We start from the raw sequence: 57,671 nt of genomic DNA on the forward strand, positions 1-57,671 counted from the left end.
GGGGGGATTATTGCTCCCCGCCATTGCTAATGCCCAGACTTCACAGCAAGACGAAAGCACGCTGGTGGTTACCGCCAGTAAACAATCTTCCCGCTCGGCATCAGCCAACAATGTCTCGTCTACCGTTGTCAGCGCGCCGGAATTAAGCGACGCCGGCGTCACCGCCAGCGACAAACTCCCCAGAGTGTTGCCCGGGCTTAATATTGAAAATAGCGGCAACATGCTTTTTTCGACGATCTCGCTACGCGGCGTCTCTTCGGCGCAGGACTTCTATAACCCCGCCGTCACCCTGTATGTCGATGGCGTCCCTCAGCTTTCCACCAACACCATCCAGGCGCTTACCGATGTGCAAAGCGTGGAGTTGCTGCGAGGCCCACAGGGAACGTTATATGGCAAAAGCGCTCAGGGCGGGATCATCAACATCGTCACCCAGCAGCCGGACAGCACGCCGCGCGGCTATATTGAAGGCGGCGTCAGCAGCCGCGACAGTTATCGAAGTAAGTTCAACCTGAGCGGCCCCATTCAGGATGGCCTGCTGTACGGCAGCGTCACCCTGTTACGCCAGGTTGATGACGGCGACATGATTAACCCCGCGACGGGAAGCGATGACTTAGGCGGCACCCGCGCCAGCATAGGGAATGTGAAACTGCGTCTCGCCCCAGACGACCAGCCCTGGGAAATGGGCTTTGCCGCCTCACGCGAATGTACCCGCGCCACCCAGGACGCCTATGTGGGATGGAATGATATTAAGGGCCGTAAGCTGTCGATTAGCGATGGTTCACCAGACCCGTACATGCGGCGCTGCACTGACAGCCAGACCCTGAGTGGGAAATACACCACCGATGACTGGGTTTTCAACCTGATCAGCGCCTGGCAGCAGCAGCATTATTCGCGCACCTTCCCTTCCGGTTCGTTAATCGTCAATATGCCTCAGCGCTGGAATCAGGATGTGCAGGAGCTGCGCGCCGCAACCCTGGGCGATGCGCGTACCGTTGATATGGTGTTTGGGCTGTACCGGCAGAACACCCGCGAGAAGTTAAATTCAGCCTACGACATGCCGACAATGCCTTATTTAAGCAGTACCGGCTATACCACCGCTGAAACGCTGGCCGCATACAGTGACCTGACCTGGCATTTAACCGATCGTTTTGATATCGGCGGCGGCGTGCGCTTCTCGCATGATAAATCCAGTACACAATATCACGGCAGCATGCTCGGCAACCCGTTTGGCGACCAGGGTAAGAGCAATGACGATCAGGTGCTCGGGCAGCTATCCGCAGGCTATATGCTGACCGACGACTGGAGAGTGTATACCCGTGTAGCCCAGGGATATAAACCTTCCGGGTACAACATCGTGCCTACTGCGGGTCTTGATGCTAAACCGTTCGTCGCCGAGAAATCCATCAACTATGAACTTGGCACTCGCTACGAAACCGCTGACGTCACACTGCAAGCCGCGACGTTTTATACCCACACCAAAGACATGCAGCTTTACTCTGGCCCGGTCGGGATGCAGACATTAAGCAATGCGGGTAAAGCCGACGCCACCGGCGTTGAGCTTGAAGCGAAATGGCGGTTTGCGCCAGGCTGGTCATGGGATATCAATGGCAACGTGATCCGTTCCGAATTCACCAATGACAGTGAGTTGTATCACGGCAACCGGGTGCCGTTCGTACCACGTTATGGCGCGGGAAGCAGCGTGAACGGCGTGATTGATACGCGCTATGGCGCACTGATGCCCCGACTGGCGGTTAATCTGGTCGGGCCGCATTATTTCGATGGCGACAACCAGTTGCGGCAAGGTACCTATGCCACCCTGGACAGCAGCCTGGGCTGGCAGGCGACTGAACGGATGAACATTTCCGTCTATGTCGATAACCTGTTCGACCGTCGTTACCGTACCTATGGCTACATGAACGGCAGCAGCGCCGTCGCGCAGGTCAATATGGGGCGCACCGTCGGTATCAATACGCGAATTGATTTCTTCTGATCCTTTAAACAAACAGGGATGCCGTCACGGCATCCCTGACGCGCTTATCCCGCCCAGGGCAGCTCAGACTTGAGCTGCCCGTTTCAAATCTGGCTGTTGGCTGTGAGTGAGGAGCAGACATGGTTTTGAAGATATTACTGGCTTTTATTTAGTGTCAGTGTCTCAGTCCGTAATAGGTTTACTCATATTGATACCCGTAACCCTGAATCCGCTGGTTTCATAGACATGCCGGGCGCGAGCATTATCACCTGCAACACGCAATCTGATCTCTTTAAAACCCTTCGCTTGCAGATACTCTTCAAAAGCACGTAGGGATTGTTTGCCAAGCCCCAACCCCTGACTGGAGTTGAAAATATGAAAATCGTAGATAAAAACAGTTCGCTTAGTCGAGTTCGGTTTGTACCAGAGATAACCTACATGGTTGTTAGTCTTGTCCGACTGAGCAACAATACACATTAATACTTGCCCATGAGTATTAACTCCATCGGGAAGCATTTCCGAAATTTCCTGCTTCGCTCTGGCAAGAGAATCACGAAGGGATGCCCCGTAGTTTGATTCAATCTCATATGCATAATCATTAACAAAATATTCGAGATAAGCAGGATACTCATCTTTTGTCATCATTCGGAAAGAAATCACATCTGTCCCCTCACCCTTATCATGCTGAAAATATGAATATATTAATGAAGATGCAATCCTCTATCGTCAATCGTATTCACTTCTAAATACGCGTTCAGGCCAGGTGACTAACATAAAAAGGGTATTAATGTCCGCTCCTGGCACACAGCGGACACGTTAACTGGGCTAAAAGTCCGCGGTGAGAGAATAGCAGCCAATGGTTTCGAAGATGGTGCTGGCTTTTATTTAGTGTCAGTGTCCTTACGTTACAAGAATGAATGCAATATATGGGATAAACGCCGTGGTTGTGCCAATGCTTACAGAAGCCCACATGCGAATGTGGGCTTCTGGTATTACTGTTCTTCGCCTTCCTTACCGTAGTAAAGTTTACCGAGTTTGATGAGCGGCCTGCCCTGCGATTTACGGTGCATATTAGTATCACGCAGTGAATAGACGCAGCCACAATACTCCTGCTGGTAAAACTGCTCGCGTTTGCTGATCTCAATCATGCGCGATGACCCGCCCTGCTTACGCCAGTTGTAATCCCAGTATGCCATTCCCGGATAATGGGCAGCAGCGCGTTGTCCGCAGTCGTTAATCTGCTGCATATTCTTCCAGCGGGAAATCCCGAGTGAGCTGCTGATCACGCTGAACCCATGTTCCGCGGCATACAGCGCGGTGCGTTCAAAGCGCATATCAAAGCACATGGTACACCGAACACCGCGCTCAGGCTCCCACTCCATCCCTTTCGCACGCTCGAACCAGTTGTCGGTGTCGTAATCCGCATCAACAAAAGGCACGCCGTGTTTTTCGGCAAAACGGATATTCTCCTCCTTACGGATGAGGTACTCCTTTTGCGGATGAATATTAGGGTTATAAAAGAAAATTGTGTAATCAATGCCCGAGGCCTGAATCGCCTCCATGACTTCCCCCGAACAGGGCGCACAGCACGAGTGCAGCAGTAGCTTGTCTGCGCCGTTCGGCAGCGTCAGTTGCGGGCGTTTAAAATCAGCGTTCTTCATAAATGGATGCTTTGGCAATAGTGAAACTTTCAGGAATTTTAGCATTCACATCGGCGATAACGAAATTAAGAAGTCGCTGTTGTCGTTGAACAAAGGTTTGCTGAGAAGCATCTGAAACGGTCGACAAAATCTGACCGCGATTTGAGAGCTGGTCAGAACAATTAAACTTCCGCTCCTGGCACACAGCGGACAGTACAGTTGTCTGTCAGGTCCGCTTTGAGCGAAGAGCGGACTTATCCGTACAAGGCTTACCATCCAGAAATGGAAGTTCCCCCAAAAGGAAAACACTCGCAAACCTTCTAGACAACCTTTTCCCGAGCATTTAGCCTGAATTAAAATTTTAATATCTGTCAGGCTAGTTCATTATGAAAAATGATATCAGAACCCTCGACCTTAACCTTCTTAAGGCCCTTGATGCATTACTGGATGAGGGAAGCGTGACTCGGGCTGCACAGCGCCTCTCCCTGACGCAGCCTGCCGTCAGTGGTATGCTTATTCGCTTGCGTGATTACTTTGACGATCCACTCTTTGTTCGCACCAGCCACGGTATGGTCCCCACAATGCGGGCCAACGAACTTTCTACGCCGGTAAAACAAATCCTCACCGATATCGCTATCCTGCTGAAACCAAAGAAATTTGATCCCGTGACGGTGGAACTGACTTATACCATCGTCGCAACGGACTATGCACTTAAGGCTGTTGTCGTTCCGTTGATGGCTGAGCTAAAACAACGTGCACCGTATATTAAAATCGCCGTGCGGCCCGTGGACAATGAGCGAATGTATCAGCAGTTGTCTCGGGGTGAAGTTGATCTGGCTTTGATAACACCGCAAACAACCCCCGAAGACCTGCATGGAAGAGCGCTCTATGAAGAAGATTATGTCTGCGTAGCACGACGTCATCATCCTCTGGCAGCGAGTTCAGAAATGACGCTCGAACAATTTTGCAAACAGGAACATATTCTGGTGTCTTCAGAAGGTAACTTCACCGGTGTTACAGATGAAGCACTGGCTAAGCTCAGTCTGACACGACGAGTAGGCATGTCAGTTAATAGTTTTCAGGTGATACCTGATATATTGCGAGTGACTGATATGATTGCAGTTGTACCTCACCGCATGGTCCTGACTAACAACGATCTCATCATTCTCCCTTTGCCCCTGAAAGTACCCGGCTTTACCAAGAGCATGGCCTGGCATGAGCGAACCCATCGTGACCCAAGTCATCAGTGGATTCGTGCTTTATGCGCAGAAGTAAGCCAACATCCCGCGTCCTGATATAATTTATCTTATTAAGAATATAAGTAATGACAATTCGCCTTATAACTCCATTGCACCAATAATCACTGCCATCACGTTACTGCCGTAATGACACACGCAGTGCACTCAACTATAGCAATTGGAGAAATTTATGAACGCGATTAACTGGCCAGAAGACTTTGTTCCGGGTTTTACCGATAACTTTGTTTCTAATGAAATGATCATCTCAGGTCTGAACGTCAATGATGTCTGGCCGCTCCTGAGTCAGCCATTGCTATGGCCGGAATACTATAAAAATTCCGCCGATGTGCGCTTTTATGACAACAAAGGTCCAGAATTGGAAAATGGGGTTCGCTTCTACTTCAGCACGTTTGGTTTCCCAGTTGAAGCTCAGGTTGTGGAGTTTGTTCCACCTGCTGAAGGTAAACCTGCTCGTCTGGCATGGCACGGATGGGCCGGTGAAAAAGATACCGCTCAACGACTCGATGTCCATCATGCGTGGCTACTGGAGGATCTTTCCGGTCACAGGGTCCGTATCCTAACGCAGGAAACACAGAACGGAGTCCCGGCAAAAGATCTGGCAAATACCCGCCCGAACCCAATGCTTAATGGTCATCAGGAATGGCTTGACGGCCTGATTCGAGCAGCAAAGAAATAATAAACCGCTTTCCACAGTCATATCACTGAGGCTGCACTTCCCCGTAGCCTCAAGAATATTTGCCCGTTTGCTATTGCACTTGATTACAGGTAAATCATGTAACCCCCGCAAGTGACACCGCGCGGCCATATCTGTAATGTCCCCTCCTGGCACACAGCGGACAAGTGCGAAGGTCTACTATGAGCGAGAAGCAGGCATTGACGATGCCCCTGGTACAACATATATGTCGGTTGACTCAAATGCCATTCTGAAATGAATGTATGTGTAGAACCTCGCTGCAACATTTCCAGAATTGGGCATGTTTTGCCGTTTCATTTTTCAGTAACTAAATTCTTCTCTCAACAATCCAAATACCCAATCATCATGCCAGCAACCATGCAGGAAATAGTTTTTTCTTAGAGTTCCCTCCTGCTGAAATCCGACTTTATGCAATATTCTCCGCGATGCATTGTTGCCAGCTGTTACCGTAGCAGTGAGCTTACGATACCCATGCTCATCGAAAGCAAAGCGGGCAATATCTTTTAACGATTCTGTACCAAAACCTTTGCCGTGAAATTCTGATGCCAAGATAAACCCCACTTCCGCCATGCCTTCACCACGATCAATAAAGCCAGTTACACCAATTGGTATATCTGTATCCTTTCGACTCATTATCATACATAACCAGCGTTCACTGCCTTTATGCCAAGGCTGTAGACGGCTTTCAAAAGACTGGGTTCTAATCTCGTCATCAGTACGTGAATCACTAATAAAATGCATCACATGACGATCCTGATTTAATGCCAAAAAAAATGGCCAGTCTGTATGCTGGAGACAGCGATAATTGAGACTGACAGAAGAGATATGATGCATTAGATTTAATCACCTTTTTAGAGAGAGGAGTTAACAACTTTATCATTCACACCTGAATGATCAACTTTGACTGGCGCACGTATAAAGTATACAACTTCCCCTCCTGGCACGCAGCGGCTGGGCTGAGTGGTCGTCACGTCTACAGTGAGCAAGGAGCAGAATTTTTTTGAAAAAATATGGCACCATTCTCTCTGCATTAGTCATGACAATTTATCTTTCTCACATAAAACTAATGTCATAAAACGGCTATTTGGGTCAGACTGATAATCAGCAAACGGCTCGCAGTTAACGAAACCGTGCTTGATATAAAGTTGATGGCAAGCGGAAAACCCTGGCTGTGTTCCGGTTTCTAAACTTAAACGTCGTAGGCCTTTGATATGCGCAACCTGCAAGATATGCTGTAAAAGCTGATTCGCTACGCCACGACGCAAAAAATTTGGCGCGGTACGCATTGATTTCAGCTCACCATGTTCATCATCCAGTATTTTCAGCGCGCCAATTCCTGCGAGTTGTACCCCTTCCCATGCTGACCAAAATATCACAGCTGGGTCACGCAGTTTTCGAATATCTAAAGCATGGCTGCTTTCTGGTGGGGACTGCTCCAGCATGCCGGAAATATGATAGGCCACCAACGCTTGCACTGCTGGATGGGAGAGATCGTCAGTTTTGATAGTGAACAAGACTTTTCCAAAAAAATTGATTACATATTTGTAACATACAAGCAAGCGGCAGTATCTTTGTCTAATATCTATTTCTTATGGCACTGACCTGCACTCCGCTGATTAATACGCCGTTGCATTAGCAACGTCCCCTCCTGGCACAACACAGTCAGTCTAAAGCGCCGTCAGGTCTGCCATAATCGTACAGCAGACCTTATACCTGAAAGCCCATTCCGGACCGCATTCTGGACGTTCTAGCGCAACAGTACCTTACCCAGCAGATAAGTTGTTGCCTGTCCGCCGATGTGGACTCGATCCCCCACTCGCTGGCAGCGTAAATCCCCGCCACGTTCGGCGCCCTGGTGCGCCAGCATCTGCGTTTTTTTCAGTTTTTCAGCCCAGTACGGAATTAGCATGCTATGTGCTGAACCTGTAACGGGGTCTTCCGCTACGGCTTCTCCCGGGCAAAAGAAACGGCTGACAAAATCGTATTTCTCTTCGCCGGGCGCGGTTATGCAAACCATTTTTCCCAGAGGGAGCATGGCATTAATGTTCGGGCGTAGCGCTTCTACCTGCCGTTGATTATCCAGCACGACCATGTAATCACGCGCCACGCGCACTTCTTTGTATTCTGTGATGCCCAACGTTTCCAGCAATAAGGACGGCGGCACGACAGGCTCGGTTTCCCAGGCAGGAAAATCAAGCGTCAACCACTCGCCGCTGCGTGCTACTGTCAATGGGCCAACAAACCGGGTATCAAAATGGATAGTCGCGCCCGGGTAATCAAGATGTTCAAAGATGACGTGCGCGGCAGCAAGTGTGGCATGCCCACACAGATTTATTTCCCCTTGAGTGGTAAACCAGCGCAACTCGAAGCCGTTTTCATTTGGGACAAAAAAAGCCGTTTCTGACTGGTTATGCTGTTTGGACATTTTCAATGATGTCTCATCAGGCAACCACTCGGTGAGCGGACACACGGCTGCGGCATTGCCGCCAAAAGTAGCCGTGCTAAAGGCATCAACCATGTAAAAATCAATTTGTTGCATAGCGCAAACCTCGAATCATTCTTTGAGCCCCCCCACTCTACCATGCCTCGACAACGCGCAATCTCGTATTTTTCATCGTTTGATGTTCGGCTTCGGCGCCATTCCGTTGCTGGCGCTGTATCCCAATACCAGACGACATTTAAACAATGTCGCAACACCCCATTGACCTTCAAGTGAACTTTAAACTTATACTTTGAAAAAGGCCAATGGGCCGGGACACCCGTCTGAAATTGTCGAAGAGGAAGTGAGATGCAAACGATTCTGGGGGCAAGCGGACAGATTGCCCGGGAACTTGCTCGCGAGTTAACGCATTCTTACAGTGCTGAACTGAGGCTTGTAAGCCGTAATCCACAGAAGGTAAATGACAGCGATAGCCTTATGCCCGCTGATTTACTGGATGCCCGTCAGACACTGGAAGCGGTTAAAGGAAGCCGCATTGTCTATTTTGCGGCGGGTCTGCCGCCGGATGCCGACCTCTGGGAACAGCAGTTTCCGGTAATGCTGCAAAACGCGCTGAACGCGTGTCGGACAGTGGGGGCAAGTTTTGTTTATTTTGACAATACTTATATGTACCCACAGGACAGCAGATTGCAGACCGAGGAAACGCCGTTCCTGCCGTCAGGGCGCAAAGGGCGGGTTCGGGCCCTGATGGCAAACAAAGTGCTGGAGGAGATGCGCCGGGGCGACATCCCTGTGCTTATCGGGCGCGCGCCCGAGTTTTATGGGCCGGGGAAAACCCAGAGTTTTACCAATGCCTTAATTTTAGACAGACTTAAAGCAGGGAAAAAGCCACGCGTGCCATTACGTGACGACACGTTACGTACGCTCATATGGACTCCCGATGCCAGTCGGGCTTTAGCGCGCCTTGGCAACACCCCTGATGCCTTCGGTCAGACGTGGCACCTGCCCTGTTGCGATGAACGGCTCACCTATGCGCAGTTTGTTTCTCTGGCCTGTAACGTGTTCGGGAAAGAAACGTCATGGTCTGTCCTGAGCAAATTCGCCTTGTTCGCCGCCGGTATCTTTTCCAAAGGCCCACGGGAACTCCGGGAGCTCCTGCCCCGCTATCAACATGATAACCTGTTTGATTCATCAAAATTTAAGCGGCGATTCCCGGACTTTCAGATAACAACGTACCGTCAGGGACTGGAAACCCTTTACCGTGAATGGAAAGCGCCACTCACCGTAAAGAAAGACAAATAAACAACCACGCAGGTAGTATCGCTAATCAACCCCTGACATTAAACAGGTAGAATCAGATGAAACTCATTGAGATAACAGAAGCTGGCGGCCCTGAAGTTCTGAAGGTAAGCCAGGGAAAAATGCCGGAATGTGGCGAGAACGATGTCCTGATCTCAGTTAAAGCGGCCGGCGTAAATCGCCCGGATATTATGCAGAGAGAGGGAAAATATCCCATGCCAGAGGGTGTTACGCCGGTTCCCGGGCTGGAAGTCGCGGGTATCGTACACTCAATCGGGAAAAACGTTGCTCACTTTTCAGTTGGCGATCGCGTCTGTGCGCTCACCAATGGCGGGGGATATGCAGAATTTTGCGCCGTTCCGGCAGGTCAGGTATTGCCTGTCCCACAAAATTTAAGTTTTACAGAAGCAGCAGCGCTCCCGGAAACATTCTTTACGGTATGGGCCAATCTTTTTTCGTTAGGAAAAGTGAAAAAAGAGGATGTTGTTTTGATCCACGGTGGCGCAAGCGGCATAGGGACGACCGCGCTGGCGTTGTGTAATGCCATGAATATTAAAGCGTTCAGCACCGTCGGAAGTGACGATAAAATTCCGTTCCTGCAACAATATGGGGAAATCATTAACTACAGAACCCATGATTTTGAAGAAGAAATCCTCAGTAGAACCGACGGAAAAGGCGTTGATGTTATTCTTGATATTGTCGGCGCCGCTTATTTTAACAAGAACCTTCGCCTTCTTAAAAAGGACGGTCGGCTCGTACTGATTGGATTTATGGGGGGCAGGATGGTTAAGGAATTCGATATCCAGGAACTGATCCTTAAAAGAGCGGTGGTAACCGGTTCAACGATGAGGAGCCGGGACGCCGCTGAAAAGGAAGAAATCGCCCAACAGCTCATACAAAAAGTATGGCCTTTAATCGAAGCCGGAAAGTGTAAACCCGTCATTCACCAGATAGTTAAATTTGAGGATGTCCGTCAGGCACATACGTTACTGGATGCCGGAACTCATATCGGTAAAGTTATCCTTACCCTTGAATAAGCGCAAAGGGCGGGAGCATCCCCTGTCCCGCCCTGAGCAATTATACAATCCTCAGCGGGCCAGCCCCTGGTAACCGGGTTATCAGATTTGCGCCCATTAACGTTGCCGGCGTGTAGGCCCCTCCTGCAATCCGGTTCATCATCAGGTGCTCAACCACCGCTAACGCCCCCATAATGGTCAGGGTATAACCATTCGGTGTACGGATACGGGCAGTTTTTTTGTCGCCACGGGCGTTGATGGCCTCTCCCCACACAAAAGAGGGCGTCTGTTCACGTTTCATTTCTCCGGGGCCTTTCACCGTTCGGGATATATAAGCCTTGAGGAGCTTCTGAACCCACGCCAGTCGCAGCAATGGCCTGATGTAGTTTGCTCTCCGGGCCTGGGAAATCATGCGCGTCGACCCCGGCACAAAGACCTGAATGTCTGGAATACCTGTCGTGTAATACGCCGTGGACACGTCCCCCCAGGGGATTGTCATCGCGTCCTTCTCGCCATCGCCGAAGTCAATACGGCGAACTTCATAAGCAAGCGGCACGGTAATGATCTTCCCTCCTCGCCGAATTTTTCCGCCCTGCGCCAACCCCTCGATCGCTGTTTTCGCCGTACCCGGAGAAAAAACAGAGCGTGAATCGAATCCCAGGTTAAGGCGGATCGCATCCGGCAGGGCCTCCTTCAGGGCGGCCGCCACGCAGTCCGTAGGAATAACGTCAAACCCGACGCCGGGGCACAATACAACACCGGCATCCCGGGCACGGGTATTCAGCAGTTGTGCCGCTTCGAACACGCCTATCTCCCCTGTAATATCAAGATAATGGGTTCGGGTTTGCAGGCAGGCCTCCATCAAAGGCGCCGCAGTAGCGGAGAACGGCCCCGCACAATTTAATACCAGAGCACACCCTTCAAGCTGTCTGAGCAGTTCAGCCGGGTTATCAAGGGCGAAGGCGTGAGCCTCAAGCCCGAGATTGCGAGCCAGAGAGTCTACCGTTTCTTGCCTGCGCCCCGCCAGAACTGGCCTGAATCCTCGCCGTACGGCCTCACGGGCAATCATTTCTCCGGTATAACCGTTCGCGCCATAGATCATCCAGCGCGGAAATTCTGGATGGGAATATTGCTCATTCATTGCATTAACCCCTTTAATAAATAAATTGCCCGGCTTACGTCACAGCATAACCTTAAAGTTAACTTCAAGGTCAATATACCCGTCATACTTCACGTTGCATGTACGTTGGTTGCGCCGTAACGGTGACAGTTCAAATCTAAGCCAACAGACATAACGTAATGATTAAATTCACCAGCGAATGATAAAGCCAATACCATTACTTTTATTCCGCCTTATTTTTATTCGTCATTGATTGTCAGACGGCAAGATAACGATTAAAATAGTTTCTATCGCATTCACCCTTCGTTGAATCCTTCTCATTACATCTTCAGAGAAATCGTCAGTCATGATTATCAGACCAGAGCAACATTGGTTTTTTCGATTATTTGATTGGCATGGCTCGGTATTGTCAAAAATAACATTTCGGTTATTTTTAAACCTTGTCATGTCAGCTATCGCAATTATCATTTATCAATGGTATGAGCAACTGGGCATCCACTTAACCGTTGCCCCTTTTAGCCTGCTGGGGATCGCAATCGCTATCTTTCTCGGCTTTCGCAACAGCGCCAGCTACAGCCGTTTCGTTGAGGCTCGGGGACTGTGGGGAACCTTACTGATTGCCGAGCGTTCCATCATCCGTCAGTTAAAAAATTTGTTGCCGAATGACGTTGAGCTACATAAAAGAATTTCAGGTTATCTGATCGCCCTTTGCTGGAGCCTGAAACATGAATTACGTAAAACCGACGCCGGATATGATATGTACCGAATTCTGCCCCGGCATATTCTTACCCAGGTCATGTTCAGCCCGATGAAAACCAACCGGATATTATTATTGATCGGCGATGAAATGGCAGCATTGCGTGAACAAGGCAAGCTGAGCGATATTACATTCGGCCTCATCGATAATAAAATAGATGAAATCGCCCACGTTATTGGCGGCTGTGAACGAATTGCAAATACCCCGGTGCCGTTTGCTTATACATTAATACTCCAGCGAACCGTTTATCTTTTTTGTACCCTTCTTCCTTTTGCGCTGGTTGGCGACCTGCATTACATGACGCCATTCGTGTCCGTTTTTATTTCCTATACCTTTTTATCCTGGGATTCCCTGGCGGAAGAACTTGAAGATCCCTTTGGCACATCGGCTAACGATTTACCGCTCAACGCGATTTGCAACACTATTGAGCGCAATCTGAAAGAGATGACCGGGCAACAGCCCCTGCCGGAGCCGCATCAGCCCGATCGCTACTTCAATCTGACCTGAGTCCATTGCCCGCTACCCACCAATGTACGACAGGTTTTGCGTAATGCCGGTGTTCCCCTGATGTAAAAAATGCGTCTGTTTTTTATGCGTCAGCGCATCGGCAATACGCATCTTAAGGGCATCCTGCTGCGTATCGTCTTGCAGCACGTCTCGTAAATCGACCCCGCCATCACCAAAAAGACATAAATGCAGTTTGCCGATGGAAGAGACGCGCAGCCGGTTGCAACTGGCGCAGAACGTTTTTTCATAGGGCATGATCAGGCCAATTTCGCCTGCAAAGTCCGGGTGGCAAAAGACCTGTGCCGGGCCATCACTGCGCTGGCGAATCTGGCGCACCCAGCCGCGTCGCAGCAGTTCATCACGCAGCACCGCGCCCGAAATATGATGGCGTTGAAACAGCTCGCTGCCCTCACCCGTTTCCATCAGTTCGATAAAGCGCAACTGAATGCGGCGAGGCTTAATCCAGGCCAGAAACGTGTCCAGTTGATGATGATTCACATCGCGCATCAGAACCGTATTCACTTTGACCTTTTCAAAACCGGCGGCAAACGCCGCATCAATACCGTTCATCACGTCCTGAAATTTATCCTGCCCGGTGATGGCATAAAACTGGCGAGCGTCCAGACTGTCCACGCTGACGTTGATGGCGGTTAATCCGGCCTCACGCCAGCGTGCGACGTCACGCGCCAGGCGATAGCCATTGGTCGTTATCGCAATCTGGCGAATCGCCGCATTTTCACGCACCGCCGCGATAATATCGATAAAGTCGCGGCGTAAGGAGGGTTCCCCGCCGGTAAGACGGACTTTTTCCGTACCCAACGCGGAGAACGCGCGGGTGACGCGGCGAACTTCATCCACCGACAAGAATGACTTGTTGCTCACGCCGCCGGGTTTGTACCCGTCCGGCAGACAGTAGGTACAACGAAAATTGCACACATCGGTAACGGACAGACGTAAATAGGTGAATTTACGCTGCCATGAGTCCATAAGCGGTTGCATAGATAACCTCGGGAGACAACGAACAGGCAGGCCACATCACGCTGATGTGGCCTGAGACAGGAAGTAAGACGTGTTGTTAGTGGGTTTTCATCCCCGCCGCCAGCATCAGCAGCTTAAACCCGGATGCGACGACGGCCAGCGCCATAACGCTTGCCGCCCAGATGATGACCATCCAGCCCACCCTTTTCCACCAGGCGCGTGGGGCGGTATCCGCAGGTTTAGCGTGCTCTGTGTCTGATAGTGAAGCCATTAATGATACCCCTCATCAGGATTAATTTTTCCGCGAAAGACGTAGTAACTCCAGCAGGTGTACATCAGAATTACCGGGATAATCAGTAGCCCCCCCACCAGCATAAAGCCCTGGCTTTGCGGCGGTGACGCGGCCTGCCAGATAGAGATCGACGGCGGAATGATATTGGGCCAGATGCTGATGCCCAGCCCGCTGAATCCCAGGAAAATCAGTCCAAGGGTCAGCATAAACGGCCCATAGCTCGCTTTGCGGTTATAGGCGGAACGCACAATTCCCCAGCAGCAAACCAGCACTAACAGCGGGACAGGCGCAAACCAGATGATCTCTGGCAGGCTGAACCAGCGTTGAGCAATCGCCGGATGCGTCAACGGCGTCCACAGGCTGATAATGACGATGATCGCCAGCAGCAGCAGCGTCAGGATAATCGCCTTCTCCGACATGCTTCGGTGCAGCGGGCCTTCCGTTTTCATGATAAGCCAGGTGCAGCCCAGTAACGCATAGGCCACCACCAGCCCCACGCCGCAGAACAGCGGGAAAGGCGCCAGCCAGTCCATCGTCGAGCCGCTGAACGCCCGTCCGGTTACCTGCAAACCGTTAACCAGCGTTCCCACGGCGACGCCCTGGCTGAAGGTTGCCAGCACAGAACCGCCGATAAAGGCTTTATCCCAAAGCGGACGGTGTTCCGGCGTCGCTTTAAAGCGAAATTCAAACGCCACGCCCCGGAAAATCAGCCCCAGCAGCATGGCGGTTAACGGCACGCTGAGCGCATCGACAATCACCGCATAAGCTAACGGAAACGCGCCATATAACGCCGCGCCGCCCAGCACCATCCAGGTTTCATTGCCATCCCAGACGGGAGCCACGGTATTCATCATCATGTCGCGCTCTTTCTCGTTCTTATTGAACGGAAAAAGAATGCCGATCCCCAGATCAAAGCCGTCCATCACGATGTACATCAACGTTGCGAAGACAATGATGACGAACCAGATTATTGACAGGTCGATGCCCATTTTATTCTCCCCTGCGTGTGTTCATGGGTTCGCTCACCGCCGATAACGGACGCGCTGGCGTACCCCCCTGAGCGATATCATGCGCATGCTCGCGCACTGGCCCCTTTTTGATCAGCCGCACCAGGTAGAGGTAGCCCACCCCAAAGACGGACGAATAGACGAGGATGAACGCCAGCAGGCTGACGGACATGTGCATGTCGCCGTGTGCGGAAACAGCATCACGCGTGCGCTGCAAACCGTAGACTACCCACGGCTGGCGGCCAATCTCGGTGGTAAACCAGCCCGCCAGAATAGCGATTAACCCCGATGGCCCCATGCAGAATACGAACCACAGGAAAGGACGACACTGATACAACCGGCCACGCCAGCGCAGCCACGCGCTCGCCACGCCGGTCAGGATCATCAGCATCCCCAGCCCCGCCATTATCCTGAACGACCAGAAAATGATGGTTGAGTTCGGGCGATCCTCTTTCGGGAACGACTTCAGCGCGGGCACTTGTTTGTCGAGGCTGTGCGTCAGAATCAGGCTTCCCAGATAAGGGATTTCAAGGCTGTACTTCGTTTTTTCCGCATCCATATCCGGTACGCCAAACAGAACCAACGGCGTGGCTTCGCCTGGCGGGTTTTCCCAGTGCCCTTCAATCGCCGCAATTTTCGCCGGCTGATGTTCCAGCGTATTGAGACCGTGCGCATCGCCAATCACCGCCTGAACCGGTGCGACAAACAGCGCCATCCACAACGCCATCGAAAACATCTTTCTGATCGCGGGCGTGTCGTTTCCTTTCAGCAAATGCCAGGCTGCCGAGGCGCCGACGAAGAACGCGCTCGCCAGAAACGCCGCCGTGGACATATGCAATAAACGGTACGGGAACGACGGGTTAAAGACGATGGCCATCCAGTCCACCGGCACGACAACGCCGTTCTCAATCGCGTAACCCTGCGGCGTTTGCATCCAGCTATTGGAAGAGAGGATCCAGAACGTTGAAAACAAGGTTCCCAGCGCAACCATACAGGTCGCGAAGAAATGCAGTCCCGGCCCGACGCGCTTCCAGCCGAACAGCATCACGCCCAGAAAGCCCGCTTCAAGGAAGAATGCCGTCAGAACTTCATACGTCAGCAACGGACCGGTGATACTTCCGGCAAATTGTGAAAAGCCGCTCCAGTTAGTCCCGAACTGGTAAGCCATGACCAGGCCTGAGACCACCCCCATCCCAAAATTGACGGCAAAGATCTTTGACCAAAAGTGATAAAGGTCGCGATACGTTTCATTTTTGGTTTTGAGCCATAGCCCTTCAAGGACGGCGAGAAAACTTGCCAGGCCAATTGTTATTGCGGGAAAAAGAATGTGAAAAGATACGGTAAAGGCAAATTGTATCCTCGCAAGGTGAAAAGCATCTATTCCAAACATAATTCCCCCCACGGAGTCGACATTGACTGATTTATTTTGTACAACGCTTTCATTTCCAGCCTTTTTCTTTGATTAATAGCGATTTTCTGAATATTTCAGAGCAGGTGAATCTAATAATTTTCGGCGTGTTTAATTAGTCTCAAACAATTATTCAAAAAGTTCAAATAGGTTAAATTTAATAAGTGATAGATAACATTTATTATGATAATGATAAAATCCTGTTATAATTTCTTTAAATCGACAGCGCAGACGCCGCATAATCCGGGCAAACCCCGCGAATTAACTGGGTTCCACCATCTGTTATATAAATTTTTATATAACGAATAATAAAAGATGTTGCTGTTATCTCCCGGGTAGAGACAACTGTTTGTATTTATTAACCATCACCATTACCCATTTTTTAAATAAGGTTAATGGCTTTTCAAATGGATATTTGTCCGGCTGGCTTTTATTTATATAACGCGCAGCCGCTAAACGTAATTGTTAAATACACTGGAATAACCCTACCTGTTATGTAGCTATTTCAGGATGCCAATGTGACCAGAATAGTCAGGAGTTCATATGAATAAGAAAAGACGTTCAGTTCCCGGAGTCAGACACTATGACGGTCCTGCTGGCGGCTGGGGCGCGTTAAAAGCAACGGCCATTGCCGTTCGTACACAAATGGACGCGCTTGAAGCACCCGTTACCCTGTTACGCACAAATCAGCCAGACGGCTTTGACTGCCCAGGATGCGCATGGCCGGATAAAGAACATAAATCAACGTTTCAGTTTTGCGAAAACGGTGCGAAGGCCGTCACGTGGGAAGCAACAAGCAAGCGTGTCACACCGGCGTTTCTGGCCAAAAATACCGTCAGCGCGCTGCTGAAGAAAACAGATTTCGAACTTGAAGGGTATGGTCGCCTGACTCATCCGCTGGCCTATCACAAAGAAAGCGACACATTTCGCCCTGTCGAATGGGAACAGGCCTTTGCCCGCATCGGCGAAGTGCTTCGCGGTCTCTCCCCTGAACAGGTGGAATTTTACACGTCCGGTCGCGCCTCCAACGAAGCGGCATATCTGTTCCAGCTTTTTGCGCGCGAATACGGCAGCAACAATTTTCCCGACTGTTCCAATATGTGCCACGAAGCCACCAGCGTAGGCCTGCCTCGTTCAATTGGCATCGGTAAAGGAACCGTATCGTTGGATGATTTTGAAAAGACGGAACTGGTGATCGCCATCGGCCATAACCCAGGGACAAACCATCCCCGTATGATGGGGACGCTTCACGAGCTTGCGCGCCGCGATGTGCCGATTATCGTCTTTAACCCGCTGCGTGAAAGAGCGCTGGAACGCTTTGCCGACCCGCAGAGCATCATCGAAATGGCGACCTACAGCTCAACCGACATTGCCTCAACCTATTTCCAGGTCAGGGCTGGCGGTGATGCCGCCGCGCTGAAAGGCATTGCCAAACATGTGTTGCAGCTGGAAGCCGAGCGTGGCGATGTTCTGGATCGCGAGTTTATCGCCGCCCATACGCTGGGCTTTGACGATTTTGCCGCAGATATTGCCGCAACCTCCTGGGAATCCATTGAGCGCGAATCAGGTTTAAACCGTGAGCAACTGGAAAAAGTCGCGGAAGCCTACGCCAGGTCCAACGCCACCATCATCACCTACGGCATGGGCATTACCCAGCATAACAAAGGGACGGCGAACGTGCGTCTGATTGCCGACCTGCTGTTAATGCGCGGCAATATTGGCAAACCCGGCGCAGGTATTTGCCCGCTTCGCGGACACTCCAACGTTCAGGGGAACCGCACCGTCGGCATTACCGAGAAACCGGCGCCAGAATTCCTCGAACGGTTGAGCGACGTTTTCGGGTTTGTTCCCCCGTCGAAACACGGACACGACGCCGTACAGGCGACGCAGGCCATGATCGACGGGCGCGCCAAGGCGCTGATCTGCCTGGGCGGTAACTTTGCCGTGGCAATGCCCGATCACGAACAGGGGTTCCCGGCAATGAACGGGCTGGACTTGAGCGTCCACATCGGCACCAAACTGAACCGAACGCATCTGCTGGTCGGGAAAGAGACGTTCATCTTCCCCTGCCTCGGACGCACCGAACTGGATATTCAGCGCACCGGCAGACAATCCATCACGGTAGAAGATTCTATGTCGATGGTGCATGCCTCCTCCGGCAAACTGAAACCGGCGTCGCCGTTATTGCGTTCGGAACCAGCCATTATTGCCGGAATGGCGAAAGCCACGCTGACAAACAGCAAAATCGGCTGGATGGAGCTGGTTGCTGATTACGATCTCATCCGCGAACTGATTGAACAAACCATTCCCGGTTTCGACAATTACAACGATCGTATCCGGGTGCCTGGCGGTTTCCGTATGCCGCTGCCGCCGACCGAACGCGTCTGGCCGACATCGACGGGCAAAGCTATGTTCTCCGTATTCCACGGCGTTAACGAGAACGTGACCGGCGAAGGTGAAAATACGCTGCGTCTGATTACCCTGCGAAGTCACGATCAGTACAACACCACCATTTACGCGATGGACGATCGTTATCGCGGCGTATTTGGCCGTCGTGACATTATCTTTATGAACGAAGGCGATATGGAGCAGTTAGGGCTTGAACATGGCGATCGCGTCGATATCCGAACGGCCCTGCCTGACAGCGATCTCTGCCTGGAAGATATCACCGTCGTGGCCTACAGCATTGCGGCAGGTTCTGTCGGCGCCTATTATCCTGAGGCCAATGTTCTGGTTCCGCTCAATTATATTGATAAAGAGAGCGGTACGCCTTCTTATAAATCCGTACCGGTAAATATCACCTTGCGTTCAAAAGAAATTCGCGCGCTGTAAAATTCGCCCCTTATTCATGGCGTTCTGCTGAATAAGGGGATTTATTTTTCAGCCACTGACGCGCAGAAACGGTATTGTCACGCCGCAATTCGGTTACAAAATTTATACATTTATGCAATAATGTGAACCCATGTCGTAGCGCAAACGGCTGCCGGAGCCTCTTCTTTGCCCCCAACAGACCGTCTGCCGAAGAGATGAATGATGGACATAAAACAACTCAAATATTTAATCGCGCTGGATCAGACCCGTCACTTTGGTAAGGCCGCATCGCAGTGTAATATCACGCAACCCACCCTCTCCATGCGCATTCGCAATCTGGAGGAGGAACTTGGTCTGGTGCTTATCGTTCGCGGGCAACGCTTTGAAGGCTTTACCCCGGAAGGCGAACGTATTCTGGCATGGGCAAAATCCCTGCTGGCCGCGCACGATGGCTTACAGGCCGAGGCCGCGCTCTGCAAAGGACAGGTTGTCGGTGTGCTCCGTCTGGGTATGGTGCCGCTCGCCAGCGTCGATCCTATGCTGTTTATTCGCGAATTAACCCCCAAATACCCGGAACTGCAATTTAGTCTCTATTCCATGACCTCGGAGCAAATTGCCGAAGGCGTAAACAGCAACCAGCTGGAGCTGGGAATATGTTATCTGAATAACATTGATGTCAGTCCGTTTGATGTTATCCCGTTAGCGAAAACCCGGATGGGTCTGCTGCACGACACGCGCCATTTCAAAATAGAAAATGAGAGCCTCTCCTGGAACGATCTCATTAATTTCCCGCTGGGTTTTCTGACCAAAGGTATGCATTACAGAGAACACATGGATATGAGTTTTAAATCAGCCGGAATCTCGCCTAAACATATTTTCGAAAGCGATTCGACATTCCAGATTATTCAGGCCGTGCAGCGTGGCATATGTTGCGCCATTATGCCGCTCAATAATGGGCTGGAGAATTTAAACAGTAATTTCCATATTACGCCGGTCGTCAATTCCAACATTGAAGCCCCTGTCGGCCTGATCATGCGTAAGCAAGCGCCGGTTTCTTCGCTCGCGCTGCGCTGCTTTACGGACGCGCGCGACATCTACGCCGCCCACAACCCACAGCATTCGTAATACCCGCAATCCGCGCCTTTGCGTGGATTGCTTACACAAGCCATCCATCGTCATCATTGCAGGATTCGCACATGCCGTTTCTGTGCCGGTTTTTTTCCTTTACGGCATTTAAAAACAGTAATAATTCACGATCGGTTCTTAAGCGGAATTTCGTCATTAACGCATTTCGATGCGCCAGCACCGTTTTCTGACCGATCGCCATTTTGTAGGCAATCTGCTTTGACGTCATCCCCGCATAAAGAAAGGCAGCGAGCTGGTTTTGTTGCCCGGTAAGCGTCTTATGCGGGCAATGCCCGCAGTGGTGTACGGCATGGGGCGTTTTTGCTTGCTGTAAAGAAAACCAATGCTGCTTAATCACTTTACTGATCTTACTGACGCTTGTATTGAGCGGAATAAACACGATATTTCCTATACAGGAGGGAATTTCTCCTCGCGCAGGAATATGTTTTTTATCCACCAAGCCAATCATCAGGTGTGGCGCACGAAATCGCATTTCAGCATGACAAATATACTGTTCACCGGGGTGCAGCATCAGAATTAAGATATCGGCACAGGCGGCGTTTGCGTAGTCATAGTCGTTAAAGGTGAGCGTGGTCCGATTCAGGTTTGGTGGAAATATTTCGCACAGTAACGCGCGCAATCCGTATTGATAAAAACGATCCTGACATCTGATGACAATATTCATGTATACGCGGCTCCGGGTAATAATTACTGATAGCTCAATGAAACCGTCACAACCGAATCAATGGTTCCCGGTGAGACCTGCCCTTGTTCACTGTAGAGCCGGGCGCGTAAATTCCAGGTGTAACGCTGTGCGACAATTTCACTGGTCAGAACCTGACCGTCGCCCAGCGGTCGGCCGTCCGCCGCCTGCAACTGTATCGCGACAGGGGTAGCGGTTCCCAGATTGCGATACATATCATCGCGATGCATGTCATCAGCGTTGCCGTTAAACTGAATCATCACGCCGGTTGTGCCTTCCGGGCAATGTTCAATGCTGAAATCAAAACTGACCCACGGCGTCGTTGACCCTGCGGTATACATTGATGAAGCCGTTACCGGACTCCCTGCCGTTAAATCAACGGTTTTAGTGATGCTGTCGCTGCTCACCTGACACGGCACGGCTTTCACATTCCCTTTGATGTTTAATGCGATCGGATCGCCCTGACCCCATACCTGACCAGTAAGCATCAGGGCCAGCAGCCAGCGTTTTCTTCCAGGCATACTTTTTCCTTGGGTTATTGGTAGGTAATATTCAACGTGGCGGTGGCATTCGCGCTGCCCGGCTTCACCTGGCTTTTGGTCTGGTAATAACGCGCCACCAGCGGAAATGTCTCCTGCCCGCCTGCGGATTTTTTCAATACGATGCGGTTATTCAGTTGCAGCGGCACATCGTTATAAACTATCTGGACTCCCACGCCGTCTGCCGTTTCGGAGCTACCCTGCCCGGTCAGCGCCAGAACGCTGGCGTCAGCCGGCGCATCAGGGTTTTGCGTTCCCGCCAGTTCAACATTGATATTCGCCCCCGGATCGCAGTTCAGCCCCAGATTTTGCGTATCGCTGTGCGACAGCACGGCTCCGGGCTGGCCGGTGAACTCGGCGGCATTAATATCACCGAGCTGAAAATTAAGAATCTGGCTGGAAAACGAACATGCGAGCGCCGTCACCTGGGTATCGGCGCCCATTGAAATCTGCATAAAATAATGATCCGGCGTACCAAACCATCCCTGTGCAACCACTCCCGGCGTCAAATATCCCGATTGGATCGTTGCTGTTTTAATCAGCATCACGTCATAGTTACCGAGGTTATAGATATAGCTGGCGCCATTTGACGGCAGCACAAAATCCCCTGCGGGAATGGATAGCCTGATTCCCACCCCCTTCAGATTGGTGTTGTAAACATGATTTATCGGCGAAGGCGTCGCTGACAGGTAATTGATCGCATAAGCGCCGTTGCAATAGACGGCACCGCCAGGCGCCGTGACCAACAGTTTGGCATACCCGGAGACCCTGGCGCGGGCGATTTCTGCCCCTACCGGCGCATCTCGCTGCACGACAATATTCCCCATTGAGACGGCATTAAATAATGTCGTATTCACGGTACAGTCATCGGCAACGCCGAGCCCTGAAAAAAGCATCAGTAAACTGAATAAGAGATAAGTTCGTTTCATTGTCAGATTCTCACGAGAGGTCAGCCCACTTAGCGGCAAAGAGAGCCGGTCACGCTAACGCCGCTGTAGTTCTCGGCTGCGGTTAATGAATAATTTGCCGTGCAGCGCTGCTCGCCGTCACGTCCCCAGACCACATTCAACGTCCCTTCCGGCGGCATGCCGCTTAAATAAACCTGCCCCTCGTCACCGACAATAAATTGTTGTTCTTGCGCGCCTTTTAATGTCACCATCGCCCCAAATGGCACCGTCGAACCGTGGGGTCTGGTCAACGTCAACAGCACGCGCAGCCCAACATTAGCGACATAGTCCGCCCTCACGACCGCGCCACGGGTCGGCACAACGGTTTTGTTGGTAAGCGCCAGTTCAACATCGTCCGCAACGGATGCCGTATCCAGGCCAATATCATTTTTGCGATACGGTGAAACATTGGCGGAAACGGTGTAGCCACGAAAATCAGTTCGTACGCCGCTCTGGTTTTTAATCCCGACCCCCGATGCGCCAGGCGCGCCAATCAGCACGTTGGTTTCCCCCAGAGGCTGAGAGAACGTTACGCCATCGGCATATGCCAGCACGCCCCCCGCGAGAGCGTAATTCACGCGCTGCGAGTGGCGATCGTAACGATACCCCCCGCTAACATCGGCGTAAGTACCCTTATAATCCGCGCTCAGACTACCGGTATACCCCACGTCATCCGTGCCGTAACCTTGCTGAATATTCCAGTTCAGCGCGTTGCCAGCCAGCGCCGTTCCACTCAGCCCTGCGCTATGAGTCGCGCCCTTCCCGCTGCTGGCATTCATGCCATAACTGGCCCAGGTATTGCTCATAAAGCGATCCAGCGGAATGCTGATATTCAGCGCCAGCTGTTGGTCTTTATCATAACGATCGCCGCTGCCGTTTTTACTCAGCGTCCAGGCGACGCTATAGCTCACGCCGTTCCAGGCATTGTGATACCCCACGCTCCACGACTGCATCGGTTTTCCGGTATGCCAGTAGTCCTCCTGTACCGCGCTTAACGCCAACGATCCGCCGCCTGCGCCCAGGGACTGGTTGACGTTGGCTTCCATACGGTTACGTCGTTTCGTTATCTGCCCGGAACTACCGCCATACGTATCGAAAGTGTCCTGCATACCGTAGTAACCGCGCGTTGAATATCGGTAACCCGCAATCGAAAAGTTTGTTCCTGTCGCGACGCTATTTTTGCTATAGCGCACACGCCAGGATTGCCCCTGAGTCTTGCTGCCATCAGCGGGTTGCGCCCATGACTGGATTACGTCGGCAGAAAGCGCGCCAATCGTTCCCAGATTTTTACCGACGCCGGATGCTATCGCCCGATAGTTACGGGAAGTCTGGACGCCGCCATAAAGCGTGAAACCGCCCGGCAAACCATAAATCGCGGTTCCCTGGCCGAAATCGGTTTGTTCCACACGACTGTCGCTGGAGCGATAGCGCCCGCCGGTTAACGCATATTTGAACCGGCCTTCACGCTGTAACACCGGTAATGATGCGAACGGGACGGTGAAGTGCTGCTCACTGCCATCCGCCTCTTTAACCGTGACCTCCAGATCGCCGGCGCCTCCCGTGGGGAACATGTCGGTAATGTCAAACGCGCCAGGGGCCACGTAACTTTGGTAGATTTGGTAGCCATTTTGCCGGATGACGATCTGCGCATTGGTGCGGGCAATACCGCGCACCACGGGCGCATACCCCTTCAGCGAATCGGGCAGCATGTCGTCATCCGACGCAAGCTGGCCGCCACGAAACGGTATGCTGTCAAAAACATCCGCAGGAGAGGCGCTGTCTCCCAGCACCAGTTGCGCTTTCAGCGGGACGATATTGCGCTGGACATAGGTATAAATCGAATCCCAGTCCTCATTGCCCTGACCGCTGCGCCGCCAGGTGGTGTAATTGCGCAAACGCCACGGGCCGATATTTATTCCGGGGCGTAAATTAACGTACTGGCTATTACTGTTATCACCGCTCAGACTGTAGTTAAGCATCGCGGCGGTAATGCCCTCATCCCAGAGTTCCGGCGCGACATCCCCCCGCGCTCTGGCAGATAACGCCGCCTGCGGAATACTTAACAACAGCTTTTGCGTCGAAAACTGGAACTCACTTGAAGCCTGTGGAATAGCGGACAAATCGGCGCAATCCCCTTTGCCCTGCACACCCGGATACTGCGCGATGTTAACACCATAGCGTTGCAACATTTCCCCCGACAGGCAGGGCTCAAGCACATCCTCACCAGAAGGCGTTGGTGTTTTATTGAATGCGATATCCTGCGTGTCCAGAAACTGCCCGTTGAGGATAATATCGACATGGTAAGTGCCCTGTGCCTGCCCTCCCATTTCAAAACCAGAAAGATCGATATTCTCGCTACCGGATGGTATATGCTCCAGTAGCGCCGGATTAAAGTAATCCCGACCCAGAACCTCATTCAGCACGCTGAATATTCCCAGGGAGATAAACAATACAAGCCTGGCCGGATACGGATTAATTATATATTTGGCTATCATCATTAACGTAATTCCGACCCGTCGCTACTTAAACAGAACCGCTGTACTCCTCGCTGATTCCACCGTAATCATTAATAATCCTGAATTTCACGCTTCCGCCATTTCCGCCCGAAGGCAGTGCAAAACGGGCGGTACTCCCCGGCGCCACAAACGTTACATTGTCAACTTTCTTACCGGATACGGTAATTTCATTGAAATTAACGTAATAAGGCGTGGGGTTATTTACCTGAATAAACGCCCCGCTCCGGCTCCAGCTTAACTTTCCGAGCTGCGCTTCAGGCGTTGACTTGCTTAGCAACGCAGGCCGATAAATCAGTTTTATTCGTGTTTTAACCGCAATCTGTAACGTATTATCTTTACGTTGGGCCGACGGTATCGATTTAATATTCAGCCAAAACAGGGACTCTTTATCCTCAGGCAGATTTCCCGCCCGAATAATACGCATTACGTTTTGCTGCCCGTTATCAAGCCGGTAAAGCGGCGGTGTAATAATAAAAGGGGCTTTGCCCTTACCGTCATTTTGCGTTTCGATCCACGACTGAATTAAATACGGAATATTATCGGGATTACTGACGCTTAATGACGCTTCTTTTTTACCGCCATCGTAAATAACCCGTGTTCCGCCAATGGAAACGCCAGCATTCACACTGGAAACGCCGGTAACAAACAGCGCCAACGCGGTGGCGCAAACACGTAATACTCTCATGGTAAACCTCTGAGAGGGCCGGTTATCGGCCCCCCAAACAACATATGCTCGTCAGTTATAGTTAACGGTGAAGTTCGCTACGGCGTTCACGACGCCCGGCACAACAGGCACGCTGGTGGCGACATAGGCGGCGTAGAAATCCAGTTGGTTGTCAACCATATCTAACAGTGAATAGGAATAGCCATTGATCTGATTAAGGCCTAAAGGCGCTCTGTCTGCCGTCATCAGTCGAATGGCCACCCCGCTTGCCGAACCAGGATCGGCGGAAAGCGCCAACAGATCGGTATTACCCGAATGATTAACGCCATCAAATTTCACCCGCGCGGACGTGACGGAAGAGGGGCAGTTAATCAGACGCAAGGTAAATTTGGTCGTTGACGCTTCATCCCCTGCGTTGGTAAACGCTGTTTTATAGACACTTCCCATATCAACGGTCATCGTATTATTGGCGCCAATATCTACGGTACAGGCGGTATCAAGAACCTGACCCACAAATTTGACCGTGCCGTCATACGCTATCGCATTTGATATTGACAAAATGGCCGCAGCGGAAAGCGCCATTGCTATCATATTTTTTTTCATCATCGCTATCCTTAACACCTGTTTATTTATCGCGTTACGACATAATGTCCATACATTTTCTGCTCTGGAAATGGGCTGCCGGGAAACGCTTATTTTTGGCTATCATCGTAAAGACAAGGAGATAAATAACATGCGATTTCCCCTTCATCATTCCGGGCCGCATCACGTTAGCGGTTTGAATCCTGAATCAAGGCGCGATGTCAATTAAGTTCTCCTTAATTTAAATTTTCATATAAATGCACATATTTGCTCAAGTGATTTTTTGGTGTAATTTTACACCTTGTTCTGGATTCACTTATTTTTAGTCTGTCACCATAATTATTAGCTCAAGCAAGACGTTACGCTATTACAGAAACTATTATATGGGAGGACAGATCATGCCTGAAACCAAAATAGCTATTGAATCAAGTATGTATAAGGCTCTGCCTCTGAAGCCAATTGAACATGTAGAAAAACTGATTGCGCACCTGAAGCCACACGCAAACACACGAGAAACAAAATGCAGACAAATTATTAACAACGAAAATAATAGACCACATCAATGTTATTTATTGCTGAAGGGAACCATTGGGGTTTTCAGAGCACGGGACGGCTTCATGCTTAACTCAGAAGTCGCCCCCTTTATTTTTGGCCTCAGCAATCAACTGGTTGATGCTGAATATTTGCTGATGCGCAGTGAGGAGTGCTCTGAGATCGCCTTTATTCCACTGGAGAAAGTTAACGACGTTATAGCAAATGAGAATCTTTGGGAAAGTCTGGCGAAGGTGCTTATCTACACCGCCGGTCGGGTGTACGACCACTGTACGCGCATTTCAGCGCCGACATCCTATGATATTATTCGCGCTCAGTTGTATGAATTAATGCGTGAGTCTAATGAATTCAGGCAAAATATAACTGCCGCAAATTATATTCAGTCAAGAACATTTCTGTCGCGCAGCAGCGTGATGAAGATACTGGCCGATTTAAAAAAAGGCGGCTACATCGTGACCGATCGTGGTGTTCTGAAGCAAATTCAGCAGAATATTCCCCTGAAATACTAGCTATGCTCAACACGCATTAACGCAGAGCCACTAAAATAGAATGACAATGACAGTGACCGGATAACACCTACCATGCCCCTGGATTCTTCCTTTAATCAACTGAAGCAGCCTTCGCCCTATGCAATTGCGCTGCTCAACGCACTCACGTCAGAACAGGATTTCAAACGGTATCCTCGCGGAAGTCGCTTTGTCTTCGTCCAGGGGGGCGAGCACCAGTGCCTGTTTTTCCGCACGGGCGTTGTAAGCATTGAGAACATCGAAAATAGTCTGTTGCTGGGGATAGCTTCTGCCCCGGTATCCCTGGGGTTCACCAGCGCCCTGTCGGATAAACTGCTGATTCGCGCGCTCGAAGAGTGCGAAGCGGCGACAATTCCCCTGGATGATGTGATGGAAACCATTGAGCGCAAGCACCTGTGGGAGATCATGGCAAAGCATATGATCATCGTCACCAATAAATTGTTTATCCAGAATGAAATGGCGACAGCGCCGACCGCTTACGACCTGCTGTGCTACCAGTTGCAGGCGCTAAGCCAGGAGCCGGAAAGCATCCGTTCTCAGATGGCGGCCTACCAGTATATTCTTGAACGTACCCGCCTTTCGCGCAGCAGCGTGATGAAGATGCTGTCAGCGCTGAAAAAAGGCGGCTATATCGAACTGGAACAGGGCAAATTAATCGCAATTAATCACCTCCCTTCTCGTTTCTAACCCCCCGTTTTTTACGCTTAAAGCGGCGGCATTCGTTGGTCGGGATCGCAATTCTGACGATTACCTCGCCTTTACGTTCCATAATGAAACGTGATTAAGCATAAATGTTCCGTTGATGAAACATGTTATGGCCGAATTTTCTTTTCCGCTCACTGTTGCACAATAAGGTTATCGGCAGTGAGTGGTAGCCGTGTCATGGTACACAACCGATACCCCTACAGCAGAAGATGCGGAGCAAAATAATGAAAAAGCTGATTAACCGTGTAGAAGAGGTACTGAACGAACAACTCGCTGGTCTGGCAAAAGCGTACCCGACGCTGACGCTGCATCAGGACCCGGTCTACGTTACCCGGTCAGATGCGCCAGTGGCAGGAAAAGTGGCGCTGCTTTCCGGCGGCGGCAGCGGGCATGAGCCCATGCACTGCGGCTATATTGGGCCTGGCATGCTCTCCGGCGCCTGCCCGGGCGAAATATTTACCTCACCGACGCCAGACAAAATGTTTGAGTGCGCCATGCACATTGACGGCGGCGAAGGCGTCTTACTGATCATTAAAAATTACACCGGCGACATCCTGAATTTTGAAACCGCCACGGAGCTGCTGCACGACAGCGGCGTAAAAGTCACCACCGTCGTGGTGGATGATGATGTAGCGGTCAAAGACAGCCTTTATACCGCCGGTCGTCGCGGCGTCGCCAATACGGTATTAATTGAAAAACTGGTGGGCGCGGCCGCAGAACGCGGTGACACGTTGGAAGCCTGCGCGGAGCTTGGCCGTAAGCTGAATAATCAGGGGCATTCAATCGGCATCGCGCTCAATGCCTGTACCGTGCCTGCGGCGGGCAAACCGTCCTTCACATTGCAGGATAACGAAATGGAGTTTGGCGTGGGAATTCACGGCGAACCCGGCATTGACCGTCGCCCCTTCTCTTCTCTCGATCAAACTGTCGATGAAATGTTTGACACGCTGCTGGAAAACGGCGCATACAGCCGCACGCTGCGTCACTGGGATCATCATCAGGGAAGCTGGCAGGAAGATAAGCAGAGCAAACAGCCGTTGCAGCGTGGCGATCGCGTCATTGCGCTGGTCAACAACCTCGGCGCTACGCCGCTGTCTGAACTGTTCGGCGTCTATAACCGGCTTGAAAGCCGCTGTCAGGAAAGCGGCATTACCATTGAACGCAACCTGATCGGCTCTTACTGCACCTCTCTGGATATGACCGGCTTTTCCATCACCCTGCTAAAAGTGGACGATGAAACGCTCGCGCTCTGGGATGCGCCGGTTCACACGCCTGCGCTCAACTGGGGCAAATAAGGAGATTATGTATGTCACTCAACAGAACACACATTGTTAACTGGCTCTATCGCTGCGGTGAGATTTTCACCAAAGAGAGTGATTATCTGACGGGTCTGGACAGAGAGATTGGCGACGCCGACCACGGGCTGAATATGCATCGCGGCTTCAGTAAAGTCGTCGAAAAATTACCCGCGATTGCGGATAAAGACATCGGCTTCATTCTGAAGAACACAGGGATGGTGCTGCTCTCCAGCGTCGGCGGCGCCAGCGGCCCGCTGTTCGGCACGTTCTTCATTCGCGCCGCCCAGGTGACACAGGCGCACCAGAGCCTGACGCTCGACGAGCTGTACCAGATGATGCGGGAAGGTGCGGAAGGCGTGACCAGCCGAGGTAAAGCGGAGCCTGGCGATAAAACCATGTGTGACGTCTGGGGGCCGGTTGTGGAGTCGCTGCGCCAGTCATGCGAACAGCACCTGTCGGTGCAGGCGGCGCTGGATGCCGCCAGCGCCCAGGCCGAAGCGGCGGCGCAGAGCACCATCACCATGCAGGCCCGCAAAGGGCGCGCCAGCTATCTTGGCGAGCGCAGCATCGGCCATCAGGACCCGGGTGCAACCTCCGTGATGTTCATGATGCAAATGCTGGCGGCAGCGGCAAAAGAGTAAGGATAACGCGATGGTAAACCTGGTCATTGTTTCGCACAGCGCCCTGTTGGGTGAAGGCGTCGGGCAGTTAGCCCGGCAGATGTTAATCGGCGATGGTTGTAAACTCGCGATTGCAGCCGGTATCGACGACCCACAAAATCCGATTGGCACCGATCCGCTCAAGGTGATGGAAGCCATCGAATCCGTGGCTGATGCGGACCATATCCTGGTCATGATGGATATGGGCAGCGCATTATTGAGCGCCGAAACCGCCCTGGATTTGCTCGACCCGGCGATTGCGGCGAAAGTCCGCTTATGCGCGGCGCCGCTGGTAGAAGGCACGCTGGCGGCGACGGTCAGCGCGGCAATGGGCGCCGGTATTGATAAAGTCATCAATGACGCCATGAGCGCGCTGGACGCCAAGCGTGAACAACTGGGTTTACCGTCACCCACTCAAACCGGGGGCGTCGCCACAAAACCAGCATTTCAGGATAACGACGCCCACTCCATTTCTGTTGTGGTGAAAAATCCAAACGGGCTGCATGTTCGTCCGGCATCGCACCTGGTCTCCACGTTGTCGGGGTTTCGGGCCGACATGCTGCTGGAGAAAAATGGCAAATGCGTGACGCCGGACAGCCTGAATCAGATAGCGTTATTACAGGTGCGCTGCAACGATACTCTGCGCCTGATCGCCAAAGGAGAACAGGCCGACGAGGCGCTGGCGGCATTCAAACAGCTGGCGACGGAAAACTTTGGCGAGTCCGTGGAGGAGACGCCTGCCAGCAGCACGGCGCGTCAGCTCCCCGCGCAGGTCTCCGGCGTGGTGTTCTGCTATTCCCCCGCTGCACCGGACGTCGCGAATCCGACGACCGTCAATTTGCCGGAAGAGCAGCAGCGCCTGCAAACGGCGATTCGTCAGACGCTGGACGATCTCAACGCGCTGACCACGCTGGCGGAAGATAAATACTCCGCCGATCTGGCGGCGATTTTTTCCGGGCATCACACGCTGCTGGATGACCCCGAGCTGTACGAGATGGCGTGTGAGGTGATGCGTGATAAATCGTGTCGGGCAGAAACGGCGTGGCGCAGCGTGCTGGACGATCTCCGCGATCAGTACCGACAGCTCGACGACGCCTATTTACAAGCCCGCTATATCGATATCGACGATATTCTCCATCGGACGCTGAGGCACCTGAGCGGAATAAACGCGCGCTTGCCGGTATTCACGCGCCCGACTATCGTGGCGGCGGAAAATATCTTCCCGTCCACCGTGTTGCAGTTCGACCCACAGACGGTTAAAGGGATCTGCCTGAGCGCAGGCAGCAATGAATCACATTCGGCAATCATCGCCCGTGAAATGGGGATCGGCTGGCTTTGTCAGCAAGGGGAAGCGGTATACGCCCTGAGCACCGGCGAGTCGATTACGCTGGATCTCGCGGCACAGCGCATTCTCTTTTCTGACTGACCTCTCTCCCATCGCGCGTCCTCTTCTGAGGGCGCGCTGTCGCATCACCGCGTTCATCCCCACGCTTCAACCGGCGATAACGGGAAATGTTTACCAGTTCCCAAAATAGCGGTTCGATCACGCGCACATGGCAATCCTGGACTAAGGTTTTGTCATGGTTCATGCCGCTGACTGCGGCACGCCGTTAAGGAGAATATTGATGATAACACCTGCGCTTCGCCATTCCGGCACGCTCTCTTTCGCCATAAAACTGACCGTTGCAGGCACCCTGCTGACATTCGCGTCGCTCTCGGCGCACGCTGAGGAACAGCCAGCCAGTCCTCCGCAGCCCCCGGATATTCTGCTGGGGCCGCTGTTTAATGACGTGCAGAGCGCCAAACTGTTCCCCGATCAGAAAACGTTCGCCGATGCCGTGCCTAACAGCGATCCGCTGATGATCCTCGCGGATTACCGGATGCAACGAAACCAGTCAGGCTTCGATTTGCGTCACTTTGTTGATGTGAACTTTACGCTGCCCAAAGAAGGGGAAAAATACGTTCCGCCGGAAGGACAGTCGCTGCGTGAACATATTGACGGCCTGTGGCCCGTGTTGACCCGCACAACGGAAAGCGCCGGAAAATGGGATTCGTTATTGCCGCTGCCGGAACCGTATGTGGTGCCTGGCGGACGTTTCCGGGAAGTCTATTATTGGGATAGCTATTTCACCATGCTGGGACTTGCCGAAAGCGATCACTGGGATAAGGTCGCCGATATGGTGGCGAATTTCGGCTATGAACTGGACTCCTGGGGGCATATCCCCAACGGCAACCGTACCTACTATCTGAGCCGCTCGCAGCCGCCTTTCTTCGCATTTATGGTGGAATTGCTGGCGCAGCATGAGGGCGACGACGCCCTGAAAAAATACCTGCCGCAGTTGCAAAAAGAGTATGCCTACTGGATGGAGGGCGTGGAGAATCTCCAGCCCGGCGAGCAGAATAAGCGCGTGGTGAAACTGGATGACGGCACCGTCCTGAACCGCTACTGGGATGACCGGGACACGCCGCGACCGGAGTCGTGGATGGAAGATATCACCACCGCGAAGAGCAACCCGAACCGCCCGGCAACCGAGATTTATCGCGACCTGCGATCTGCCGCCGCATCGGGCTGGGATTTCAGCTCGCGCTGGATGGACGATCCGAATCAGCTGAGCACCATTCGCACCACCAGCATCGTCCCTGTCGATCTCAACGCCCTGCTGTATAAACTGGAGAAAATGCTGGCGCGCGCCAGCAAAGCGGCAGGCGATGACGCCAACGCGAACCAGTATGAAGCGCTCGCCAGCGCCCGTCAGAAAGGCATTGAAACGCACCTGTGGAACAATCAGGAAGGCTGGTATGCCGACTACGATCTGAAAAGCAAAAAGGTGCGTAACCAACTGACGGCGGCCACGCTGTTCCCGCTGTATGTCAACGCGGCGGCGAAAGATCGCGCCAGCAAAGTGGCTGCCGCGACCCAGGCGCACCTGTTGCAGCCTGGAGGACTGTCCACCACCTCGGTGAAAAGCGGGCAGCAATGGGACGCCCCCAATGGCTGGGCGCCGTTACAGTGGGTGGCGACCGAAGGGTTGCAGAATTACGGGCAGGACAACATCGCGATGGATGTCACCTGGCGCTTCCTCACTAACGTTCAGCATACCTACGACCGCGAACAAAAGCTGGTTGAGAAATATGACGTCAGCAGTACGGGAACCGGCGGCGGCGGTGGAGAATACCCTCTTCAGGATGGTTTCGGCTGGACCAACGGCGTGACGTTAAAAATGCTCGACCTGATCTGTCCAAAAGAGAAACCGTGCGACAGCGTACCGGCCACTCGCCCCGCAGCGCCAGGCGCTTCCCAGCCTGCGCCGCAAAAACAGGTTGAAACCACGCCGTAATGTGACCCGACCATCATGCTGACAAAAATCCGCGCGCCGTCGCGGATTTTTCTTCCTGGCAATGCCGCGCGTTCATCTCTGCCCCTCATAGCTCTTAAGGGTTACTCCCCCTTTTCATCGGTGAGAATTTGATACTGAACAAGTTTTTTAACGTTATATATGTAAACATATAGCGATTTTTTAACCATTTCAGGATGAAAACAATGCCGCTCACAAGACGGAGATTCGCTCAGGCAATGGCCTCTGCGCTGCTGTTTCGCCACCTCCCTGGCATTGCGCAGACACCGCTGACGTTTGCTATTGGCCGCCCGCCGGAAGGCAATATTATTCGCCGCGTGGTGAGCGCCGGTGCGCCCGCCGATGTGTTACTGCTGGCCGTCGCGCCGGAAAAGCTGGTGGGTTTCTCCTCTTTTGATTTCTCGCGCCAGGCGGCGATTCCCTTCCCCGAGTCCATTCAGACGTTGCCCAAACTGGGCAGGCTGGCGGGGCGCGCCAGCACGTTGTCTCTGGAAGGACTGCTGGCCCTGCATCCCGATCTGGTAGTGGATTGCGGCAACGCCGATGAAACCTGGCTCTCGCAGGCGCGCCAGGTCAGCGCTCAGACCCGGATTCCGTGGTTGCTGATTAACGGTGAACTGCGGCAAACGCCGGAACAACTGCAAGCCGCAGGACAAGCGCTGGGAATGGAGGCGCGTACTGCCGCTCAGGCGGCGCTGGCTCAGCGCTTCATTGCGCAAGCGCTCGCGTTTTCCCGCACGCCTGCTGCCGGTATTCGTTTTTATGCGGCGCGGGGCGCCCGAGGTCTGGAGACGGGATTACAGGGATCGCTGCATACGGAAGCGGCAGAGTTACTGGGATTACACAACGTAGCGCGAATCCCCGGACGAAGCGGACTGGCCCAGGTATCTATGGAAAACTTACTCACCTGGCAGCCCGACATCATTCTGGTACAGGATGCCGCCACGGCGCACTACCTGCGTCATGACCCCGTCTGGCAAGGCGTTAAGGCGGTTGCGGACAAGCGCATTCTTTTCCTGAGCGGCCTGCCATTTGGCTGGCTGGATGCGCCGCCGGGCATTAACCGTTTACTCGGGCTGCGCCGGTTGCATGCCTGGCTGGACCCGAACGTTAATCAACATTTTAAAGACGATATGGTGCGTTATGCGCGCCTGTTCTGGCATACGTCGCTGACTGACGAACAGTATCAACAGTGGGCGATCATCTGATGAGAACGACCACCCTTTCTGTCCTGATGCTGGGGATTGCCCTTCTCTGTATTGCCTTTGCCAGCGTATCGGGCGCTTATCACCTCGATGCCCGGCAGGTGCTGGCGATGATCTTCAGCCATGACACGGTGCCGACACAGGATCAAATCGTGTTCTGGCAGATCCGCCTCCCCCGCATTCTCGCCGCGCTGCTGCTGGGCGCTGCGCTGGCGGGCGCGGGCACGACGTATCAGGGGATGTTTCGCAATCCGCTGGTCTCCCCGGATATTCTCGGCGTTGCCGCCGGAGCGGGTTTAGGCGCATGTACGGCGATTTTGCTGGGCCTGCCGATTTTGTTTATCCAGCTCTACGCGTTCGGCGGCGGTCTGCTGGTGGTTGCTGGCGTCTGGCTGATTACCCGTCGGGTGACGCGTCACGACCCCGTATTAACCCTTGTGCTGGTGGGTATCGCGCTCGGTACGCTGTGCGGAGCGGGAATTTCCCTGATAAAAACGCTGGCCGATCCCTATACCCAGTTGCCCTCCATCACCTTCTGGTTACTCGGCGGACTCTCTACCATCACGCTGCATGATCTTTGCTTCTCAGCGCCGCTGATTCTGTTCGGCGCCATCCCTTTGCTGCTACTGCGCTGGCGTATGAATTTACTGACGCTTTCAGATGATGAAGCCCGTTCCCTGGGCATCAACGTTACCCGCCTTCGGCTCGCGCTGATTGTCTGCGCGACGCTCATCACCGCCAGCACGGTGGCGATTGCCGGGATTATCGGCTGGATAGGCTTAGTCGTGCCGCATATCGGCAGGTTGCTCACCGGCAATAACCACCAACAGTTGCTTCCTGTCTCAATGGGCGCCGGCGCCATTTTACTGCTGCTGACCGACACGCTCGCGCGCGCAATCAGCAGTACGGAGATTCCACTGGGTATCCTCACCGCATTTATCGGCGCTCCTTTCTTTTTGCTGCTTCTGCTGCGTGGAGGACGCCAATGACACGACTGACAGTTCGCCACGCCAACCTGGGATACGCCCGACGCCCGGTTTTGCGCGACGTCTCTTTTACCGTACCGGCGGGAGAAATTTGCTGTTTACTCGGCGCAAACGGCAGCGGCAAGACCACGCTGATGCGCACCATTCTTGGCGTTCTCCCCTTGATCAGCGGCGACATCCTGCTTGATGGCGTGGCGGTGCAGCGTTTTTCAGACCGGGAGCGCGCCAGCGCCATTGCCTGGGTGCCACAGGCGCACGACGGCGCGTTCGCCTTCACTGCTCTGGATATGGTGATGATGGGGCTGACGCCGAAAATGGCGGCATTCGCCGTTCCCGGCGCCAGGGAGCGAGAAATTGCCCAGCAGCAGCTCGCCGCGCTTGAAATCGTCCATCTGGCGCACCGACGCTGGAACACCCTGAGCGGCGGAGAGCGTCAACTGGTGCTGATCGCCCGCGCTCTGGCGCAACGCCCTCGCCTGCTACTGCTGGATGAACCCGCCTCCAGCCTCGACTTTGGTCACCAGATCCGCCTGCTCGACACGCTGGTGACACTGAAAAAAACGGGGATGGCGCTACTGATGTCAACCCATCATCCGCTCCATGCCAGGGCGATAGCCGACAGCGTCGTGCGCGTGGAGTCCGACGGCCAGGTATCGCAAGGCGCGCCAGAACGCCAGCTCGCTGCCGACAATCTGGCCGCGCTTTATCGGGTCTCGCCCACACAAATCCACCGCCATCTTTTTGGCGATCAGCAATAAGGGACAGCCATGCTCATTGATGACATTGATTTTGCAGACCTCTACCGCCAGCAGCTGTTGCAGGCGAAACGAACGGAAAAAACTCCCGACCATTGGGATAAACGGGCAGAGAAAATGGCAGAAAACTGCGCGTCACCGACGGACACCTACCTGCAACAGCTGATGGAGAAAATGGATTTGCAGGGCGTGAACTCGCTGTTTGATATGGGCTGCGGCCCGGGCACCGTCTCGCTGGCGTTGGCGGGCAAAATACCGCATATCTGCGGCGTGGATTACAGCCCCGGAATGCTGCGCGTTGCCGCCCGTCGTGCGACAGAGCAACGGGCAACCCATGTTCACTGGGTGCAACGCGCCTGGGAAGAGGACTGGAGCGATCTTCCGCGCTGCGATATCGCCGTTGCCTCCCGCTCAACGCTCGTTGCGGATATGCGCCAGGCGATGACAAAGCTCAACAACCAGGCGCGGCTGCGCGTCTATACCACGCACCTGGTCAGTTCCTCTTTTGTTTCCCCCACTATCCAGCGCGCGTTGGGTCGCGAGGTTATCGAGCTGCCTAACTATATTTATGCCCTCAATGTCCTGTACCAGATGGGGATCTGCGCCCATGTCGATTTTATCCGTGGGCAGAACTGCCAGCAGGACAACAGTACCTGGGAACGCTTTGCTGAGAACATTCGCTGGAGCATGGGCGACATCAGCGATGAAGAGCGTGAGCGTCTGTACCGCTGGTATCAACAGCAGGATGCCAGCGCCCTTGCCCCGGCCAGCCGGGACTGGGCGCTGATCTGGTGGGACAGCATTCCACAAAAGGCGCTGAAATGATCTACTTCTCACACGCACAGACGGACGCATTGCTGCTGGAGGATATTCAGGGAGGCGACCTGACCACGCGCGCTCTGGGCATCGGCAATCTGCCAGGCCGCATGGCCTTCCGCCATCGCCAGGGCGGCTGCGTGAGCGGCATTGCCGTGGCCAGACAAATGTTGCAGTCGCTGGGGCTGACCGTCCTGGAGCAGATGAACGACGGTGAGCGCGCCGCAGCCGGTCAACAATTGATCAGCGTCAGCGGGAATGCGGCGGCGCTGCACCAGGGCTGGAAGGCCGTACAAAACGTACTGGAGTGGAGCTGCGGCGTTTCACACTATCTCGACAGCATGCTTCACATCCTGCATAGCCGTTACCCCGACGGGCAAATAGCCTGCACGCGTAAAGCCATTCCCGGCACCCGGCTGCTAGCCGCACAGGCGGTGCTCGCCGCAGGTGGAATCATTCACCGCGCCGGGTGCGCGGAGACCGTGCTGCTGTTTGCAAATCACCGCCGCTTTCTCGCCCCCGGTAACGACTGGGCCGGGGCCATTTCGCAGTTGCGCCGTCATGCCCCAGAAAAAAAGATCGTCGTCGAAGCAGACACCCCAGAGGAAGCCCTTGAAGCGCTCCGCGCTGGCCCCGACGTTTTGCAACTCGACAAATTTACCCCACATCAGGCGGCGGAGGTGGCCCGGACGGCGCCTTCACTGGCTCCCCATTGCACGCTGGCGCTGACTGGCGGCATCAACCTCGCCACTCTGGCGAGTTATCTCGACTGTGGTATCAGGCTCTTTATTACATCCGCACCGTACTACGCACCACCGATGGATATCAACGTCATCCTGAACCCGGACGAAAGTGACATATAACATTGATAAATGGAATAAAAACAATGAAATTCACTCAGAGTTGTCTTTACACGGCATTATCGGTAGCTTTTGCGCATAATGCGTTTGCTGGGCAAGAAAGCGACACCATGACCGTCTGGTCGAGCCCCGCCTCTGCGGCGACCACCACGGTGCTTGGTCAACAAACCATGCAGGATCTGGATAAGCAGAATGTGGCGCAGGCATTAAGCGTCATCCCCGGCGTGGCGTTGCAAAAATCAGGCAACCGCAACGAACAGCAGGTCAAAGTTCGCGGTTTTGACAGCCGCCAGGTTCCGATCTTTTTCGACGGCGTGCCGGTTTACATCCCTTACGACGGCAACCTCGACTTAGGGCGCTTCCTCACCTCGGACATTGCCTCCGTTGAGGTGTCCAAAGGCTACTCATCGCTGTTGCAAGGCCCTAACCAGATGGGCGGCGCGATCAACATCACCACCAAAAAACCGACAAAACCTCTCGAAGGGAGCATCGGTTATCGCCAGGGATGGAGCCGGAGCAAAGATAACGCCCACGATATGCACGCCTCGTTTGGCGCCAGTAATGAGCTGGGTTATCTGCAAGTCAGCGGTAGCCAGTTGAAGCAGGATTTCCTGGGTCTGCCGCACGGGGTGGACAACGCCATTGCAGGCAGCAACGGGAAGATGATCAACTCGTCGGCAGATGATAAACGGGGCATTGTTAAGTTGGGCTTCACGCCGCGCGAAAATGACGAGTACACCCTGACCTATATCAACCAGGACGGTGAAAAAGACAACCCGCCATACGCAGGCACCAGCAGCCAGAAGTCGCGCTACTGGCAGTGGCCGCAATACGATAAAGAGAGTTATTACTATCAGGGCACCACGCATCTGGGCGATCGCTTCACGCTGAAAAGCCGGCTTTATCGCGACACCTTTGAAAACACGCTGATGATGTACAACTCCCTTGCCGACCTGAAAAACAAGAAAGGCAGCTATAGCCACTATTCCGATTACAGCGATGGCGCAGGGTTACAACTCGCTGCCGAAATGCGTGAAAACGATCTGCTCTCGTTCGCCGTTAACTGGAAAGATGACGTCCACCGTGAAAAAGGCGCGCCGCATGCGGCATACGATCGCTATGAAGACCGTACCTGGTCGTTAGCCAGCGAATACCAGTGGGCCGCCGCCGATAACGTGGATGTCGTGGCCGGTATTAGCTATGACTGGCGTGACAGTCTGGAAGGGATGAAACACGAAAAAGACGGCAGCGTAACCCACTACGACGACAACAACCAGTCGGCGTTTAACTGGCAGATCATGACCAAATACCACTTCGCAAACGAGGACACGCTGGCGCTCTCTTACTCTGACCGGACGCGTTTCCCGACGCTCAAAGAGCGGTATACCACGTCGAAACCGGCGTATAACCAGGTGGCTATCGTCAACCCGCAGTTAAAACCCGAACGCGCCCGCAGCGTGGATCTGACCTGGAACGGTTCGCTGACCCGCGACTGGGGATTCGAGGTCAGCGTGTACTATAACCGTGTGACCGACGCAATCCTGTCGCACAACATTGATGCCGATACGATCCAGAACCGCAATAGCGGCCGGGTGGATTACACCGGTCTGGATGCCGGAATCAAAGGCAATGTGTCTGAAATGCTGGATGTCGGGCTGAGCTACGGGCTGATCCACGCGGACGTCAAGCGTGATGAAATCGGTGAAATCACCGATTTGCCAACGCAGACGCTCACCGCATGGATGACGTTCAAACCGTGGGAACCGCTGAGTATTACGCTGTCAGAAGAGGCGCGTTCCTCCAGCTACAGCAATTCAGACGGTTCACAGAAAGCGGGCGGATTTGCCATTACCCATATCCGCGCGGATTATGCGGTGGGCTACGGTTTTAGCGTCAACGCGTCCGTGAACAACCTGTTCGATACGAAATATGCCTACAGCGAAGGGTTTATCGAGGAAGGCCGTAATTTCTGGGCCGGGGTGGAATATAAGTTCTGATTGTTCCGCCGAATGAAAACGAACCCGGCCTGCGCAATTGCAGGCCGGGTTGCTATCAGAAGCTGTAGCTGGCGCCAACCTGAACGGTGCGGTCGCGACCAATCCAGCAGTTGTTGTCGTCGTAACAGCTAAACGTCTCTTTGTTGGTAATATTCTGCGCGCTGGCCTTCAGCGTCACCCCGCTCAACGATGGGATCGCCTCTCCCAGACGGTAAGAGACGGCCATATCATACTGCGTCGTGCCGCCGAGTTTGCCTTTGTCGTTAGCTGGCGAGATCTCCATCGGCCCGGTATAACGGACGCCCGCGCCAACGTTCAGCCCGCGCAGCGGCGTATTATCAAAGGTGTAATCGCCCCACAGGTTAAACGCGTTTTCCGGCACCTGGGTCGGACGTTTACCTTCATACGTTTCATCTTCCGTGTTGATCGCATGGGTATAGGCATAGTTGGCGATCAGCGTGACGTTATCCGCCGGACGGCTGACAATCGACAGTTCGGCCCCTTTTGACTCAATCTCGCCGGTCTGACGGTAATCCCAGGTCGGCGTGGCGGAAAGCACATTTTTCTGGCGGATATTAAACACCGATGCGGTAAAGGTGGTCGCGTATTCCGCCAGCAGGTATTTCACCCCGCCCTCAACCTGCTTGCTGGTGGTCGGCTTCACCTCTTTCGAGGTCAGAGTCCCTTGCGGCGAGATCGGCTTAAAGCCTTCGGAATAGCTGATAAATGGAGAGATCCCATTTTCAAACGCGTATAACGCACCGAAACGTTTGGTGACACGATCCTGTGAAATCCAGGTTTTATCGCCGTTTTGCAGATAGTCGGTCGTGGTGGAGCGATAGTCATCGTAACGCACGCTCGCCAGCAGGTTCAGGCCGCCAAACGCAATCTGATCCTGAAGGTAATAACCATTCTGCTGATAAGAGAGACGGTTATTCTGCGCAGTACTCAGCCCTAAATCGTCGGTATGAATCTGACGATAGTTCGGGTGGCGCATGTCGATCCCCGGCGTGCTGCTGGCATAGCGGTAGAAGTAATGGCTGTCGAGCTTCTGGTAATCGAAGCCTGCCAGCAGATGGTGCTGCCAGTCGCCTGACACTACCGTTTTCGTAACCTGGTTGTCGATGTTAAAACTTTTCAGATCTTCATCGGTCGTGTAGGCAAACCGGTTCAACTCCCAGACCGGATTCCCCGTATTTCCGGTGGAGTAGACGCTGCGCTGGTGGGTATCCACATCAAAGTAGCGCGCTTTCTGATTGAAGCCCCAGCCGCTGTCAAACTGGTGTTCAAAGCTGTAACCCAGCATCCATTGACGCTGCTTAAAGCCGCTCCACTCATCTCCGGCAAAATCACGGCGCCCCGCATACTCTGAACGCAGATAAGAAATGGGCAGCGGGTTGGAAGGCGACAGCGACGGTGTATTCTGCGCCAGCGCATCAATCGTCAGACGCGTTTTGTTGTCCGGTTGCCAGGTAACGGACGGGGCAACCAGATAGTTTTCATAGCGGGAGGTATGCGGTTGATCATCCCCTTCCGTCGCTTTGCCGAGTAAACGGTAGTTCCAGTCGCTGTCGCTGATTTGCCCGGTTGAATCCAGATAACCCTCTTTCAGATTACGGGTGCCGGTGTTGAAGCCCACTTCCGTTTTCTGTTCCGCCTGCGGTTTTTTACTCTGGATGTTTACCAGTCCACCCGGCGAGCCATTGCCGTACAGCACCGAGGCCGGGCCTTTCAGAATATCCACGCTTTCAATCAGCAGCGGATCAATACGCGCTTTGGTATTCCCGGTCACGTTGTACGGCAGTTGCAGGCCGTTGTAATACTCCTGATCCACCGTAAAACCGCGAATCTTATATTCGCTCATATAGGAGGTATTACCGCGAACTTCCGTTGACACGCCCGGCGCGTAGCGCAGAATTTCATTCACCGAGTTGGCGTGGCGTTGCTCAATCTCCTGCCTGTCGATGGTGTTGATCACCTGCGGCGTTTTGCTTTCCGGCACGGCGGATTTGGTGGCGCTGTTGGTCCAGGCCGGAAGAAGGCTCTCCTGCCCGGCGGCGGTGACCACAATGGTCGACTCTTTTGCCTCTTCAGCATAAGACGGGACCGTCAGGGCTAAGGTGATACATCCAGAGAGCGCGCGTAATGTGAAACGATGAGTTGTTTTCATGAGCAAATTATTATATGTGAAATGGAATGACAATTATTCTCATTTTTATTCACAAATCAAGCCAGCTTTCGCCGTTAATCCGGCCAGGCGTTGCTCAGGAATACAGATTGTTCTGACGTCTGTTGAATCCCCGTAAACGTGCCGGGAAGACGCCTCCCCTGACACGTTCACGACTGATAATGCGCCAGAGCGATAATGGGCATCAAGTGAACGGAAAACATGCCAGGGTAGCATGTCGCCGATTTACGCCCTCATCCCCACATCCGCTCTGTTCATTTAATTGCGCCGCAGAAGGCGAAAAACGCCGAGCACAACAATCGCCCCGACGACGGCCACCAGGAAACTGTGAAGATTGAACCCGCTGATGCTGCCGCCGATACCAAACATGGTTGCCAGCCAGCCGCCGACAACCGCACCAACGATACCGAGAATACAGGTCAGTATAAAACCACCGCCATCGCGACCCGGCATAATCAGCTTAGCGATAACACCTGCAATCAGACCAAAAATAATCCAGGCAATAATTCCCATATTCAGGCCCTCTTTCCAGTGAAAGCATGCGCAAGACGTTCTTGCGCCAGTCCCTTAAGTATAGGCAAATCAACCGGTCGTGCTTTTCATCCTGCAACGTTATGCGCTGGCGTTGATAAAAATTTCACCCATTTGTCTTAAGTTCCGTCATGCCATGCCGATAACCAAACGATAATCTGTCAGGCATCCAGGAGTCATTACGCGTGAGTCACTACAGTGAGCAGTTCCTGAAGCAAAACCCGTTGGCGGTATTAGGCGTACTCAAAGATTTATACAAGAGCCAGGTGCCGCTACGCATCTCCTGGGCCGGGGGGCAGTTCATCAGTAAGATTCTGGACGTTAACGCGGAAAAACTGGTGATGGATTTCGGCAGCCAGGACTATGAAAACATCGCCGTTCAGCGCGCCAGACAGATAACCATTACCGCAGAAACGCAGGGCGCGAAAGTGGAGTTCATGCTGGATCAGCTCACCCGTGGCGAATACCAGCAGCTTCCGGCATTTATTACCGCGCTGCCGCCCGAGCTGTGGTTCGTTCAGCGCCGGGAGTATTTCCGTATTTCCGCGCCTTTGCATCCCCCCTACTACTGTCAGGCGAAAATGCCGGACGACAACACGCTACGTTTTCGCTTGTTCGATCTCTCGCTGGGCGGCATGGGCGCATTGCTGGAAGCGACAAAACCCGCCGGATTAACCGAAGGCATGCGCTTTTCGCAACTTGAGCTGAACATGGGGCAATGGGGCGTTTTCCACTTTGACGCCCAGCTTATTTCCATCAGCGAACGCAGAGTGATTGACGGGAAAAATGAGACGATTACCACTCCCCGCCTGAGCTTTCGTTTTCTCAACGTCAGCCCGGCGGTGGAGCGGGAATTACAGCGGATTATTTTCTCTCTTGAACGGGAAGCGCGGGAAAAATCCAATAAGGTGCGTGAATAACCCCCGTGTGGGTTACATCGCATCCAGCGCTTGCTGGAGTTTCCAGATATAACGCGGCGCCTGTGGCGCAGGATGATTTTTGGCAACGTGCTCGAAAAACTCATCCGCACTCAGATCGTTGATTTTCTCAATCGCTTTTTTGCGATCGGAAGAGAACGTGCGCAGCAGCGCGCCCGCGCCATTGGCATAAGAGACCACCAGCGCGTACTGCATCACCTGCGGATCGTTAATACCGGCCAGCGACCCGTGTTCCAGAATACTCAGGTACGCCGTCCCCATCGAGATATTCCGCTCCGGGTTTTTCAGTTCGCTGGTCGACGGTTCGCCGCTCCAGCCCATATGACGATAAACATCGCGCCCGGACGTCGAGGCCTTCAGTTGCATTAACCCAACCGCCCCGGATTTACTGACCACCGTCGGATTACCGCCCGATTCAATTGCGATGATCGCGGTAATCAGACGCGGGCTGACGCCCCAGGCTTCCCCGGCTTTTTCACTTATCGGCATCCACTGCATTGCCCGTTTAACCGGGACTTCGGCGTTCCAGGGCGGATTCTTGTAATCCTGCTTTGAACTACAGCCCGCCAGCAATACAACCAAAAAAGCAAACCATCTCAATTTCACGTCATCTATCCTTATAGCCGGAATTCGCCGCTGCGAGTGACAACGACATGCTCAATCGGCATGATATACATTTGGTTTTAGATGTCAGCAAGGAATTGCCATGTCCCTGTTTCACTTAATCGCCCCATCGGGTTACTGCATCAATCAGCAAGCGGCTTTACGCGGCGTACAACGGCTGATCGAATCTGGCCACCAGGTGGATAACGCCGCCGTCATTGGCCGCCGTGACCAGCGTTTTGCCGGTTCAGACGCCGAGCGTCTGGCGGATGTTAACGGCCTCGCCCGCCTGACGACGCCCGATACCATTGTGATGCCGGTTCGCGGCGGTTACGGCGCCAGTCGTCTGCTGGAGAGCATTGACTGGCAGGCGCTCATCGCACGGCAACAGGCGAACCCGCTGCTGATCTGCGGCCACAGCGATTTTACGGTGATTCAGTCCGCCCTGCTGGCGCTGGGCAAGGTGATAACGTTTAGCGGCCCCATGCTGGCGGCGAATTTCGGCGCGGAGGAGATGAACACCTTCACCGAGCGCCATTTCTGGCGGGCCTTGTGCAACGCGCAGTTCACGGTGGAGTGGCAAGGTAACGGCCCGACATGTGAAACGGAAGGCACGCTGTGGGGCGGCAATCTGGCCATGCTGGTCTCCCTTATCGGCACCCCGTGGATGCCCGCCATTGAAAATGGCGTACTGGTGCTGGAGGATATTAACGAGCATCCTTTCCGCGTTGAGCGAATGCTCCTGCAACTGTATCACGCGGGGATTCTGTCCCGGCAGAACGCGCTGATATTGGGCAGTTTCAGCGGTAGCGCGCCGAATGATTACGATGCCGGTTACGATCTTGACGCGGTTTACGCGTTTCTGCGTTCCCGTATCTCCATCCCCGTCGTGACCGGTCTGGATTTTGGTCATGAGCAACGCACCGTTACGCTGCCGCTCGGCGCCCACGCGGTGCTAAAAAATGGCGAAAATGGCAGCCAACTCACACTCTCCGGCCATCCTGTCCTCAAATCATAAAAAAAGCCGTCGCCTGGGCTAAGTAAAACGCTGTTTCTGTCGTTATTATGTTAGGGTTTATTATTAGAAACAGCGTAATTCAGGAGTAACATAACGTTGGATGCCGCAGCCATTATTAGTCTTTTCATTTTAGGTTCAGTCCTCGTAACCTGTAGTATCTTATTAAGTTCATTCTCATCTCGTCTTGGCATCCCTATTCTGGTTATCTTTCTCGCGATTGGCATGCTCGCGGGTGTTGATGGCGTTGGCGGTATCCCGTTTGATAATTATCCTTTCGCGTACATGGTGAGTAACCTCGCGCTGGCAATTATTCTGCTGGATGGCGGGATGCGTACCCAGGCCAGCTCCTTTCGCGTCGCCCTGGGCCCGGCGCTCTCGCTCGCGACGGTAGGGGTACTGATTACCTCCGGTCTCACCGGCATGATGGCCGCCTGGCTCTTTCATTTGAATCTCATCGAAGGGCTGCTGATTGGCGCCATTGTCGGTTCAACGGATGCGGCTGCTGTTTTTTCTCTGCTGGGTGGTAAAGGGCTTAACGAACGCGTCGGTTCGACGCTGGAAATCGAATCCGGGAGTAACGACCCGATGGCGGTTTTCCTGACCATCACGCTGATAGAGATGATTCAGAAACATGAGACCGGCCTGAGCTGGCTCTTCGTGCTCGATATCATCCAGCAGTTTGGACTGGGGATCATGCTGGGGTTAGGCGGCGGATATCTGCTTCAGCAAATGATTAACCGGATTGCCTTGCCCACCGGGTTATATCCGCTGCTGGCGCTGAGCGGGGGAATTCTCGTTTTCGCCGTAACCACCGCGCTGGAAGGCAGCGGCATTCTGGCCGTTTACCTGTGTGGATTCCTGCTGGGCAACCGCCCTATCCGCAACCGGTTTGGCATCCTGCAAAACTTTGACGGCCTGGCCTGGCTGGCGCAAATCGCCATGTTCCTCGTGCTGGGACTGCTCGTTACGCCATCCGATCTGCTGCCTATCGCCGTTCCGGCGCTGGTGCTGTCGGTCTGGATGATTCTGGTGGCTCGCCCGCTCTCCGTTTTCGCGGGCCTGCTGCCGTTTCGGGGCTTTAATCTGCGTGAGCGGATCTTCATCAGTTGGGTGGGGCTGCGTGGCGCCGTACCCATTATCCTGGCGGTTTTCCCGATGATGGCTGGGCTGGAGAATGCCCGACTGTTTTTTAATGTCGCATTCTTTGTGGTGCTGATATCGCTGCTGTTCCAGGGAACGTCCCTGACCTGGGCGGCCAAAAAAGCCAAAGTGGTGGTGCCTCCCGTCGGCTGGCCGGTTTCGCGTATCGGGCTGGATATTCACCCGGAAAACCCCTGGGAGCAGTTTGTCTACCAGTTGAGTGAAGATAAGTGGTGCGTCGGCGCCGCGCTGCGCGATCTGCACATGCCGCAGGAGACCCGCATCGCCGCCCTGTTCCGCGACAACGTGCTGTTCCATCCGACCGGAAGCACCCGTTTACGCGAAGGCGACGTTCTGTGCGTTATCGGACGTGAGCGCGACCTTCCGGCGCTGGGCAAACTGTTCAGCCAGTCGCCGCCGGTCGCGCTGGATCAGCGTTTTTTCGGCGATTTTATTCTCGAAGCCAATGCGAAATTTGCTGACGTCGCCCTGATTTACGGTCTGGACGAGGGAACGGAATATCGCGATAAACAGCAGACGCTGGGGGAAATCGTGCAGCAGTTGCTGGGCGCTGCGCCGGTTGTGGGCGACCAGGTGGAGTTTGCCGGCATGATCTGGACGGTCGCAGAGAAAGAAGACAACGCCGTGCGTAAGGTCGGGGTTCGCGTCGCGGGGGATGAAATGGAATAATGGAAACGCTGCCGGATGGCGGCGTTGACACGCCTTATCCGGCCTACACTCTGTCTTCTGTAGGCCGGATAAGCACTGGCGCCATCCTACGGCACCACAAAAAAGTTACGCCGTCACAACCGGAACACGCGGCGCCAGCGCGCACATCAGTTCATACCCCACCGTTCCCGCCGCAGAGGCGACATCATCAATCTTGATCTCTTTCCCCCACAGTTCCACAGACGTACCGATACCCGCCTGCGGACACGGCGTCAGATCCACCGCCAGCATATCCATCGACACGGTGCCAACCGTTCCGGTACGCACACCGTCCACCAGCACTGGCGTGCCGTTTGGCGCATGACGGGGATAACCATCCGCGTAGCCCACCGCCACAATCCCGATGCGCTGCTCCTGGGTAGTGGTATAGCGTCCGCCATATCCGACCCGATCGCCCGCTTTCAGCGTCTGTACGCCAATAATCTGGCTACTCAGGGTCATAACCGGTTTCAGCCCGGTATTGGCGATATCCCGCCACTGCCCTGACGGCGATGCGCCATACAGAATAATTCCGGGTCGCACCCAGTCGAAATGGGCTTCAGGATGCCACAGCGTAGCCGCTGAATTCGACAGCGAGCGACGGCATTCAAGCCCTTCCGTCGCATGGGCGATTTTCGTCATCGCCTGGTCGATCCCTTCCGGGTGCTCAGCATCGGCAAAATGCGACATTAACGTCATTTCGCCCACATTCGGCAGCGCCCGCAGTTGCTGCCAGACAGTCTGTACCCGCTCGGGTAAAAAACCCAGCCGGTTCATGCCGCTATTCACTTTGAGATAAACATCCAGCGGCGCGTTCAGGCGCGCGTTTTGCAACACTTTGAGCTGCCAGTTGCTGTGTATGCAGGTTGTCAGACGGTATGTGTCATATATGGCCAGCTCGTCGGCATGGAAGAACCCTTCCAGCATTAAGATCGGCCCTTTCCATCCCCGCTCTCGCAGTGTAATCGCCTCTTCGAGATTGAGCATGGCAAAGCCGTCGGTCGCCCCCAACGCCGTCCAGATACGCTCGATACCATGTCCGTAGGCATTGGCTTTCACCACCGACCAGACGCGAGCGTCCGGGGCGGCCTGGCGCACAATGCCAAGATTTTGTTTCATCGCCTGCAGGTCAAGGCTGGCCAGTATAGGGCGGGTCATCTCGCTTCCTTATTAGTTATGCGCGCCATGAAGATGCTGGGGTCGTGACGGCGTAAAGCCAGGGCTGTACCGCGCTACGCTCAGGTCGTCATAAGGAATAGCAGGTGTACGACCTGAAAGAATATCGCTCAGTAATTGCCCTGAACCGCAGGCCATTGTCCAGCCCAGCGTCCCATGCCCGGTGTTCAGCCACAGGTTTTTGAAGCGCGTCCGTCCGATCACCGGCGTACCATCCGGGGTCATTGGCCGCAGCCCGGTCCAGAACGTGGCTTGTTCCACATGCCCTCCGCGCGGGAAGAGATCGCGTACGACCATCTCCAGCGTTTCACGACGCGGTTGTAATAATTCAGTGTTAAAGCCAACAATTTCCGCCATTCCCCCCACGCGAATACGCTTATCAAAACGGGTAATGGCAATTTTGTAGGTTTCATCAAGGATAGTCGAAACTGGCGCGCCATCGTCCTGTGCGACCGGAATCGTCAGCGAATAACCTTTAAGCGGATAGACCGGAATATCGACGATCCCTTTGAGCATCGCCGTCGAGTAAGAGCCAAACGCCATCACGTAAGCATCGGCTTTGATGATGTCATCCCCGCACTTCACGCCGTAAATTTGTTCACCTTCGTACAGCAGTTTTTCCACCGGCGTGTTGAAGCGAAACGTCACGCCCGCCTGTTCCGCCATCTGCGCCAGGCGCTGAGTGAACAGCTGGCAATCTCCGGTTTCATCATTAGGCAAACGCAGGCCGCCGGTCAGTTTGTGCGCCACTTCCGCCAGCGCAGGTTCAACCTCCGCCAGGCGGCTGGATTCCAGTAGCTGATACGGTACGCCAGCATCTTCCAGAACGGCGATATCGCGGGTGGCGTTCTCATACTGTTGCGCGGTACGGAATAACTGCAATGTTCCGCCTTGACGCCCTTCATACTGAATGCCGGTTGAGGCACGCAGCGCTTTCAGGCAATCACGGCTGTACTCCGCCAGACGCACCATGCGCCCTTTGTTCTCCATGTAATGGCGGGTGTCGCAGTTACGCAACATTTGCCACATCCACTTCAACTGAAACTGCGTCCCGTCCAGGCGAACAGCCAGCGGCGCATGGCGCTGGAACATCCACTTGATGGCCTTCAGCGGCACACCCGGCGCCGCCCACGGCGCGGCATAGCCCGGAGAAATTTGTCCGGCGTTCGCCGCGCTGGTTTCCAGCGCCGGGCCAGGTTCACGATCGATGACGGTGACGTCATGCCCAGCCTGACACAGATACCAGGCGCTGGTTACGCCAACGACGCCACTTCCCAGTATGACAACTCGCATAGCCACTCCGTTAACAGTAAAAGAACAATCTTCTAATTACATCTTGATAACTCAGTTGAAAATATTATTCAACATATGGCTTTTTTATGGTGACGCACCTCACATCTGCCTCTGTTGTCAGGGATCTCTCTGCTTTGGCATCTCCTGCTGTGCGTCATTTTTATCCAGCATAAAATATTGCAGCCATGCCATTTTCTGGCGTGCCGGCGCTGCGAAATCGCAAAGAAAAATTTTCTTCATCAGCACGTTTTTTAACACGGTGTTCTATGCTTGAAATGAGGTGCTCCAGACAGAGAGTGCCGCCAACAATGAGGGTGCGCGAATGGCTACGATTGATTCCATGAACAAGGACAGCACACGTTTGAGCGATGGACCCGACTGGACGTTTGATCTGCTGGATGTCTATCTGGCGGAGATTGACCGCGTCGCGAAACTCTACAAACTGGATACCTATCCGCACCAAATCGAGGTGATCACCTCTGAGCAGATGATGGATGCCTACTCCAGCGTCGGGATGCCGATCAACTATCCTCACTGGTCGTTTGGCAAAAAATTCATTGAAACCGAACGCCTGTATAAGCACGGTCAGCAAGGGCTGGCCTATGAAATCGTCATTAACTCCAACCCGTGTATCGCTTATCTGATGGAAGAGAACACCATTACTATGCAGGCGCTGGTGATGGCGCACGCGTGCTATGGGCATAACTCTTTCTTCAAGAATAACTACCTGTTTCGCAGCTGGACCGACGCCAGTTCGATTGTCGATTACCTGATCTTTGCCCGTAATTACATTACCGAATGCGAAGAACGCTATGGCGTGGACGAAGTTGAAAAGCTGCTGGATTCCTGCCATGCGCTGATGAACTATGGCGTCGATCGCTACAAACGCCCGCAAAAAATTTCGTTGCAGGAGGAGAAAGCCCGGCAGAAAAGTCGCGAAGAGTATCTGCAAAGCCAGGTGAATATGCTGTGGCGTACTCTGCCGAAGAAAGAGGAAGAGAAAGCCGTCGCCGAAACGCGGCGTTACCCGTCTGAACCGCAGGAAAACCTGCTCTACTTTATGGAAAAGAACGCGCCGTTGCTGGAGTCATGGCAGCGCGAGATCTTGCGCATCGTGCGCAAGGTCAGCCAGTATTTCTATCCACAAAAACAGACGCAGGTGATGAACGAAGGCTGGGCGACGTTCTGGCACTACACCATCCTGAATCATCTTTACGATGAAGGTAAAGTGACCGAGCGCTTTATGCTGGAGTTTTTACACAGCCACACCAATGTGGTGTTCCAGCCGCCGTACAACAGCCCGTGGTATAGCGGAATTAACCCTTATGCGCTTGGCTTCGCGATGTTCCAGGACATCAAACGCATTTGCCAGTCGCCAACGGAAGAAGACAAATACTGGTTCCCGGATATCGCCGGTTCAGACTGGCTGGAAACCCTGCATTTCGCGATGCGTGATTTTAAAGACGAGAGCTTTATCAGCCAGTTCCTGTCGCCGAAAGTGATGCGTGATTTCCGTTTCTTTACCGTGCTGGACGACGACCGGCACAATTATCTGGAAATTTCGGCCATTCACAATGAGGAAGGTTATCGCGAGATCCGCAATCGGCTTTCGTCACAGTACAACCTGAGCAATCTGGAGCCGAATATTCAGATCTGGAATGTGGATTTACGCGGCGATCGCTCTTTGACGCTACGCTATATTCCTCACAACCGCGCACCGCTGGACAAGGGACGTAAAGAGGTGCTGAAACATGTGCATCGCCTGTGGGGGTTTGATGTCATGCTGGAGCAGCAGAATGAGGATGGCAGCGTTGAACTGCTGGAGCGGTGCCCGCCGAGAATGAACAGCCTGTAGTTTAATTGCCGGATGGCGGTGTAAACACCTTATCCGGCCTACAAACAGCACACCGCCGTAGGCCGGATAAGCAAAGCGCCATCCGGCGCAAACAATCAGCACATCACCGTAGCCGTAGGCCGGATAAGCGAAGCGCCATCCGGCGCGAACAAACAGCACATCACCGTAGGCCGGATAAGCGGAGCGCCATCCGGTACAAACAAACAGCACACCACCGTAGGCCGGATAAGCGAAGCGCCATCCTGCGCAAACAAACAGCACAACCGCCGTAGGCCGGATAAGCAAAGCGCCATCCGGCGCAAACAAACAGCACATCACCGTAGACCGGATAAGCAAAGCGCCATCCGGCGCAAACAAACAGCACATCACCGTAGGCCGGATAAGCGAAGCGCCATCCGGCACAAACAATCAGCACATCACCGTAGGCCGGATAAGCAAAGCGCCATCCGGCGCAAACAATCAGCACACCATCGCAGGCCGGATAAGCGGAGCGCCATCCGGCGTATAACGATTAGCGGCCCTGAATGGCCAAATCGCCGGGCAAATTCTTCTGCATACGATGCCAAATCTCACCGCTATCATGACCGTAACGGCGTACCGTTTCGTACACCTGGTCATGCGCGCCCTGCTCGCAAAGCGATGACAGCTTATGGTAGAAACCGAGCGCCAGGCTCCGGGCTTCCGGGTTGGCGAAATAGTGACGGCCAATGCGGGTATACAGCCCTTTCATCCCGTTCAGGATCAGACCGTAAATCGGATTACCGGAGGCAAACGCCAGACCGCGGAAAATGTTGTAATCCAGCTCCGCGAACGCATCGGCGTGGTCGGCCACTTCATTCGCCGTCGCCAGCACTTCCTGCGCTTTATCAGGATGCTGACGAAACGCGGTGCGGATAAAAATCGTGGAGATATTGGTTCGCACCGACAGCAGATTATCAATCAGTTGCGGCACGCTTTCATGATCAAGACGCGCGAGCGTTTCAAGAATATTCAGCCCGGACGTTTCCCAAAAATTGTTCACCTTTGTCGGTTTGCCGTGTTGAATCGTCAACCAGCCGTCTCGCGCCAGGCGCTGCAATACTTCGCGTAACGTGGTGCGCGTCACTCCGATAAGTTCGGAGAGTTCACGTTCGGCAGGCAAAATAGTGCCAGGTGGGAAGCGGTTATTCCAGATACTTTCAATGATGTACTCTTCCGCGAAACCCGCCGGGCTCTGCGCCTTAATGACCATAGTGAGATTTCCATTACACAGCAAAACATAGTTACACTCATCATACCAGACGGGTTTCATGGCTGATAGCGGACAGGATGAAGAAAAAGGGGATCAAGGCTTCATTTTCTGGATAACGCCGCGCCATCACGTTAAGGACTTGCCTGCTTTTACCCTGACCGCTAAGCTTTGCGCCTAAACATAAAAACATGATTCTCACATTTACAGGTAAGGGAAACTGCCATGGAGCTCTCCTGGGGTCGCGCATTCTGGCGCAACTTTCTGGGCCAGTCGCCTGACTGGTATAAACTTGCATTAATCGCTTTTTTAATTGCTAATCCACTGATTTTCTTCATCAACCCATTTGTAGCGGGCTGGCTGCTGGTCGCTGAATTTATTTTCACGCTGGCGATGGCGCTGAAGTGCTATCCCCTGCTGCCAGGCGGATTACTGGCGATTGAAGCGGTCATCATTGGGATGACCAGCGCAGCGCATGTGCGCGAAGAGGTTGCCGCCAACCTCGAAGTGCTGCTGCTGCTGATGTTCATGGTCGCAGGCATCTACTTTATGAAGCAGTTGCTGCTGTTCATTTTTACCCGCCTGCTGCTTAGCATTCGTTCCAAGATGCTGCTGTCGCTCGCATTTTGTATGGCTGCCGCCTTCCTGTCCGCTTTCCTTGATGCCCTGACCGTTGTCGCGGTGGTCATCAGCGTCGCGGTCGGCTTTTATGGCATTTATCATCGCGTCGCCTCTGCGCGCGGCGAAGAGAACGATCTCCAGGATGACGACCACCTCGACCAGAACAGTAAAGCGGTGCTGGAACAGTTTCGCGGTTTCTTGCGCAGCCTGATGATGCATGCGGGCGTAGGCACCGCGCTGGGCGGCGTCATGACGATGGTCGGTGAACCGCAGAACCTGATTATCGCCAAAGCGGCGGGCTGGCATTTCGGCGATTTCTTCCTGCGCATGTCGCCGGTGACGGTTCCGGTGCTAATTTGCGGGCTGTTCACCTGCGTGCTGGTCGAGAAACTGCGCTGGTTTGGCTATGGTGAAACGCTGCCGGAGAAAGTGCGTCATATTTTGCAGGAGTTCGACGATCAAAGCCGTCAACGTCGTACACGCCAGGACAAACTCAATCTGTTTGTGCAGGCGATTATCGGCGTCTGGCTGGTGACGGCGCTGGCGCTGCATCTGGCGGAAGTGGGCTTAATTGGCCTGTCGGTCATTATTCTGGCCACGTCACTCACCGGCGTCACCGATGAACACGCGATTGGCAAAGCATTTACTGAGTCCTTGCCGTTTACCGCGCTGTTGACGGTTTTCTTCTCCATCGTGGCGGTCATTATCGATCAGCACCTTTTCGCCCCGATTATCCAGTTCGTTTTACAGGCTTCCGAACATGCGCAGTTAACGCTGTTCTACCTTTTCAATGGCCTGCTGTCGTCCATTTCCGATAACGTGTTCGTCGGGACGATTTACATCAATGAGGCCAAAGCGGCTATGGAAAGCGGCGCAATCAGCATGAAACAGTACGAACTGCTGGCAGTGGCGATCAACACCGGCACCAATTTGCCGTCCGTAGCGACGCCAAACGGCCAGGCGGCATTTTTGTTCCTGCTTACCTCTGCGCTGGCGCCGCTGATTCGTCTTTCTTATGGCCGTATGGTCTGGATGGCGTTGCCATACACGCTGGTGCTCACCCTCGTTGGTTTACTCTGCGTCGAGTTTACCCTCACCCCCATCACGGAATGGATGACGCAATCTGGCTGGTTAGCTACATTCTCATAACATCAAACCGGGCAAATCACTGCCCGGTTTGACTTTTTGCATGATAATTATCCGATTATACTTTATTTCATTTCCCACTACTGGCGCATAAATTGAATTGGTTTACACTGCGGTGTCTACGCATGTTGCAGGGAAATAATTATGTTGCGATTTTTAAACCAGTGCTCACGGGGTCGGGGCGCGTGGTTACTGATGGCGTTAACTGCCTTTGCGCTCGAAATGGTAGCGCTGTGGTTCCAGCACGTCATGCTGCTCAAACCTTGCGTGCTATGTATTTACGAACGTAGCGCGTTATTCGGCGTGATGGGCGCGGGTCTGGTTGGCGCTGTCGCCCCTAAAACGCCGCTGCGTTATGTGGCGATAGCGATCTGGATTTACAGCGCCTGGCGCGGGTTGCAGTTGGCTTATGAACACACGATGATCCAGCTTCATCCTTCGCCGTTCATGACCTGTGATTTTGCTGCGCGCTTCCCGACGTGGCTGCCGCTGGATAAATGGCTGCCGCAGGTCTTCCTGGCTTCCGGCGACTGCGCCGAGCGTCAGTGGTCGTTTTTAACCCTGGAGATGCCGCAGTGGCTGTTGGGGATTTTTGCGGCGTATCTGGCGATCGCGATCCTGGTGTTGATTGCTCAACCGTTTAAGCCGAAAAGACGCGATCTCTTTAGTCGATAACAGAACGCTCCTTCGGGAGCGTTTTTTTTTCGCCTGACGGCGTTGCTTCCGGGCATCTATAAGATGTATATTAAATACATCTTATAGATGCCCCCACAAGGAGACGCCTTATGTCCCATTTACGCATCCCGGCAAACTGGAAAATTAAACGTTCCACTCCCTTCTTCACCAAAGAGAATGTGCCAGCCGCACTGCTCTCCCACCATAACACCGCTGCGGGTGTATTTGGGCAACTCTGCGTGATGGAAGGCACGGTCACTTACTACGGTTTCGCTAACGAAGACGCCAAAGAACCTGAACTCAAAGTGGTCATTAACGCCGGTCAGTTTGCGACCAGCCCGCCGCAATACTGGCACCGCATCGAATTAAGCGACGATGCGCAATTCAATATCAATTTCTGGGTTGAAGACGACAACCACGGCGATGAAATGTATCAGGCGAAAAAAGCGTAATTAACGCTTGCTGAACAATGGGCGGTTCAGTCCGCCCATGAAGGTTTGTTTAAGATGTGATCCTGCCAGTCCCGCACTTCAGATTCTTTCACCGCAATATGGCGCACAGAAATACGCTCGCCGTGCATCGCCGCTTTCGACCCGGTCAACAACGGATGCCAGCCCGGCAGCCCCTTTCCTTCCGCTAACAAGCGATAGGCGCAGGTCATCGGCAACCATTCAAAGGTAGGCAGATTATCGCGGGTGAGTTTAATGCAGTCTGGCTCGTACTCGAACCGACGTTCATAGTTACGACACTGGCAGGTTTTGATATTCAACTGGCGACACGCCACGTTGGTGAAATAGATTTCGTCGGTGTCTTCATCCATCAGTTTGTGCAGGCAACACTGGCCGCATCCATCACACAACGACTCCCACTCGGCATCGGTCATGTCATCCAGGGTTTTACTTTGCCAGAAAGGTATGTCGCTCATCAGGGTATCCGCCATTGCTGTAAAGCTGCACCTTATAACCAGTCTGGCACGCTGATGCAAGTTTTGCCGCCCGAAAAGGCGGCAAGCAGAGATTACAGGACGCGCGTCGTCAGCGTTTGACCGTTAAAACTGACTTCCAGCTCGTCGCCGCTTTGCAACGGGCCGACGCCTTCCGGTGTGCCGGTCAGGATCACGTCTCCCGCTTTGAGCGTGAAGAAACGGCTCATGTAGGCGACAAGCGGCACGATGTGGTGGATCATCTCCGCCGTCGAGCCTTGCTGACGGATTTCGCCGTTCACTTTCAACCCGAGCGCGGTATTTTGCGGATCGCCATGAAACTCCGAAACCGGAATAAAACCTGACAGCGGGCAGGAATTATCAAACCCTTTTGCTTTTTCCCAGGGCTGACCGGCTTTTTTCATTTTGCCCTGAATATCCCGCAGCGTCAGATCGAGCGCCACGCCATAACCGGCAATCGCCTTGCGGACATGGTCTTCCGTCGCCTGGCGCAGAGTCGATCCAATCAATATCGCCAGTTCGACTTCATGGTGAACGGCGCCCATGTCCGTCGGAATCGCCAGCGGCTGGCGCAGATCGCACAGCGCCGTTTCCGGTTTAATAAAAAGAACGGGTTCATCCGGCGTTGCGCTACCCATCTCCTTAATATGCTTTGCGTAGTTACTGCCTACACAAACCACTTTACTTACCGGGTAATCAAGCAGAGCACCTTGCCAGTTGTGATGTTGATACATTATTTTCCCCTAACGTAATCGTGGATTTCAGGAACTGCATCGACAGGGCATTCGCGTTGCCGGATACAGTTTAACTTTTAGCGTCTGGTTTATTTTCGCCCGGCGCAGAAAGATGTTGTTTGAGTAAATCTTCCGGCGGTGGCGGCAGTTGTAAATAATACCCCTGGTCGGTTAACGCTTGTTTTACTTTCTCCAGGTCGGCATTCACTAATTTCTTACGCCCATCCAACGGCAGAATCATTGCCAGCGTTGGCTGCCCGAATCCCTTCATCAGATCTTCAGGAACCCGTGAGAAATCGTCTTTTTTTTCGACGTATAAATAGGTCTGGTCGCGTTTGCTACTTCGATAGATCACACAAAACATACTTTTACTCTGAATTAACGGGATGGTGACTTGCCTCAATATAATACTGACTATAACATGCCTTCTAGTCTTCGGAATATCGCCCCGCATTGGGGATGATAAATAGCAAATTGAGTAAGGCCAGGATGTCAAACACGCCAATCGAGCTTAAAGGCAGTAGCTTCACCTTATCAGTGGTTCATTTGCACGAAGCTGAACCCAAGGTTATTCGTCAGGCGTTGGAAGACAAAATCGCTCAGGCACCTGCTTTTTTAAAACATGCTCCCGTGGTCATTAACGTCAGCGGCCTTGAAAGTCCAGTAAACTGGCCTGCGCTGCAAGAGGTGGTGACGTCTACCGGTCTGCGTATTATCGGCGTTAGCGGCTGCAAAGACGCGGCGCTAAAAGCGGAAATTGACGAGATGGGTCTTCCTTTACTGACTGAAGGTAAAGAGAAAGTCGCTCGTTCCGCCCCGGTCGAAGCCCCGGCACCGAGCGCGCCGCCGCAAAATGTTACCCCCATCACAAAAACGCGATTAATT

General features: G+C 53.4%; 54 protein-coding genes (2 of these 54 cut by a window edge). 28 read left to right on the plus strand and 26 right to left on the minus strand.

Annotated elements, in window-relative coordinates:
* Positions 1-1,990, plus strand: the 3' portion of a protein-coding gene (fyuA, locus tag OGV79_RS16335; protein ID WP_000784549.1) for a siderophore yersiniabactin receptor FyuA. The gene continues 32 nt to the left of window position 1, outside the view; 1,990 of the gene's 2,022 nt are visible here — the last part of the coding sequence; its start codon lies off the left edge, out of view; the stop codon is at positions 1,988-1,990.
* Positions 1,991-2,152: 162 nt separating this feature from the next.
* On the opposite strand, the gene OGV79_RS16340 is transcribed toward fyuA, so the two are convergent.
* A complete protein-coding gene (locus OGV79_RS16340) occupies positions 2,153-2,629 on the minus strand; it encodes a GNAT family N-acetyltransferase (RefSeq protein ID WP_286468716.1) in 477 nt (158 codons plus the stop codon).
* Positions 2,630-2,961: 332 nt separating this feature from the next.
* On the minus strand, positions 2,962-3,630 hold the full coding sequence (locus OGV79_RS16345; protein ID WP_024130285.1) for an epoxyqueuosine reductase QueH: 669 nt from the start codon (positions 3,628-3,630) through the stop codon (positions 2,962-2,964).
* A 365-nt stretch (positions 3,631-3,995) separates the two neighbouring features.
* Between OGV79_RS16345 and OGV79_RS16350 the strand changes: the two genes are divergently transcribed.
* The gene (locus OGV79_RS16350; RefSeq protein ID WP_044715031.1) at positions 3,996-4,904 is read left to right on the plus strand and encodes a LysR family transcriptional regulator; all 909 of its coding nucleotides are present in this window, start codon (positions 3,996-3,998) and stop codon (positions 4,902-4,904) included.
* Positions 4,905-5,037: 133 nt separating this feature from the next.
* Positions 5,038-5,544 carry an SRPBCC family protein gene (locus tag OGV79_RS16355; RefSeq protein ID WP_047463353.1) on the plus strand — a complete coding sequence of 169 codons (507 nt, stop codon included), beginning with the start codon at positions 5,038-5,040 and terminating at the stop codon, positions 5,542-5,544.
* A gap of 318 nt (positions 5,545-5,862) precedes the next feature.
* On the opposite strand, the gene OGV79_RS16360 is transcribed toward OGV79_RS16355, so the two are convergent.
* The 3 genes from OGV79_RS16360 to OGV79_RS16370 all read right to left on the minus strand — a co-directional run bounded on the left by OGV79_RS16360 (position 5,863) and on the right by OGV79_RS16370 (position 8,101).
* Positions 5,863-6,396, minus strand: coding sequence for a GNAT family N-acetyltransferase (locus OGV79_RS16360; protein ID WP_286468717.1), 534 nt, complete (start codon positions 6,394-6,396; stop codon positions 5,863-5,865).
* Between the two features lie 200 nt (positions 6,397-6,596).
* Positions 6,597-7,076, minus strand: a complete 480-nt coding sequence (locus tag OGV79_RS16365; RefSeq protein WP_024130283.1) for a GNAT family N-acetyltransferase — start codon at positions 7,074-7,076, stop codon at positions 6,597-6,599.
* Positions 7,077-7,309: 233 nt separating this feature from the next.
* Entirely contained in the window at positions 7,310-8,101 is a 792-nt protein-coding gene (locus tag OGV79_RS16370) for a PhzF family phenazine biosynthesis protein (RefSeq protein WP_286468718.1), read from the minus strand.
* A gap of 249 nt (positions 8,102-8,350) precedes the next feature.
* Here OGV79_RS16370 and OGV79_RS16375 point away from each other — a divergent pair, with 249 nt between their 5' ends.
* A complete protein-coding gene (locus tag OGV79_RS16375; protein WP_134769353.1) occupies positions 8,351-9,304 on the plus strand; it encodes an NAD-dependent epimerase/dehydratase family protein in 954 nt (317 codons plus the stop codon).
* A 56-nt stretch (positions 9,305-9,360) separates the two neighbouring features.
* The gene (locus OGV79_RS16380) at positions 9,361-10,338 is read left to right on the plus strand and encodes an NAD(P)H-quinone oxidoreductase (protein WP_047463342.1); all 978 of its coding nucleotides are present in this window, start codon (positions 9,361-9,363) and stop codon (positions 10,336-10,338) included.
* A gap of 40 nt (positions 10,339-10,378) precedes the next feature.
* On the opposite strand, the gene OGV79_RS16385 is transcribed toward OGV79_RS16380, so the two are convergent.
* Positions 10,379-11,458, minus strand: coding sequence for a saccharopine dehydrogenase family protein (locus tag OGV79_RS16385; RefSeq protein WP_232623379.1), 1,080 nt, complete (start codon positions 11,456-11,458; stop codon positions 10,379-10,381).
* A 325-nt stretch (positions 11,459-11,783) separates the two neighbouring features.
* Here OGV79_RS16385 and OGV79_RS16390 point away from each other — a divergent pair, with 325 nt between their 5' ends.
* Positions 11,784-12,701: a bestrophin family protein gene (locus OGV79_RS16390; RefSeq protein WP_024130281.1), complete on the plus strand. Its 918-nt coding sequence runs from the start codon at positions 11,784-11,786 to the stop codon at positions 12,699-12,701.
* 12 nt (positions 12,702-12,713) lie between these two features.
* Here the strand turns inward: OGV79_RS16390 and moaA are convergent, their stop codons facing one another.
* From moaA to OGV79_RS16410, 4 genes are all read right to left on the minus strand, one after another.
* On the minus strand, positions 12,714-13,700 hold the full coding sequence (moaA, locus tag OGV79_RS16395) for a GTP 3',8-cyclase MoaA (RefSeq protein WP_275165987.1): 987 nt from the start codon (positions 13,698-13,700) through the stop codon (positions 12,714-12,716).
* Between the two features lie 76 nt (positions 13,701-13,776).
* On the minus strand, positions 13,777-13,950 hold the full coding sequence (locus tag OGV79_RS16400) for a DUF2474 domain-containing protein (protein WP_072271878.1): 174 nt from the start codon (positions 13,948-13,950) through the stop codon (positions 13,777-13,779).
* On the minus strand, positions 13,950-14,960 hold the full coding sequence (gene cydB / locus OGV79_RS16405) for a cytochrome d ubiquinol oxidase subunit II (protein ID WP_047463333.1): 1,011 nt from the start codon (positions 14,958-14,960) through the stop codon (positions 13,950-13,952). The genes OGV79_RS16400 and cydB overlap by 1 nt, the downstream gene beginning before the upstream one ends.
* A gap of 1 nt (position 14,961) precedes the next feature.
* Positions 14,962-16,368: a cytochrome ubiquinol oxidase subunit I gene (locus OGV79_RS16410; protein ID WP_047463330.1), complete on the minus strand. Its 1,407-nt coding sequence runs from the start codon at positions 16,366-16,368 to the stop codon at positions 14,962-14,964.
* A 561-nt stretch (positions 16,369-16,929) separates the two neighbouring features.
* Here OGV79_RS16410 and OGV79_RS16415 point away from each other — a divergent pair.
* Together OGV79_RS16415 and OGV79_RS16420 are read left to right on the plus strand one after the other, a co-directional pair.
* Positions 16,930-19,218: an FdhF/YdeP family oxidoreductase gene (locus OGV79_RS16415; RefSeq protein WP_286468719.1), complete on the plus strand. Its 2,289-nt coding sequence runs from the start codon at positions 16,930-16,932 to the stop codon at positions 19,216-19,218.
* Between the two features lie 201 nt (positions 19,219-19,419).
* Positions 19,420-20,322, plus strand: a complete 903-nt coding sequence (locus OGV79_RS16420; protein ID WP_024130280.1) for a LysR family transcriptional regulator — start codon at positions 19,420-19,422, stop codon at positions 20,320-20,322.
* A 31-nt stretch (positions 20,323-20,353) separates the two neighbouring features.
* Here OGV79_RS16420 and OGV79_RS16425 read toward each other — a convergent pair whose 3' ends face one another.
* Genes OGV79_RS16425 through OGV79_RS16450 form a run of 6 tightly spaced genes read right to left on the minus strand, consistent with a single transcriptional unit; the run spans position 20,354 to position 26,294 of the window.
* Entirely contained in the window at positions 20,354-21,007 is a 654-nt protein-coding gene (locus OGV79_RS16425) for a helix-turn-helix transcriptional regulator (RefSeq protein ID WP_286468720.1), read from the minus strand.
* Between the two features lie 23 nt (positions 21,008-21,030).
* Entirely contained in the window at positions 21,031-21,546 is a 516-nt protein-coding gene (locus tag OGV79_RS16430; protein ID WP_286468721.1) for a fimbrial protein, read from the minus strand.
* A 14-nt stretch (positions 21,547-21,560) separates the two neighbouring features.
* The gene (locus OGV79_RS16435; protein WP_286468722.1) at positions 21,561-22,493 is read right to left on the minus strand and encodes a fimbrial protein; all 933 of its coding nucleotides are present in this window, start codon (positions 22,491-22,493) and stop codon (positions 21,561-21,563) included.
* A gap of 29 nt (positions 22,494-22,522) precedes the next feature.
* Positions 22,523-25,009 (minus strand): fimbria/pilus outer membrane usher protein, encoded by a 2,487-nt coding sequence (locus OGV79_RS16440; RefSeq protein ID WP_286468723.1) that lies wholly within the window; start codon positions 25,007-25,009, stop codon positions 22,523-22,525.
* A gap of 25 nt (positions 25,010-25,034) precedes the next feature.
* On the minus strand, positions 25,035-25,712 hold the full coding sequence (locus OGV79_RS16445) for a fimbrial biogenesis chaperone (protein WP_058669258.1): 678 nt from the start codon (positions 25,710-25,712) through the stop codon (positions 25,035-25,037).
* 51 nt (positions 25,713-25,763) lie between these two features.
* Positions 25,764-26,294, minus strand: coding sequence for a fimbrial protein (locus OGV79_RS16450; RefSeq protein ID WP_181898493.1), 531 nt, complete (start codon positions 26,292-26,294; stop codon positions 25,764-25,766).
* Positions 26,295-26,671: 377 nt separating this feature from the next.
* Here OGV79_RS16450 and OGV79_RS16455 point away from each other — a divergent pair, with 377 nt between their 5' ends.
* From OGV79_RS16455 to OGV79_RS16510, 12 genes are all read left to right on the plus strand, one after another.
* Positions 26,672-27,334, plus strand: coding sequence for a winged helix-turn-helix transcriptional regulator (locus OGV79_RS16455; RefSeq protein ID WP_024130277.1), 663 nt, complete (start codon positions 26,672-26,674; stop codon positions 27,332-27,334).
* A gap of 72 nt (positions 27,335-27,406) precedes the next feature.
* A complete protein-coding gene (locus OGV79_RS16460) occupies positions 27,407-28,039 on the plus strand; it encodes a winged helix-turn-helix transcriptional regulator (RefSeq protein WP_012132105.1) in 633 nt (210 codons plus the stop codon).
* A 242-nt stretch (positions 28,040-28,281) separates the two neighbouring features.
* Positions 28,282-29,352, plus strand: a complete 1,071-nt coding sequence (gene dhaK, locus OGV79_RS16465; RefSeq protein ID WP_283314003.1) for a dihydroxyacetone kinase subunit DhaK — start codon at positions 28,282-28,284, stop codon at positions 29,350-29,352.
* Between the two features lie 11 nt (positions 29,353-29,363).
* On the plus strand, positions 29,364-29,996 hold the full coding sequence (dhaL, locus tag OGV79_RS16470) for a dihydroxyacetone kinase subunit DhaL (protein WP_012132103.1): 633 nt from the start codon (positions 29,364-29,366) through the stop codon (positions 29,994-29,996).
* 10 nt (positions 29,997-30,006) lie between these two features.
* Complete coding sequence (gene dhaM, locus OGV79_RS16475; RefSeq protein WP_286468724.1) at positions 30,007-31,440, plus strand: dihydroxyacetone kinase phosphoryl donor subunit DhaM; 1,434 nt, start codon at positions 30,007-30,009, stop codon at positions 31,438-31,440.
* Positions 31,441-31,639: 199 nt separating this feature from the next.
* The gene (locus OGV79_RS16480; protein WP_058669261.1) at positions 31,640-33,352 is read left to right on the plus strand and encodes an alpha,alpha-trehalase; all 1,713 of its coding nucleotides are present in this window, start codon (positions 31,640-31,642) and stop codon (positions 33,350-33,352) included.
* 203 nt (positions 33,353-33,555) lie between these two features.
* Positions 33,556-34,578, plus strand: coding sequence for an ABC transporter substrate-binding protein (locus tag OGV79_RS16485; protein WP_071258544.1), 1,023 nt, complete (start codon positions 33,556-33,558; stop codon positions 34,576-34,578).
* 26 nt (positions 34,579-34,604) lie between these two features.
* Entirely contained in the window at positions 34,605-35,564 is a 960-nt protein-coding gene (locus OGV79_RS16490; RefSeq protein ID WP_370906253.1) for a FecCD family ABC transporter permease, read from the plus strand.
* Complete coding sequence (locus tag OGV79_RS16495) at positions 35,561-36,319, plus strand: ABC transporter ATP-binding protein (RefSeq protein ID WP_049011432.1); 759 nt, start codon at positions 35,561-35,563, stop codon at positions 36,317-36,319. Before OGV79_RS16490 ends, OGV79_RS16495 begins: the two co-directional genes overlap by 4 nt.
* A gap of 9 nt (positions 36,320-36,328) precedes the next feature.
* Positions 36,329-37,141, plus strand: coding sequence for a class I SAM-dependent methyltransferase (locus OGV79_RS16500; protein WP_286468725.1), 813 nt, complete (start codon positions 36,329-36,331; stop codon positions 37,139-37,141).
* Positions 37,138-37,995, plus strand: coding sequence for a ModD protein (gene modD, locus OGV79_RS16505; protein WP_286468848.1), 858 nt, complete (start codon positions 37,138-37,140; stop codon positions 37,993-37,995). Before OGV79_RS16500 ends, modD begins: the two co-directional genes overlap by 4 nt.
* 23 nt (positions 37,996-38,018) lie before the next feature.
* Positions 38,019-39,989 carry a TonB-dependent receptor plug domain-containing protein gene (locus OGV79_RS16510; RefSeq protein WP_286468726.1) on the plus strand — a complete coding sequence of 657 codons (1,971 nt, stop codon included), beginning with the start codon at positions 38,019-38,021 and terminating at the stop codon, positions 39,987-39,989.
* Positions 39,990-40,044: 55 nt separating this feature from the next.
* On the opposite strand, the gene OGV79_RS16515 is transcribed toward OGV79_RS16510, so the two are convergent.
* Complete coding sequence (locus OGV79_RS16515) at positions 40,045-42,159, minus strand: TonB-dependent siderophore receptor (protein ID WP_200073681.1); 2,115 nt, start codon at positions 42,157-42,159, stop codon at positions 40,045-40,047.
* 276 nt (positions 42,160-42,435) lie between these two features.
* Positions 42,436-42,690: a GlsB/YeaQ/YmgE family stress response membrane protein gene (locus tag OGV79_RS16520; protein ID WP_012132092.1), complete on the minus strand. Its 255-nt coding sequence runs from the start codon at positions 42,688-42,690 to the stop codon at positions 42,436-42,438.
* Positions 42,691-42,893: 203 nt separating this feature from the next.
* On the opposite strand from OGV79_RS16520, the gene ycgR reads away from it, so the two are divergent.
* Positions 42,894-43,628: a flagellar brake protein YcgR gene (gene ycgR, locus OGV79_RS16525; RefSeq protein ID WP_286468727.1), complete on the plus strand. Its 735-nt coding sequence runs from the start codon at positions 42,894-42,896 to the stop codon at positions 43,626-43,628.
* A gap of 12 nt (positions 43,629-43,640) precedes the next feature.
* On the opposite strand, the gene emtA is transcribed toward ycgR, so the two are convergent.
* Positions 43,641-44,252, minus strand: coding sequence for a membrane-bound lytic murein transglycosylase EmtA (gene emtA, locus OGV79_RS16530; RefSeq protein WP_012132090.1), 612 nt, complete (start codon positions 44,250-44,252; stop codon positions 43,641-43,643).
* Between the two features lie 100 nt (positions 44,253-44,352).
* On the opposite strand from emtA, the gene ldcA reads away from it, so the two are divergent.
* Together ldcA and OGV79_RS16540 are read left to right on the plus strand one after the other, a co-directional pair.
* A complete protein-coding gene (ldcA, locus tag OGV79_RS16535) occupies positions 44,353-45,267 on the plus strand; it encodes a muramoyltetrapeptide carboxypeptidase (protein WP_047463286.1) in 915 nt (304 codons plus the stop codon).
* A gap of 96 nt (positions 45,268-45,363) precedes the next feature.
* Positions 45,364-47,097: a potassium/proton antiporter gene (locus OGV79_RS16540; protein WP_047463283.1), complete on the plus strand. Its 1,734-nt coding sequence runs from the start codon at positions 45,364-45,366 to the stop codon at positions 47,095-47,097.
* A gap of 105 nt (positions 47,098-47,202) precedes the next feature.
* Here OGV79_RS16540 and dadX read toward each other — a convergent pair whose 3' ends face one another.
* Together dadX and OGV79_RS16550 are read right to left on the minus strand one after the other, a co-directional pair.
* Positions 47,203-48,273 (minus strand): catabolic alanine racemase DadX, encoded by a 1,071-nt coding sequence (gene dadX / locus OGV79_RS16545; protein ID WP_104868561.1) that lies wholly within the window; start codon positions 48,271-48,273, stop codon positions 47,203-47,205.
* Between the two features lie 12 nt (positions 48,274-48,285).
* Positions 48,286-49,584: a D-amino acid dehydrogenase gene (locus tag OGV79_RS16550; protein ID WP_114847804.1), complete on the minus strand. Its 1,299-nt coding sequence runs from the start codon at positions 49,582-49,584 to the stop codon at positions 48,286-48,288.
* A 322-nt stretch (positions 49,585-49,906) separates the two neighbouring features.
* On the opposite strand from OGV79_RS16550, the gene OGV79_RS16555 reads away from it, so the two are divergent.
* Positions 49,907-51,439, plus strand: coding sequence for a SpoVR family protein (locus OGV79_RS16555; RefSeq protein ID WP_024130273.1), 1,533 nt, complete (start codon positions 49,907-49,909; stop codon positions 51,437-51,439).
* A gap of 160 nt (positions 51,440-51,599) precedes the next feature.
* On the opposite strand, the gene OGV79_RS16560 is transcribed toward OGV79_RS16555, so the two are convergent.
* Together OGV79_RS16560 and fadR are read right to left on the minus strand one after the other, a co-directional pair.
* Positions 51,600-51,905 (minus strand): hypothetical protein, encoded by a 306-nt coding sequence (locus tag OGV79_RS16560; RefSeq protein ID WP_286468728.1) that lies wholly within the window; start codon positions 51,903-51,905, stop codon positions 51,600-51,602.
* 45 nt (positions 51,906-51,950) lie between these two features.
* Positions 51,951-52,670, minus strand: coding sequence for a fatty acid metabolism transcriptional regulator FadR (gene fadR / locus OGV79_RS16565; RefSeq protein WP_071258559.1), 720 nt, complete (start codon positions 52,668-52,670; stop codon positions 51,951-51,953).
* A 222-nt stretch (positions 52,671-52,892) separates the two neighbouring features.
* Here fadR and nhaB point away from each other — a divergent pair, with 222 nt between their 5' ends.
* The 3 genes from nhaB to OGV79_RS16580 all read left to right on the plus strand — a co-directional run bounded on the left by nhaB (position 52,893) and on the right by OGV79_RS16580 (position 55,561).
* Positions 52,893-54,437 carry a Na(+)/H(+) antiporter NhaB gene (nhaB, locus tag OGV79_RS16570; RefSeq protein WP_012132080.1) on the plus strand — a complete coding sequence of 515 codons (1,545 nt, stop codon included), beginning with the start codon at positions 52,893-52,895 and terminating at the stop codon, positions 54,435-54,437.
* A gap of 141 nt (positions 54,438-54,578) precedes the next feature.
* Positions 54,579-55,109: a disulfide bond formation protein DsbB gene (gene dsbB, locus OGV79_RS16575; protein WP_024130271.1), complete on the plus strand. Its 531-nt coding sequence runs from the start codon at positions 54,579-54,581 to the stop codon at positions 55,107-55,109.
* Positions 55,110-55,219: 110 nt separating this feature from the next.
* On the plus strand, positions 55,220-55,561 hold the full coding sequence (locus OGV79_RS16580) for a TehB family protein (protein WP_047463267.1): 342 nt from the start codon (positions 55,220-55,222) through the stop codon (positions 55,559-55,561).
* Positions 55,562-55,587: 26 nt separating this feature from the next.
* On the opposite strand, the gene ycgN is transcribed toward OGV79_RS16580, so the two are convergent.
* From ycgN to OGV79_RS16595, 3 genes are all read right to left on the minus strand, one after another.
* Entirely contained in the window at positions 55,588-56,034 is a 447-nt protein-coding gene (ycgN, locus tag OGV79_RS16585; RefSeq protein WP_047464034.1) for a cysteine cluster protein YcgN, read from the minus strand.
* Positions 56,035-56,126: 92 nt separating this feature from the next.
* The gene (locus OGV79_RS16590; RefSeq protein ID WP_049008376.1) at positions 56,127-56,786 is read right to left on the minus strand and encodes a fumarylacetoacetate hydrolase family protein; all 660 of its coding nucleotides are present in this window, start codon (positions 56,784-56,786) and stop codon (positions 56,127-56,129) included.
* A gap of 70 nt (positions 56,787-56,856) precedes the next feature.
* On the minus strand, positions 56,857-57,150 hold the full coding sequence (locus tag OGV79_RS16595; RefSeq protein WP_024130270.1) for a YcgL domain-containing protein: 294 nt from the start codon (positions 57,148-57,150) through the stop codon (positions 56,857-56,859).
* Positions 57,151-57,275: 125 nt separating this feature from the next.
* On the opposite strand from OGV79_RS16595, the gene minC reads away from it, so the two are divergent.
* Positions 57,276-57,671, plus strand: the 5' portion of a protein-coding gene (gene minC / locus OGV79_RS16600; protein WP_047463264.1) for a septum site-determining protein MinC. 312 nt of this gene lie beyond the right edge of the window; only the first 396 of its 708 coding nucleotides appear in the window; the start codon lies at positions 57,276-57,278; its stop codon lies beyond the right edge, outside the window.

Source organism: Citrobacter sp. CK185, from assembly GCF_030333565.1.
Taxonomy (GTDB): domain Bacteria; phylum Pseudomonadota; class Gammaproteobacteria; order Enterobacterales; family Enterobacteriaceae; genus Citrobacter_B; species Citrobacter_B koseri.

Excerpts from the sequence above, each read along its gene's own strand:
- OGV79_RS16345 (WP_024130285.1), bottom strand. The coding sequence starts at position 3,630 with ATGAAGAACGCTGATTTTAAACGCCCGCAACTGACGCTGCCGAACGGC.
- OGV79_RS16350 (WP_044715031.1), top strand. The coding sequence starts at position 3,996 with ATGAAAAATGATATCAGAACCCTCGACCTTAACCTTCTTAAGGCCCTT.
- OGV79_RS16355 (WP_047463353.1), top strand. The coding sequence starts at position 5,038 with ATGAACGCGATTAACTGGCCAGAAGACTTTGTTCCGGGTTTTACCGAT.
- OGV79_RS16360 (WP_286468717.1), bottom strand. The coding sequence starts at position 6,396 with ATGCATCATATCTCTTCTGTCAGTCTCAATTATCGCTGTCTCCAGCAT.
- OGV79_RS16370 (WP_286468718.1), bottom strand. The coding sequence starts at position 8,101 with ATGCAACAAATTGATTTTTACATGGTTGATGCCTTTAGCACGGCTACT.
- OGV79_RS16375 (WP_134769353.1), top strand. The coding sequence starts at position 8,351 with ATGCAAACGATTCTGGGGGCAAGCGGACAGATTGCCCGGGAACTTGCT.
- OGV79_RS16380 (WP_047463342.1), top strand. The coding sequence starts at position 9,361 with ATGAAACTCATTGAGATAACAGAAGCTGGCGGCCCTGAAGTTCTGAAG.
- OGV79_RS16385 (WP_232623379.1), bottom strand. The coding sequence starts at position 11,458 with ATGAATGAGCAATATTCCCATCCAGAATTTCCGCGCTGGATGATCTAT.
- OGV79_RS16390 (WP_024130281.1), top strand. The coding sequence starts at position 11,784 with ATGATTATCAGACCAGAGCAACATTGGTTTTTTCGATTATTTGATTGG.
- moaA (WP_275165987.1), bottom strand. The coding sequence starts at position 13,700 with ATGCAACCGCTTATGGACTCATGGCAGCGTAAATTCACCTATTTACGT.
- OGV79_RS16400 (WP_072271878.1), bottom strand. The coding sequence starts at position 13,950 with ATGGCTTCACTATCAGACACAGAGCACGCTAAACCTGCGGATACCGCC.
- cydB (WP_047463333.1), bottom strand. The coding sequence starts at position 14,960 with ATGGGCATCGACCTGTCAATAATCTGGTTCGTCATCATTGTCTTCGCA.
- OGV79_RS16410 (WP_047463330.1), bottom strand. The coding sequence starts at position 16,368 with ATGTTTGGAATAGATGCTTTTCACCTTGCGAGGATACAATTTGCCTTT.
- OGV79_RS16415 (WP_286468719.1), top strand. The coding sequence starts at position 16,930 with ATGAATAAGAAAAGACGTTCAGTTCCCGGAGTCAGACACTATGACGGT.
- OGV79_RS16420 (WP_024130280.1), top strand. The coding sequence starts at position 19,420 with ATGGACATAAAACAACTCAAATATTTAATCGCGCTGGATCAGACCCGT.
- OGV79_RS16425 (WP_286468720.1), bottom strand. The coding sequence starts at position 21,007 with ATGAATATTGTCATCAGATGTCAGGATCGTTTTTATCAATACGGATTG.
- OGV79_RS16430 (WP_286468721.1), bottom strand. The coding sequence starts at position 21,546 with ATGCCTGGAAGAAAACGCTGGCTGCTGGCCCTGATGCTTACTGGTCAG.
- OGV79_RS16435 (WP_286468722.1), bottom strand. The coding sequence starts at position 22,493 with ATGAAACGAACTTATCTCTTATTCAGTTTACTGATGCTTTTTTCAGGG.
- OGV79_RS16440 (WP_286468723.1), bottom strand. The coding sequence starts at position 25,009 with ATGATGATAGCCAAATATATAATTAATCCGTATCCGGCCAGGCTTGTA.
- OGV79_RS16445 (WP_058669258.1), bottom strand. The coding sequence starts at position 25,712 with ATGAGAGTATTACGTGTTTGCGCCACCGCGTTGGCGCTGTTTGTTACC.
- OGV79_RS16450 (WP_181898493.1), bottom strand. The coding sequence starts at position 26,294 with ATGAAAAAAAATATGATAGCAATGGCGCTTTCCGCTGCGGCCATTTTG.
- OGV79_RS16455 (WP_024130277.1), top strand. The coding sequence starts at position 26,672 with ATGCCTGAAACCAAAATAGCTATTGAATCAAGTATGTATAAGGCTCTG.
- OGV79_RS16460 (WP_012132105.1), top strand. The coding sequence starts at position 27,407 with ATGCCCCTGGATTCTTCCTTTAATCAACTGAAGCAGCCTTCGCCCTAT.
- dhaK (WP_283314003.1), top strand. The coding sequence starts at position 28,282 with ATGAAAAAGCTGATTAACCGTGTAGAAGAGGTACTGAACGAACAACTC.
- dhaL (WP_012132103.1), top strand. The coding sequence starts at position 29,364 with ATGTCACTCAACAGAACACACATTGTTAACTGGCTCTATCGCTGCGGT.
- dhaM (WP_286468724.1), top strand. The coding sequence starts at position 30,007 with ATGGTAAACCTGGTCATTGTTTCGCACAGCGCCCTGTTGGGTGAAGGC.
- OGV79_RS16480 (WP_058669261.1), top strand. The coding sequence starts at position 31,640 with ATGATAACACCTGCGCTTCGCCATTCCGGCACGCTCTCTTTCGCCATA.
- OGV79_RS16485 (WP_071258544.1), top strand. The coding sequence starts at position 33,556 with ATGCCGCTCACAAGACGGAGATTCGCTCAGGCAATGGCCTCTGCGCTG.
- OGV79_RS16490 (WP_370906253.1), top strand. The coding sequence starts at position 34,605 with ATGCTGGGGATTGCCCTTCTCTGTATTGCCTTTGCCAGCGTATCGGGC.
- OGV79_RS16495 (WP_049011432.1), top strand. The coding sequence starts at position 35,561 with ATGACACGACTGACAGTTCGCCACGCCAACCTGGGATACGCCCGACGC.
- OGV79_RS16500 (WP_286468725.1), top strand. The coding sequence starts at position 36,329 with ATGCTCATTGATGACATTGATTTTGCAGACCTCTACCGCCAGCAGCTG.
- modD (WP_286468848.1), top strand. The coding sequence starts at position 37,138 with ATGATCTACTTCTCACACGCACAGACGGACGCATTGCTGCTGGAGGAT.
- OGV79_RS16510 (WP_286468726.1), top strand. The coding sequence starts at position 38,019 with ATGAAATTCACTCAGAGTTGTCTTTACACGGCATTATCGGTAGCTTTT.
- OGV79_RS16515 (WP_200073681.1), bottom strand. The coding sequence starts at position 42,159 with ATGAAAACAACTCATCGTTTCACATTACGCGCGCTCTCTGGATGTATC.
- OGV79_RS16520 (WP_012132092.1), bottom strand. The coding sequence starts at position 42,690 with ATGGGAATTATTGCCTGGATTATTTTTGGTCTGATTGCAGGTGTTATC.
- ldcA (WP_047463286.1), top strand. The coding sequence starts at position 44,353 with ATGTCCCTGTTTCACTTAATCGCCCCATCGGGTTACTGCATCAATCAG.
- dadX (WP_104868561.1), bottom strand. The coding sequence starts at position 48,273 with ATGACCCGCCCTATACTGGCCAGCCTTGACCTGCAGGCGATGAAACAA.
- OGV79_RS16550 (WP_114847804.1), bottom strand. The coding sequence starts at position 49,584 with ATGCGAGTTGTCATACTGGGAAGTGGCGTCGTTGGCGTAACCAGCGCC.
- OGV79_RS16555 (WP_024130273.1), top strand. The coding sequence starts at position 49,907 with ATGGCTACGATTGATTCCATGAACAAGGACAGCACACGTTTGAGCGAT.
- fadR (WP_071258559.1), bottom strand. The coding sequence starts at position 52,670 with ATGGTCATTAAGGCGCAGAGCCCGGCGGGTTTCGCGGAAGAGTACATC.
- nhaB (WP_012132080.1), top strand. The coding sequence starts at position 52,893 with ATGGAGCTCTCCTGGGGTCGCGCATTCTGGCGCAACTTTCTGGGCCAG.
- dsbB (WP_024130271.1), top strand. The coding sequence starts at position 54,579 with ATGTTGCGATTTTTAAACCAGTGCTCACGGGGTCGGGGCGCGTGGTTA.
- OGV79_RS16580 (WP_047463267.1), top strand. The coding sequence starts at position 55,220 with ATGTCCCATTTACGCATCCCGGCAAACTGGAAAATTAAACGTTCCACT.
- ycgN (WP_047464034.1), bottom strand. The coding sequence starts at position 56,034 with ATGAGCGACATACCTTTCTGGCAAAGTAAAACCCTGGATGACATGACC.
- OGV79_RS16590 (WP_049008376.1), bottom strand. The coding sequence starts at position 56,786 with ATGTATCAACATCACAACTGGCAAGGTGCTCTGCTTGATTACCCGGTA.
- OGV79_RS16595 (WP_024130270.1), bottom strand. The coding sequence starts at position 57,150 with ATGTTTTGTGTGATCTATCGAAGTAGCAAACGCGACCAGACCTATTTA.